45 protein-coding genes and 1 pseudogene (1 of these 46 running past the window's edge) are annotated in these 42,718 nt (G+C 69.5%); 24 read left to right on the top strand and 22 right to left on the bottom strand.

The features are described from left to right. The first annotated feature begins 128 nt into the window (after positions 1-128). Positions 129-1,094 (top strand): BadF/BadG/BcrA/BcrD ATPase family protein, encoded by a 966-nt coding sequence (locus ABE487_RS05240; protein ID WP_346452654.1) that lies wholly within the window; start codon positions 129-131, stop codon positions 1,092-1,094. A 39-nt stretch (positions 1,095-1,133) separates the two neighbouring features. On the opposite strand, the gene ABE487_RS05235 is transcribed toward ABE487_RS05240, so the two are convergent. Next, positions 1,134-1,958, bottom strand: a complete 825-nt coding sequence (locus ABE487_RS05235; protein WP_346445563.1) for a plasmid replication/partition related protein — start codon at positions 1,956-1,958, stop codon at positions 1,134-1,136. A gap of 157 nt (positions 1,959-2,115) precedes the next feature. Here ABE487_RS05235 and ABE487_RS05230 point away from each other — a divergent pair, with 157 nt between their 5' ends. Beyond that, complete coding sequence (locus ABE487_RS05230; protein WP_346445564.1) at positions 2,116-3,399, top strand: acyltransferase family protein; 1,284 nt, start codon at positions 2,116-2,118, stop codon at positions 3,397-3,399. 7 nt (positions 3,400-3,406) lie between these two features. Here the strand turns inward: ABE487_RS05230 and ABE487_RS05225 are convergent, their stop codons facing one another. Together ABE487_RS05225 and ABE487_RS05220 are read right to left on the bottom strand one after the other, a co-directional pair. After that, positions 3,407-4,369, bottom strand: a complete 963-nt coding sequence (locus tag ABE487_RS05225) for a DMT family transporter (protein WP_346446291.1) — start codon at positions 4,367-4,369, stop codon at positions 3,407-3,409. Positions 4,370-4,454: 85 nt separating this feature from the next. Continuing rightward, positions 4,455-5,198, bottom strand: coding sequence for an AraC family transcriptional regulator (locus ABE487_RS05220; RefSeq protein ID WP_346452655.1), 744 nt, complete (start codon positions 5,196-5,198; stop codon positions 4,455-4,457). A 261-nt stretch (positions 5,199-5,459) separates the two neighbouring features. On the opposite strand from ABE487_RS05220, the gene ABE487_RS05215 reads away from it, so the two are divergent. After that, on the top strand, positions 5,460-6,140 hold the full coding sequence (locus tag ABE487_RS05215) for a DUF4142 domain-containing protein (RefSeq protein WP_346445567.1): 681 nt from the start codon (positions 5,460-5,462) through the stop codon (positions 6,138-6,140). Between the two features lie 169 nt (positions 6,141-6,309). Here ABE487_RS05215 and ABE487_RS05210 read toward each other — a convergent pair whose 3' ends face one another. Then, positions 6,310-6,870: a DUF488 domain-containing protein gene (locus tag ABE487_RS05210; protein WP_346445568.1), complete on the bottom strand. Its 561-nt coding sequence runs from the start codon at positions 6,868-6,870 to the stop codon at positions 6,310-6,312. Between the two features lie 238 nt (positions 6,871-7,108). On the opposite strand from ABE487_RS05210, the gene ABE487_RS05205 reads away from it, so the two are divergent. Beyond that, a complete protein-coding gene (locus tag ABE487_RS05205) occupies positions 7,109-7,984 on the top strand; it encodes an aldo/keto reductase family oxidoreductase (RefSeq protein WP_346445569.1) in 876 nt (291 codons plus the stop codon). Positions 7,985-8,006: 22 nt separating this feature from the next. Here ABE487_RS05205 and ABE487_RS05200 read toward each other — a convergent pair whose 3' ends face one another. After that, positions 8,007-8,477, bottom strand: a complete 471-nt coding sequence (locus ABE487_RS05200; protein ID WP_346445570.1) for a YaiI/YqxD family protein — start codon at positions 8,475-8,477, stop codon at positions 8,007-8,009. After that, positions 8,474-8,617: a hypothetical protein gene (locus ABE487_RS05195; RefSeq protein WP_346445571.1), complete on the bottom strand. Its 144-nt coding sequence runs from the start codon at positions 8,615-8,617 to the stop codon at positions 8,474-8,476. Before ABE487_RS05195 ends, ABE487_RS05200 begins: the two co-directional genes overlap by 4 nt. Before the next feature lie 320 nt (positions 8,618-8,937). On the opposite strand from ABE487_RS05195, the gene ccoN reads away from it, so the two are divergent. From ccoN to ABE487_RS05145, 10 genes are all read left to right on the top strand, one after another. Beyond that, on the top strand, positions 8,938-10,416 hold the full coding sequence (gene ccoN / locus ABE487_RS05190) for a cytochrome-c oxidase, cbb3-type subunit I (RefSeq protein WP_346445572.1): 1,479 nt from the start codon (positions 8,938-8,940) through the stop codon (positions 10,414-10,416). Continuing rightward, on the top strand, positions 10,413-11,048 hold the full coding sequence (gene ccoO, locus ABE487_RS05185; protein ID WP_346445573.1) for a cytochrome-c oxidase, cbb3-type subunit II: 636 nt from the start codon (positions 10,413-10,415) through the stop codon (positions 11,046-11,048). Before ccoN ends, ccoO begins: the two co-directional genes overlap by 4 nt. Continuing rightward, positions 11,045-11,185 carry a CcoQ/FixQ family Cbb3-type cytochrome c oxidase assembly chaperone gene (locus ABE487_RS05180; RefSeq protein WP_183425495.1) on the top strand — a complete coding sequence of 47 codons (141 nt, stop codon included), beginning with the start codon at positions 11,045-11,047 and terminating at the stop codon, positions 11,183-11,185. Before ccoO ends, ABE487_RS05180 begins: the two co-directional genes overlap by 4 nt. Further along, complete coding sequence (gene ccoP, locus ABE487_RS05175; protein WP_346452656.1) at positions 11,182-12,123, top strand: cytochrome-c oxidase, cbb3-type subunit III; 942 nt, start codon at positions 11,182-11,184, stop codon at positions 12,121-12,123. The genes ABE487_RS05180 and ccoP overlap by 4 nt, the downstream gene beginning before the upstream one ends. Then, positions 12,120-12,416: a hypothetical protein gene (locus ABE487_RS05170; protein ID WP_346445575.1), complete on the top strand. Its 297-nt coding sequence runs from the start codon at positions 12,120-12,122 to the stop codon at positions 12,414-12,416. The genes ccoP and ABE487_RS05170 overlap by 4 nt, the downstream gene beginning before the upstream one ends. Positions 12,417-12,609: 193 nt before the next feature. Next, positions 12,610-14,154: a 4Fe-4S dicluster domain-containing protein gene (locus ABE487_RS05165; RefSeq protein WP_346445576.1), complete on the top strand. Its 1,545-nt coding sequence runs from the start codon at positions 12,610-12,612 to the stop codon at positions 14,152-14,154. Next, positions 14,154-14,651, top strand: coding sequence for a FixH family protein (locus tag ABE487_RS05160; protein ID WP_346452657.1), 498 nt, complete (start codon positions 14,154-14,156; stop codon positions 14,649-14,651). The genes ABE487_RS05165 and ABE487_RS05160 overlap by 1 nt, the downstream gene beginning before the upstream one ends. Before the next feature lie 7 nt (positions 14,652-14,658). Beyond that, complete coding sequence (locus ABE487_RS05155) at positions 14,659-17,055, top strand: heavy metal translocating P-type ATPase (RefSeq protein WP_346452658.1); 2,397 nt, start codon at positions 14,659-14,661, stop codon at positions 17,053-17,055. Continuing rightward, a complete protein-coding gene (gene ccoS, locus ABE487_RS05150; RefSeq protein WP_346445579.1) occupies positions 17,052-17,279 on the top strand; it encodes a cbb3-type cytochrome oxidase assembly protein CcoS in 228 nt (75 codons plus the stop codon). Before ABE487_RS05155 ends, ccoS begins: the two co-directional genes overlap by 4 nt. Continuing rightward, positions 17,269-17,991, top strand: coding sequence for a sulfite exporter TauE/SafE family protein (locus tag ABE487_RS05145; RefSeq protein ID WP_346449540.1), 723 nt, complete (start codon positions 17,269-17,271; stop codon positions 17,989-17,991). The genes ccoS and ABE487_RS05145 overlap by 11 nt, the downstream gene beginning before the upstream one ends. A 19-nt stretch (positions 17,992-18,010) precedes the next feature. Here the strand turns inward: ABE487_RS05145 and ABE487_RS05140 are convergent, their stop codons facing one another. Beyond that, positions 18,011-18,967 (bottom strand): glutathione S-transferase family protein, encoded by a 957-nt coding sequence (locus tag ABE487_RS05140; RefSeq protein ID WP_346449542.1) that lies wholly within the window; start codon positions 18,965-18,967, stop codon positions 18,011-18,013. A gap of 130 nt (positions 18,968-19,097) precedes the next feature. On the opposite strand from ABE487_RS05140, the gene ABE487_RS05135 reads away from it, so the two are divergent. Continuing rightward, complete coding sequence (locus tag ABE487_RS05135; RefSeq protein WP_346452659.1) at positions 19,098-20,057, top strand: glutaminase; 960 nt, start codon at positions 19,098-19,100, stop codon at positions 20,055-20,057. A gap of 45 nt (positions 20,058-20,102) precedes the next feature. On the opposite strand, the gene ABE487_RS05130 is transcribed toward ABE487_RS05135, so the two are convergent. After that, complete coding sequence (locus ABE487_RS05130) at positions 20,103-21,461, bottom strand: glycoside hydrolase family 16 protein (RefSeq protein WP_346452660.1); 1,359 nt, start codon at positions 21,459-21,461, stop codon at positions 20,103-20,105. Between the two features lie 543 nt (positions 21,462-22,004). Between ABE487_RS05130 and ABE487_RS05125 the strand changes: the two are divergent. After that, positions 22,005-22,832 (top strand): annotated as a pseudogene (locus ABE487_RS05125) (D-hexose-6-phosphate mutarotase); the annotation flags it as partial. 104 nt (positions 22,833-22,936) lie between these two features. Beyond that, the gene (locus ABE487_RS05120; RefSeq protein ID WP_346452661.1) at positions 22,937-25,060 is read left to right on the top strand and encodes a M13-type metalloendopeptidase; all 2,124 of its coding nucleotides are present in this window, start codon (positions 22,937-22,939) and stop codon (positions 25,058-25,060) included. 603 nt (positions 25,061-25,663) lie between these two features. Here the strand turns inward: ABE487_RS05120 and ABE487_RS05115 are convergent. The 7 genes from ABE487_RS05115 to ABE487_RS05085 all read right to left on the bottom strand — a co-directional run bounded on the left by ABE487_RS05115 (position 25,664) and on the right by ABE487_RS05085 (position 30,179). Further along, positions 25,664-26,968: a TIGR00366 family protein gene (locus tag ABE487_RS05115; RefSeq protein WP_346452662.1), complete on the bottom strand. Its 1,305-nt coding sequence runs from the start codon at positions 26,966-26,968 to the stop codon at positions 25,664-25,666. A gap of 136 nt (positions 26,969-27,104) precedes the next feature. Continuing rightward, a complete protein-coding gene (locus tag ABE487_RS05110; RefSeq protein ID WP_346445339.1) occupies positions 27,105-27,707 on the bottom strand; it encodes a nitroreductase family protein in 603 nt (200 codons plus the stop codon). A gap of 163 nt (positions 27,708-27,870) precedes the next feature. Next, a complete protein-coding gene (locus ABE487_RS05105) occupies positions 27,871-28,236 on the bottom strand; it encodes a glycine zipper 2TM domain-containing protein (protein WP_346445340.1) in 366 nt (121 codons plus the stop codon). Positions 28,237-28,361: 125 nt separating this feature from the next. Next, positions 28,362-29,162, bottom strand: a complete 801-nt coding sequence (locus ABE487_RS05100) for an SDR family oxidoreductase (RefSeq protein ID WP_346451585.1) — start codon at positions 29,160-29,162, stop codon at positions 28,362-28,364. Between the two features lie 64 nt (positions 29,163-29,226). Next, positions 29,227-29,493 (bottom strand): hypothetical protein, encoded by a 267-nt coding sequence (locus ABE487_RS05095; RefSeq protein WP_346445342.1) that lies wholly within the window; start codon positions 29,491-29,493, stop codon positions 29,227-29,229. An 11-nt stretch (positions 29,494-29,504) separates the two neighbouring features. Beyond that, entirely contained in the window at positions 29,505-29,810 is a 306-nt protein-coding gene (locus tag ABE487_RS05090) for a YkgJ family cysteine cluster protein (RefSeq protein WP_346445343.1), read from the bottom strand. A 219-nt stretch (positions 29,811-30,029) separates the two neighbouring features. After that, entirely contained in the window at positions 30,030-30,179 is a 150-nt protein-coding gene (locus ABE487_RS05085) for a hypothetical protein (RefSeq protein ID WP_346445344.1), read from the bottom strand. A 157-nt stretch (positions 30,180-30,336) separates the two neighbouring features. Here ABE487_RS05085 and ABE487_RS05080 point away from each other — a divergent pair, with 157 nt between their 5' ends. Both ABE487_RS05080 and ABE487_RS05075 read left to right on the top strand, forming a co-directional pair. Next, positions 30,337-30,513 (top strand): DUF1328 domain-containing protein, encoded by a 177-nt coding sequence (locus tag ABE487_RS05080; RefSeq protein WP_346445345.1) that lies wholly within the window; start codon positions 30,337-30,339, stop codon positions 30,511-30,513. A gap of 148 nt (positions 30,514-30,661) precedes the next feature. Beyond that, complete coding sequence (locus ABE487_RS05075; protein ID WP_346445346.1) at positions 30,662-30,907, top strand: DUF2789 domain-containing protein; 246 nt, start codon at positions 30,662-30,664, stop codon at positions 30,905-30,907. 250 nt (positions 30,908-31,157) lie between these two features. Here ABE487_RS05075 and ABE487_RS05070 read toward each other — a convergent pair whose 3' ends face one another. After that, positions 31,158-31,565 (bottom strand): MliC family protein, encoded by a 408-nt coding sequence (locus tag ABE487_RS05070; protein ID WP_346445347.1) that lies wholly within the window; start codon positions 31,563-31,565, stop codon positions 31,158-31,160. Positions 31,566-31,671: 106 nt separating this feature from the next. Further along, entirely contained in the window at positions 31,672-32,067 is a 396-nt protein-coding gene (locus tag ABE487_RS05065; protein WP_346451587.1) for an MliC family protein, read from the bottom strand. A 191-nt stretch (positions 32,068-32,258) separates the two neighbouring features. Between ABE487_RS05065 and ABE487_RS05060 the strand changes: the two genes are divergently transcribed. Further along, positions 32,259-32,729 (top strand): hypothetical protein, encoded by a 471-nt coding sequence (locus ABE487_RS05060; RefSeq protein WP_346451588.1) that lies wholly within the window; start codon positions 32,259-32,261, stop codon positions 32,727-32,729. A gap of 230 nt (positions 32,730-32,959) precedes the next feature. On the opposite strand, the gene ABE487_RS05055 is transcribed toward ABE487_RS05060, so the two are convergent. Together ABE487_RS05055 and ABE487_RS05050 are read right to left on the bottom strand one after the other, a co-directional pair. Further along, positions 32,960-33,247, bottom strand: coding sequence for a DUF3247 family protein (locus ABE487_RS05055; RefSeq protein WP_346451590.1), 288 nt, complete (start codon positions 33,245-33,247; stop codon positions 32,960-32,962). 67 nt (positions 33,248-33,314) lie between these two features. Beyond that, complete coding sequence (locus ABE487_RS05050; protein ID WP_346451591.1) at positions 33,315-34,043, bottom strand: Crp/Fnr family transcriptional regulator; 729 nt, start codon at positions 34,041-34,043, stop codon at positions 33,315-33,317. A 194-nt stretch (positions 34,044-34,237) separates the two neighbouring features. On the opposite strand from ABE487_RS05050, the gene ABE487_RS05045 reads away from it, so the two are divergent. Together ABE487_RS05045 and ABE487_RS05040 are read left to right on the top strand one after the other, a co-directional pair. Then, positions 34,238-34,426, top strand: coding sequence for a hypothetical protein (locus tag ABE487_RS05045; RefSeq protein ID WP_346445352.1), 189 nt, complete (start codon positions 34,238-34,240; stop codon positions 34,424-34,426). A 93-nt stretch (positions 34,427-34,519) separates the two neighbouring features. Continuing rightward, a complete protein-coding gene (locus ABE487_RS05040) occupies positions 34,520-36,838 on the top strand; it encodes an FdhF/YdeP family oxidoreductase (protein WP_346451593.1) in 2,319 nt (772 codons plus the stop codon). A gap of 57 nt (positions 36,839-36,895) precedes the next feature. Here the strand turns inward: ABE487_RS05040 and ABE487_RS05035 are convergent, their stop codons facing one another. The 3 genes from ABE487_RS05035 to ABE487_RS05025 are packed head-to-tail and all read right to left on the bottom strand — an operon-like array spanning position 36,896 to position 40,037. Further along, positions 36,896-37,966: a glutathione synthetase gene (locus tag ABE487_RS05035; protein ID WP_346445354.1), complete on the bottom strand. Its 1,071-nt coding sequence runs from the start codon at positions 37,964-37,966 to the stop codon at positions 36,896-36,898. After that, positions 37,963-39,183: a tyrosine/phenylalanine carboxypeptidase domain-containing protein gene (locus ABE487_RS05030; protein WP_346451594.1), complete on the bottom strand. Its 1,221-nt coding sequence runs from the start codon at positions 39,181-39,183 to the stop codon at positions 37,963-37,965. The genes ABE487_RS05035 and ABE487_RS05030 overlap by 4 nt, the downstream gene beginning before the upstream one ends. Beyond that, positions 39,180-40,037 carry an N-formylglutamate amidohydrolase gene (locus tag ABE487_RS05025; protein WP_346451595.1) on the bottom strand — a complete coding sequence of 286 codons (858 nt, stop codon included), beginning with the start codon at positions 40,035-40,037 and terminating at the stop codon, positions 39,180-39,182. The genes ABE487_RS05030 and ABE487_RS05025 overlap by 4 nt, the downstream gene beginning before the upstream one ends. 161 nt (positions 40,038-40,198) lie before the next feature. On the opposite strand from ABE487_RS05025, the gene ABE487_RS05020 reads away from it, so the two are divergent. Both ABE487_RS05020 and ABE487_RS05015 read left to right on the top strand, forming a co-directional pair. Beyond that, positions 40,199-42,346, top strand: coding sequence for a S46 family peptidase (locus tag ABE487_RS05020; protein WP_346445357.1), 2,148 nt, complete (start codon positions 40,199-40,201; stop codon positions 42,344-42,346). A gap of 19 nt (positions 42,347-42,365) precedes the next feature. Continuing rightward, positions 42,366-42,718, top strand: partial view of a pseudouridine synthase gene (locus ABE487_RS05015; RefSeq protein ID WP_346451597.1) — the 5' portion only. Its footprint extends 538 nt past the window's final position; the window shows 353 of its 891 coding nt (coding positions 1-353); its start codon is at positions 42,366-42,368; the stop codon falls past the right edge of the window.

Raw genomic sequence — 42,718 nt, 5'->3', positions numbered from 1 at the left:
TATGTCGCGGTGGCGCAGCTGTTCGCGTTCCACGCCTCGCGGGCGCTGGGCGTGCGGCCCGACAGCCCGAATGCGCAGGGCACGGTGAACCGCGTCGTCCAGGGCGTGCGCTTGTACCCGCTGGTGCCATGAGCGGCGCGGCCTACTATCTGGGCGTCGATGGCGGCGGCACCAAGACCCGCTTCGTGCTGCTCGATGCCGAAGGCGGCGTGCGCGCCGAGGTCCAGCGCGGCACCGCCTATCACCCGCAGATCGGCCTCGACGGCGTGCGTGCGCTGCTGGCCGACGGCATCGACGCGGTCACGCGGCAAGCGCAGGCGACGCCGGACGCGATCGCCTATGCGTTCTTCGGGCTGCCGGCGCACGGCGAAGACGGCGCGGCCACGCCGCAGCTCGATGCGATACCCGAAGCGCTGCTCGGCCATCGCCGCTATCGCTGCGGCAACGACATGGTCTGCGGCTGGGCGGGATCGCTGGCCTGCGCGGACGGCATCAACATCGTCGCGGGCACCGGCTCGATTGCCTACGGCCAGCGGCAGGGGCGCGAGGCGCGCGCCGGTGGCTGGGGCGAGGTCTTCTCCGATGAAGGTTCGGCGTACTGGATCGCGGTCCAGGGCCTCAACGCCTTCTCGCGCATGGGCGATGGACGGCTGCCGCGCGGGCCCTTGCATGCGGCGCTGCGGGCGCATTTCGAGCTCGCCGACGACCTCGACCTGTGCGCGCGGGTGTACGGCGCGCAGGCCTTGACGCGCGACCGGATCGCGCAGCTGTCGTTGCAGGTCGCCCAGGCGGCCGAGGCCGGCGACGACGTGGCGCGCGCGATCTTCGAACGGGCGGGGCAGGAATTGGCCGCGATCGTCGATGCGGTGCGCCGCGCGCTCGATTTCGGCGACCACGGCCCGGTGCCGGTGACCTGCTCGGGCGGTGCCTTCGGGGCGGGCGCGCTGCTGCAGGCGCCGCTGGCTGCGGCCTTGCAGGCGACCGGCGTCGACTTCGAACTGCGGGCACCCCGCTACGCGCCGCATCACGGCGCGGCGCTGTATGCGATGCGGCTGGCCGGGCATCCGTTGCCCGGCACGATCACGGCCGCCTGAGCCGGCGGCCGCAAAGCGCGTTGGCGCCGGACGCGGGGGTCAGCTGCGCAGGCGCAGCAACTGCGCCTGCAGCGTCTCGACCTGGGCGCGCAATTGCGCATTCTCGCGTTCGAGCGCGTCGACGCGTCGCTGCAATGCGCGCGCGTCCGGGGCGGCGTCGCCCTCGACGTTCTCGCCGTCTTCGCCTTCGCGGGCCGCGCGCGGGCGCTTCTTCGCATCGCGGGCGCGCTTGGCGGCCTGTTTGAGTTCGGCCTTGCCGGCCTGCGCCGCGCTGCGCTGCTCGTCCTCGGGCAGGCTGGCGACCGCGGCGGCGGCGCTGATCGAGATCTCGCCCGCCTTCAGCGCCTCGACCACTTCGGGCGCCGCCTGCGCGTGGATGCGCTCGATCATCATGACCTGGTTGGCGCTGAGCCGGGCTTCGCGCGCCAGATCGGCGCGGGTGGCGGGCACGGGGGTGTCGTCCCACGGCGGACGGTCGTCGTCGGTCGCGACGGCTTCGTCTTCGCTCGCGGGCGGTGGCGATTCGAGCCGCGCCTGCTGGCGCGCCTCCAGGATCGTGCGCTTGCGCAGCGCGAGCACCCCGCGCTGGTAGTCCGACACGCTGCGCCGGCCCAGGTGCTGCTCGATCATCCACAGGTGGACATCGTCCATCGACTTGAAACGGGTGTTCTGCACCGTCTCGAATGGGATGCCGTGCTTCTGGCAGATGCCGTAGCGGTTGTGGCCATCGACGAGCACGTTGCCCCACAGCACCAGCGCGTCGCGGCAGCCTTCTGCGAGCAGGCTGCGCTCCAGCGCCTCGTGCTCGTCGGGTGTCAGCGGATCGATGTAGGCCTTCAGGGCGTCGACGACGACGATGTTCATGCAGCTCCAGGGCGACGGGGGGCGCGCATTGTAGGCGGCGTGCCCGGCGCCGGGCACCGGATGCGTCCGCTCGCTCTGCTCAGGGCCGGCATGACGCCCCGCGCCATGGCGTCTGGGTAAGCTCGTCGGCGTGCCGAACCCAGGATCTGCGCCACCGATGACGCCGTCTTCCCGCGACCCGTACCCCGATGCGCTGCGCGCCGGCGCCCTGCTGCTGGTCGTGTTCGGGCATTGGATCGCGACCTTGCCGCGCATGGCGGACGGCGTGCTGGTCGACACCGGGCACCTGCTCGCGGCCTGGGACGCGGCCGGCTGGCTGACCTGGATCGTGCAGGTCGTGCCGCTGTTCGTGTTCGTCTCGGCCGCGGTCAGCGTCGACAGCGTGGCCCGACGTGCGGCGCAGGGCGCGCAGATGTCCTGGTGGGCGGGGCGGGCGCTCGGGCTGGCGCGGCCGACGCTGACCTACCTGGTGGTGCTTGCCGCGATCGCGATGCTCTCATGGCTGTGGGGCGGTCATCTGCTGGCGGTGTTCGACCGCTCGCTGACGATCCATCTGTGGTTCCTGCTGATGCTGCTCACGGTGCAGGCGCTGCTGCCCTGGAGCCTGCGCCTGGATGCGCGCCTGGGCCTGGGCGCGGTCGCCGGGCTGGTCGTCGTGGCCGGCGTTCTCGACATGATCCGTGCCGGGGCGACATCGGCCGGTGCGCTGCGCACACTCGGTCAGCTGGCGACCGAGCGGCCGGCCGGCATCGCCTGGCTCAACATGCTGGTGGTGTGGCTGATCCCGCAGCAGCTGGGCATCGCCTGGAAGCGCGGGCGTGTTCGCGGCCCGGCGACCGGCGCCGGCCTGCTGCTGCTCGGCACGGCATGGCTGGCGCTGGCGATCGCCGCCGGCTATCCGGTCGCGATGGTCGGGGTGACGCTGGCCGGCAACAACATGCTGCCGCCCACGCTGGCGCTGATCGGGGTGATGTGGCTGCAGGTGGGCCTGGTGCTGCTGTGCGAGCCGCTGGCGCGGCGGGTGCTCGCAGGCCGCGCGCCGGCAAAGGCGATCGCGGTGCTCGGTGCGCTCGGCATGCCGCTGTACCTGTGGCACAAGCTCGCCGAGCTGCCGGCCGCATGGCTGGGCGAGCGACTGGGGCTGCCGATCGACGCTGGACTGCCCGGCGCGCCGGGCTTCTGGCTCGGGCGCGCAGGCTGGATCGCGCTGTGCCTGGTGGTGGTCGCGCCGCTGATCGCCCTGGTCGTGCGTTTCGAACTGCGGCGCGACCGCGACGTCCCGGCGACCGATCGCCGCGTCGATGTTGTGCTCGGCGGCCTGGCGCTGTACGTCGGTCTGGGTGCGGCGCTGGCCCTGGGCGCGTGGCCGGGCGCCGCGATCGGAATGGTCGCCGTGGCCTTGGCGTCCTGGCGCCTGCGGCGACGCGGCGACCGGCGTTGAGCCCGGCTCAGCGAGCGGGTGCGTCGCCGATCGCGGCCGGCGGCGCCCGGTGTGTGGCCAGGCACGTGACCACGCTCAGCGCCACCAGCACGAACGCGATGGCCTCCAGCAGCGTGGGCAGGCGGCGTTCCCAGACAAAGCCGTAGAGCAGGGCGAACAGCGTTTCGAACAGGATCATCTGGCCGACCAGGGTCAGCGGCAGCAGCCGGCTCATGCGGTTCCACAGTGCGTTGCCGATCATCGACGCCAGCAAGGCCACGCCGGCCGACACCCCGATCAGCAGCGCCCAGGCCGAGGACGGTTGGGGCACGCGGGGCAGGGCCCAGGCCAACGGCAACAGCAGGGCGGTCAAGCCGCAGGTGACCACGCCGGTGAGCAGGTTCCACTCGTGGACGGTGATGTGCTGTAGACGGGCCAGCCAACGCGCATTGTGCACCGCAAAGCAGGTCCACGCGGCCAGCGCGCCCACACCGCAAGCCAGCCCGAGCAACTGTCGCCCGACCGTGTCCGCCGCGGGCATCGCCAGCGCCTGCCAGCCGATGCACAGCACGCCGGCTGCGGCCAGCAGCAGCGAGGGCGCGAGCCGGCGCAGCGGTACCGCGTCCCGGTCGCGGCTGCCGACCAGGGTGACGGCGACCGGCAAAAAGCCGATGACCAGCGAGGTCATCGCGATGCCGCCCAACTGCACGGCGCTTGCCAGCAGCAGGTAGTACAGAACGTTGCCGGTGAGTGCCAGCCACACCAGCCCCCGCCATTCGCGGCGGCCGAGCAGGCCGACCAGCCGGGTCCAGTGCGGAGCGATCAGCAGGATCGAGAACAGGCCATAGAACAGATAGCGGCCGATGGTCAGGTCCAGTGGCCGGAAGTCGCGGACCAGCGCCGGCGCCAGGAAGACCAGGCCCCACAGCGCACCTGCGCCGATGCCGCAGGCGACGCCGGCAAGCGTGTCGTGTCGAGGGCTGGCACGCATCGAGTCCATGCGCCGCACGATAGGCAGGATCGACAGCGCCGTCTTGACCCGGTCTCGCGTCGTTGTGGTCCTGCACTCGCGTCTTTCAGCGGCGCGCCTGGCGGCGCGCCTGCGCGGGCGTCTGCCCGTCTGCGCGACGCATCGCACGGGTCAGCGCGCTCTGGTCGGCGTAACCGCAGCGGTAGGCGATCTCGGCGATCGGCAGCGCGGTCCGCGTGAGCAGGTCGCGGGCCCGCGCGAGTCGCAGGGACGACAGCCAGGCGCGTGGCGTGGTGCCCAGTTCCTGCTGGAACAGCGCGTGCAGACGACTGGCGCTCACGCCGACCTGCGCGGCCATCGTCTCGGCGGTCCAACCGCGCGCCGGCTGCGCCTCGACCATCGCCAGCAACGGCGCGAGCCGGGCGCTCGGCTGCGGCGACTCGCCGAGCAGGGTGTCGAGCAGCAGCGGGATCCATAGCCGGAGGCGGTGCGCGGACACGCCGCCGCGCAGGGTCAGCGCTTCCATGTAGTCGATCAGGCTGCGCGCTTCGGGGCCGAGCGCGACGTAGGGCCGACGCGCCAGGCAGTCGGCGATGCGCGGGTCGAGCTCGCTGGTGTGCAGGTCGAGGATGATCGAACGATTCGCAGCGTCGCCGATCTGATCGTGACAGGCGCCGGCCTCGACGAAGGCGCCGAGGCTGCGGTCGAGCTGGGCGCCGGCACCGGCGATGTCCATGTGCAGCCGGCCGTCGAGCGGCAGCACGATCTGTGCGAAGTCATGGCGATCGACCTGGCTGACCGTGCCGTAGGCGCGGATGGCGATCGGCGAGGGGGGAGGGGAGGCGGCCATGGCGATGCGGGAGGCGGGACGGGCGATGCTAGCGCAGCGCGCCATGCAGGGCGGATGGGCGCGGGTCGTCGCGAGGCTGCGCGGGCGACACGGGCGACACAGGCGTGGGGCAGCGTGATCCGTGGACCTTGCGGCGCGACATGAACGGGACCGGGACGAGCGTGTGGGAAGAAAGTGCCTTGGCAACAGTCCGGGGCTTCACCGCCTGCGGCGGGCGCGGCGCCCAGCATCGCGTTTCCTGACCTGTTACGGAGTGCGACCATGAATCTTCGTCCGACCCTGCTGGTGGCCTCGCTCGCGTTCGCGCTGTCGGCATGCGGCGACCGTACCGACGATCGTCAGGCGGCCGCCACACCGGCAACGCCGCCCGCGTCCGCGCCGACCGCCGACGACGGCGCGGCGATGCGCACAGGCCCGACCGACACGATGGCCCCCGGCGACACCCGGACCGGCGCCGCGACTGCGCTGGCGGCGGCTGATCGCAAGGCGCTGCTCACGGTGATCGAGGTCGATCGCCACGAGATCGCGGCCGCGCAGGATGCATTGAAGAAGGGCGTCGGTGAGCGCGCGCAAGCGTACGCCGAGCAACTGCGCACCGACCACGAACGCAGCATGCAGGCCACGCAGGCGATGCTCGACGGCACCCACGAGGGCGCAGGTGCATCGCCGCAGGCGGCAGTGGCCGATGATCCGGCGCTGGCCGCCGAGCGCCGCCAGCACGACACCGAGCGCCAGCGCCTGGAGGGGCTCAATGGCGAGGCGTTCGAGGCTGCGTGGATCGACGCGATGATCAAGGGCCACCAGGCGGCGCTGGACAAGCTCGATCGCGAGCTGATCCCGCAGGCCAGTGCGGCGGACGTGCGCAGTCACCTGGAGCGCACGCGCGAGACGATCGCCGGCCACCTCGAGCGCGCGCAGGCCTTGCAGGCGCCTGCGTCCTGAGTTCGATCACCGAGGAAGATGGGGCGATGCGCGCGTCGTCCCCATCCCCACCCTCAACCCGTGAAGGGCGCAATGCTCCGCACGCGGGGAGGGGGCTCGCAAGCACAGGTCCTAGCTTCCCACATGCGGGGAGGTCGGCGCGCTTGCCGCGCCGGGTGGGGGCGGCGTTCTACACCTCCCGCCCGAACAGGTCGTCCTGCGACGGCGCTGGCGCACTGTAGTCCAGCCGGCCGTCGACGATGCGTGCGGCCGCGGTCCAGGGATGCGGCTGCGATTGTCCCGGTGCCATCAGATGCACCACCTCCCAGCCGCGGGCCTTGAAGTCGTCGGCGATCAGGCTGCGATGGCAACTCCACCACATGGCCTCGGCGCACATGCAGGCGGTGCGCTCGGCGTGCGCGAGGTCCATCAGCTGCGCGCGCGCCTGGGCGTACTCGGCCGTCTCCATGTAGTCGGCGTAGCCGCGGAAACCCGCGTTGCGCCAGGCGGTGTGCGGCGAGTCGCGACGTGCCCGGCGCCGACCGCCCAGCTCGGGCATCGGCACGAAGGCGATGCCCGCCTCGGGCAGGCTGTGCATGAGCGACTGCGCGGCAAAGTGCGGATAGCGGCGCGAGCCGGGATGGCGACGCACGTCGACCAGCGTGGTGATGCCGTCGGCGCGCAACAGGTCGATGAAGACCTCGAACGGTCGCGTCGAGTGGCCGATCGTCCACAGGCGGGGCGTGTGCATGCAGGCAGGCTAATGCTGCGAGCGTGGAGAGCGTGCGCAGTCCATCGATCCGTCGGCCGACAAGCGAACGGGCATGCGGCCACCCGCGTCACGACCGAACCGGCGGACGTCCGTGCCGGTGCCGACACCGGGCTGCACGGCTTGTTCGAACGGCTGCAGCGCGAGCACCACGAGCGCTATCGAGTCGCCGAGTACGTCTGCCGGCGCATACTGGCGCCTTCCGACCCGAGAGTGCCGCATGCCCCCGATCGCCAATGCCGATACGTTCCGCCTGGGCGATCGCCGCGTGAAGCGGCTGGGCTATGGCGCGATGCAACTCGCCGGTCCCGGTGTGTTCGGACCGCCGAAGGACCACGCCGCCGCCCTTGCGGTGCTGCGCGAGGCGGTCGCGTTGGGCGTCGACCACATCGACACCAGCGATTTCTACGGCCCGCACGTGACCAATCGGCTCATTCGCGAGGCGCTGCACCCGTATGCCGACGATCTGACGATCGTGACCAAGATCGGTGCCCGCCGCGACGACGATGCCGCCTGGCTGCCCGCGTTCTCGCCGCAGGCGTTGCGCCAAGCGGTGCACGACAACCTGCGCAACCTCGGCCTCGACGTACTGGATGTGGTCAACCTGCGGATCATGTTCTCCGCGCACGGCCCGGCGGAAGGCTCGATCGAGGCGCCGCTCGCGGTGCTGGCCGATCTGCAGCGACAAGGGCTGGTGCGCCACATCGGCCTGAGCAACGTCACCGCGACCCAGGTGGCGCAGGCGCGGGAGATGGTCGAGGTGGTGTGCGTGCAGAACCTGTACAACATCGCGCATCGCAACGACGATGCGCTGATCGATACGCTGGCCACCGACGGCATCGCCTACGTACCGTTCTTCCCATTGGGTGGATTCACACCGCTGCAATCATCCACGCTGTCGACAGTCGCCCACGACCTGGGCGCGACGCCGATGCAGGTCGCACTGGCGTGGTTGCTGCGCCGCGCGCCCAATCTGCTGTTGATCCCCGGCACGTCTTCGCTCGCGCATCTGCGCGAGAACCTGGCCGCCGCGGCGCTGGTGCTGCCGGCAGCGGCGATCGCGACCCTGGACGGCATCGCCGCCGGTTCGGCGTAGCCGATCCTGGCAGCCAGGCCGGTCAGCGCCGCTTGGCCAGCCACCGATCGAGCTGGCCGGCGAACGCCTGACGATCCCGGGCGTGAAACGCGGTCGGTCCACCGGTCTGCACACCGGCGCCGCGCAGCTCGTCCATGAAGTCGCGGATCGACAGCCGCTCGGCGATGCTGTCGGGCGAGAACGGCTGGCCGCGCGGATCGATGGCCTGCGCACCCAGCGCGAGCACCCGGGCGGCCAGCGGGATGTCCTGGGTCACCACCAGATCGCCGGCCGCGACGCGGGCGACGATGGCATCGTCAGCGGCATCCGGGCCACCTTCGACCTGAAGGGCGCGCACATGGCGCGAGGGTGGGGTGCGCAGCCATTGGTTGGCGACCAGCGTGACCGCGACCTGGGCGCGGTCGGCGGCGCGGAACAGGATGTCCTTGACCGGGCCCGGGCAGGCATCGGCATCGACCCAGATCCGCGCGGGACCCGTGGCCGGCGTGGTCACTCGGCGGCGTCGGACGCTGCCGGCGTATCGGTGCGGCTCGCCTCGCGCTCGGCGCGCTTCTTGGCGTCCTTCTCGTCTTTCTTCTTCTTCTTGGCGAGTTCGCGCTGGCGTTTTTCGAACGAATAGTTGGGCTTTGCCATGGGGCCTTCGAGGTTGGGCGAACCCCCAGTGTACCGCCCCACCCAAAACCGGGGTCAGAGTGCACTTCTCGGTCAGCGAGAAATGCACTCTGACCCCGGTTCTGGTTTTGGGGCTGGGTGCGCTGATCGGTCGCAGCGGGGGCGGCTATGGCGGACCGGCAAATGAATGGCCGACTGCCTATGATGGGCGTGTTCATGCCTCCCGACTGCCGGGCCATGGACGGGAGGGCACACCGCTCGCCAGGGGGCCTTGATCGAGATCAAGGTGAAGCGACATCACGGGCGCCTAACATTCCTCTATCCAAGAAAGGGGGCGGCGAATGCACGCCATGACTGAAACCTATAACGACAAAGTAGTCCGCCAGTTCGCGGTGATGACCGTGGTCTGGGGCATCGTGGGCATGCTGGTGGGGGTGATCATCGCCGCCCAGCTCTACGCGCCTGCGCTGAACTTCGAGATTCCGTGGCTGAGCTACGGTCGTCTGCGCCCGCTGCACACCAACGCGGTGATCTTCGCGTTCGGTGGCTGCGCCCTGTTCGCGACCAGCCTGCATGTGGTCCAGCGCACCTGCCATGTGCGCTTGCTGTCCGACAAGCTGGCCGCCTTCGTGTTCTGGGGCTGGCAGGCGGTCATCGTCGCTGCGGCAATCTCCCTGCCGCTGGGCCTGACCCAGGGCAAGGAGTACGCCGAGCTCGAATGGCCGATCGACCTGCTGATCACCGTGGTCTGGGTCGCCTACGCGGTGCTCTACCTGGGCACGATCGCCAAGCGCCGGGTCAAGCACATCTATGTGGCCAACTGGTTCTTCGCGGCGTTCATCATCGCCGTGGCGCTGCTGCATATCGTCAACAACATCGCAATTCCGGTCGGCCCGCTGAAGTCCTACCCGGTCTACAGCGGCGCGGTCGATGCGATGGTGCAGTGGTGGTACGGCCATAACGCGGTCGGCTTCTTCCTGACCGCCGGCTTCCTGGGCATGATGTACTACTACGTGCCCAAGCAGGCCGGTCGCCCGATCTACTCCTACCGCCTGTCGATCGTGCACTTCTGGGCGCTGATCGCCGTCTACATGTGGGCCGGTCCGCACCACCTGCAGTACACCGCGCTGCCGGACTGGGCGCAGTCGCTGGGCATGGTGTTCTCGCTGATCCTGCTGGCCCCCAGCTGGGGCGGCGCGATCAACGGCGTGATGACGCTCTCGGGGGTGTGGCACAAGCTGCGGACCGACCCGATCCTCAAGTTCCTGATCGTCGCGATCTCGTTCTACATGATCGCCACGTTCGAGGGACCGATGATGTCGATCAAGACGGTCAACTCGCTCTCGCACTACACCGACTGGACCGTGGGCCACGTGCACGCCGGTGCGCTGGGCTGGGTGGCGATGATCTCCATCGGCTCGATCTACGCGTTGATGCCGCGCCTGCTGGGCCTCAAGGAGATGTACTCGACCAAGTGGATCGACCTGCATTTCTGGCTGCACACCGTCGGCGTGGTGCTCTATATCGCTTCGATGTGGATCGCCGGCGTCATGCAGGGCCTGATGTGGCGCGCCACCAATGAGGACGGCACGCTGACCTACAGCTTCGTCGAAGGCCTCAACGCCACCTATCCGTACTACCTGGTGCGTCTGCTGGGCGGCATCGTCGTCCTGTCGGGCATGCTGCTGATGGCCTACAACTTCTGGAAGACCTACCGCCAGAGCCAGGTCGTCACGGCCGACCAGCCGGTGCTTCCGCCCGACATCTCCCACAACCCCGCCCCGGTGGCCGCGCAGGTCTCCGCAGGAGGCCAGGCATGAGCGGCGAGAACAAGAACGCGCACGAGAAGGTCGAAAAGAACGTCGGTCTGATGGCCGTGCTGATCGCGGTGGCAGTGTCGTTCGGCGGCCTGGCCGAGATCGTGCCGCTGATGTACCAGGCCGAGGCGATCGAGCCACTGCCGGGCGTGGAGCCGTACCCGGCGCTGGAGTTGGCCGGACGCGACGTGTATGTCCGCGAGGGCTGCTACAACTGCCACTCGCAGATGGTGCGCACGCTGCGCTTCGAGTCCGAGCGCTACGGCCACTACTCGCTGGCCGGCGAGTCGGTCTACGACCGGCCGTTCCAGTGGGGCAGCAAGCGGACCGGGCCGGATCTGGCCCGTGTCGGTGGCCGCTACTCCGACGACTGGCACCGGGTGCACTTGAACAACCCGCGCGACGTGGTGCCCGAGTCGAACATGCCGGCCTATTCGTGGCTGGCCAAGGCCACGCTCGACGGCGAACAGGTCAGCCGTCGCATGCAGGCCCTGCAGCGCCTGGGCGATCCCTACACCGACGAGCAGGTGGCGCAGGCCGCCGAGGACGTCTCGGGCAAGACCGAACTCGATGCCGTGGTCGCCTACCTGCAAGGCCTCGGCCGCCACGCCCCCAAGGGAGGGGACAGCCAATGATTTCCGGAATCGTCACCGCGATCCTGCTGCTGTGCTTCATCAGCGGCTGGGTCTGGGCGTGGAGCCCGAAGCGCAAAACCGAATTTGAGGCAGCCGCGCAGCTGCCGCTGGACGATGACGAGGAGCAGGGGTCATGAGCAACGCTTGGTCGTGGTATGTCATCGCCATCGTGGCGGTGAACATCGTCGGCTGCGTCTGGCTGCTGATCTGGACGTCGCGGCGCCGCCCCGGCGACCCGAAGCCCGATGACACCAGCCATGTCTGGGACGGCGACATCACCGAGTACAACAAGCCGCTGCCCAAGTGGTGGATCAACTTGTTCTACCTGACAGTGGTGTTCGCGATCGGCTACCTGATCTGGTACCCGGGCCTGGGCAACTTCGCGGGCACCAGCGGCTGGACGTCGGCGCGCGAGCACGATGCCGACAAGGCCCGCCGCGACGCCCAGCTCGAGGAGACGTTCGGCGCGTTCGCGGGCAAGCCCCTCGAGCAGTTGGCCGGCGACCCGCGCGCGATGGACCTGGGCCGTTCGATCTTCGTCAACACCTGTGCAGCCTGCCACGGCTCGACCGCGCAGGGCGCACCGGGCTACCCGAACCTGACCGACAATGTCTGGAACTGGGGCGGCGAGCCGGAGCGGATTCTCGAGACGGTGCTCGATGGCCGTCAGGGCATCATGCCGCCGCTGGGGTCGGTGCTGGCCGGGATCGGCGGCGATGTGGCGGTGACTCAGACGGCCGCCTATGTGCGGGCGCTGCGTTCGCCGGATCTGGAGCAGACGCTGAGCACCGACTACATGGCCGCGCGCGGCGAGCAGCATTTCCAGGGCCTGTGCGTGGCCTGCCATGGTGTCGACGGCAAGGGCAATCAGGCGCTGGGCGCTCCGAACCTCACCGCGCGCAACACCCTGTACCCGAACACGCTCGAGAGCATCCGCCAGACGATCAACGAAGGGCGGCACGGCGTCATGCCCGCGCATCGCGACCTGCTGGGCGAGACCCGCTCGCGCCTGGTTGCAGCCTATGTCTGGTCGTTGTCCAATCAGCCTGCAGCGGACACCACGGCACGCCAATGACGGATTTCACGGAACCGCGCTTCGACCACCCGCCACGTCCGCTGGCGCAGCGGGTAGGCGCGATTCTGTGGCCGAGCTTCTTTGCGGCGGGCGTGTGCACCATGGTGTTGTTCGCCTTCGTCGATCCCCTCGCGCTTCGCGACATGACCTTCCCCGATCTGCCGCTGTCGCGCGAGCTGGGATACACCCTCGGATTCTTCATGTTCTGGCTGGCGACTGCGGCCTCCAGCCTGTTCACATGGATCCTTCTGCGGCCTGCGAGCCGCTTCAACCGACCGTTGTCGCCGGACTGAGCCGGCGGTGATCGTCGACGCGGCGCGGCACCTGCGCGCTGCGACATCGGGTCGCATTCCGACGCCCTGACAGGGGCGGACAATAGCGTTCATCACCGAACGCGCACTGCGGTCGCACCCCTATCGGTAGCCAGATGAATCGCATCCAGCCCAAGTGTCCCTCGTCCATCGCACCGCATTCCGGAGCGACGACGTGAAGGGGTCGATCCCGCTCGAAGTCGTCGACGACGGCGGTTCTGTCTACCAGAGCGAGCGCAAGGTCTACCCGCGCGACGTGTCGGGCCGGCTCAACCGGCTGCGCGTGGCGGCGGTGTTCTGGCTGCTGGGCATGTTCTACCTGTTCCCCTGGCTGCGCTGGGATGGTCGTCAGGCGGTGCTGTTCGATCTGCCGGCGCGCAAGTTCCACGTCTTCGGTCTGACCTTCTGGCCGCAGGACTTTCTGTTCCTGGCACTGCTGCTGATCATCGCGGCGCTGGCGTTGTTCTTCTTCACCGCGCTCGCCGGGCGCCTGTTCTGTGGCTACGCCTGCCCGCAGACGGTGTGGACCGAGGTGTTCCTGTGGATGGAGCGCTGGACCGAGGGCGATCGCTCCAAGCGCATGAAGCTCGACGCCGGTCCCTGGACCGGCGAGAAGGTGATGCGCAAGGGCGGCAAGCACCTGATCTGGGCGGTGTTCGCGCTGTGGACGGGCTTTACGTTCGTCGGCTTCTTCACCCCGATCACCGACCTGGGCGCGCGCGCGGCGACGCTGTCGTGGGGCGGCTGGGAAACGTTCTGGGTGTTGTTCTACGCCTTGGCCACCTGGGGCAATGCCGGCTTCCTGCGCGAGCAGGTCTGCAAGTACATGTGCCCCTATGCGCGCTTCCAGAGCGCGATGTTCGACCGCAATACCCTGATCATCGCCTACGACCCGATGCGCGGCGAGCCGCGCGGTCCGCGCAAGCGCGCGCTGGGCAGCGTGCTTGCCCGCGGTCGTGGCCTGCTCGACAAACTGGTGGCCTACGACTACGTGTTCCGCGCCGGGCGCCACCCATCGGCGGCCAGCCAGAACGCGCAGGCGCGCGGCACCATCACCTGGGACGGCGATCTGGGCACGATCGAACCGTTGCCCAAGTTCGCGCCCGAGGCGTTGGGCGACTGCATCGATTGCACGATCTGCGTGCAGGTCTGTCCGACCGGCATCGACATCCGCAATGGCCTGCAGTACGAGTGCATCGCCTGTGGTGCCTGCATCGACGCCTGCGACAGCGTCATGGACAAGATGGGCTATCCGCGTGGCCTGATCCGCTACTCCACGCAGAACGCGATCGACGGCAAGGCCACCAAGGTGCTGCGTCCGCGCATCTTCGTCTACGGCGCGCTGCTGGTGGCGCTGTGCGTGGCCTGGGCGGTCGGCGTGGGCACCCGCAGCGACCTGATCGTGGAAGTGCTGCGCGATCGCAACGCGCTGTACCGCGACGCCGGCGATGGCAGGACCGAGAACGCCTACACCCTCAAGCTGGTCAACAAGTCCGATGCGGCGCGCGAGTTCCGCATCCTGGTCGAATCCGCGACGCCGGGCATCGAACTGCGCGACAATGCCCACGCCGTGCCTGCGCGTGCGGAGGAGGTGGTCTCGTTCCCGCTGGTGCTGGTGGCGCCTGAACAGGTGCGGGGCCGCCACGAGGTGCGGTTCGTCGTCGAGTACGGCGACGGCAAGCGCCAGACAGTCGACAGCAGCTTCTTTGGACCGATGTGATGAATGACAGCAAGCGCCCGCTGTGGCAGATCCCGGTGATGTGGCTGGTCATCGGCCTGCCGCTGGCCTCCATCGTCGCCGGCGTGGGGCTGGTGGTCATCGCCACGCGTTCGGGCGGCGCCGATGTCGTCAACGATGAGGTGCGCCGCGTCTCGCAGATCCAGACCACCGATCTCGGCCCGGACGCGAAAGCGCGGCAGTTGGGTCTCAGTGCGATCGTGCGGATCGACGAGACGATGGTCGAGGCGATCCCGGCGACCGGCGAGTTCCCGCGCGAGGCGCGCTTGCAGTTGCGTCTGCAGCATCCGACCCAGTCGCAGGACGACCTGACGCTCGAGCTGGCACTGACGGACACCGGGTGGCGCTCGACCACGCCGATCGACGACGGCCATGACTGGATCGTGCAGCTGGCGCCCCTGGATGGGACCTGGCGCCTGCAAGGTCGCCTGCCCAAGCAACAGCACGCCGCCCGCCTGGCGCCGTCGCTGCAGCCCTGATGCAGACGTGAACGCCGCTGCGCATCCCGCACCTGCGGGCTGCTTCCACTGTGGCGAGCCGCTGACCGCGCACGCCGTGCAGGCGCCGATCGACGGCGCCACGCAGGCGTTCTGTTGCGACGGCTGCGCGGCGGCGGCGCAATGGATCCGCCACGCCGATCTGGGCGATTACTACCGCCTGCGCAGTGCGATGCCCGCGCCGGTCGGCAACGAGGCGATCGACTTCGGGATCTGGGATCGCGAGGATCTGCTGCGCGAACACGCCAACCCGGTGCCCGGTGGACGCGCGCTCACCCTGCTGACCGACGGCATGCGCTGCGCGGCGTGCGCATGGTTGATCGATCGCGCGCTGCGCCGCGAGGCAGGCGTGCTCGATGTCACCGCCAACGCGGTGACCGGCCGCATCCGTATCGCCTGGGATCCGGCGCGCACGGTGCTGTCAAAGGTGCTGCAGCGGCTGGCCGCGCTGGGGTATCGCCCGTACCTGGCGGGTGGCGAGGCGCGCGAGCGCGCCCGGGTGCGTGAGCGCCGGCGCTGGCTGCTGCGTCTGGGCATTGCCGGCCTGGGCACGCTGCAGGCGATGATGTTCGCCGAGGCGCTGTACCTGGATTTCGACCAGCAGATGCCGCACGCCACGCGCGACTTCTTCCGCTGGATCACCTTCATGGTGTCGACCCCGGTGGTGTTCTATGCCGGCTGGCCGTTCCTGGCAGGCATGGCGCGCGAGCTGCGCCAGCGCCATGTCGGCATGGACACGCTGATCGCGACCTCGACCCTGCTGGCGTACCTGGCCAGCCTGTGGGAGACGATCCGCGGGGGGACCCATGTCTGGTACGACGCGGCGGTGATGTTCGTGTTCCTGCTGTTGGCCGCCCGCATGCTCGAGCAACGCGCGCGCAACGTCGCCACCGCCCAGGTCGATGCGCTGGCGCGTGCGCGGCCGTCGCTGGCGGTGCGCGAGCGCGCCGACGGCACGCGCGAGTCGGTGCCGGCCGCCGAACTCGTCGCCGGCGACATCGCCTGCGTCGCGGCCGGCGATGTCTTGCCCGCCGACGGCGTGCTGCTCGATGGTGAGGCGGTGTTCGAGGAGTCGCTGCTGACCGGCGAGTCGGCACCGGTGCGTCGCGTTGCCGGCGAGGCGCTCTACGCCGGCACGGTCTGCCGCGAGTGGCCGGTGCGGGTACGCGTGACCTGCACCGGCGCCGACACGCGCTTGTCGCAGCTGACCCGGCTGGTCGAACAGGCGCAGTCGCATCGGCCGCGCCTGGCGCGCCTGGCCGACGGCATCGGCAGCCGCTTCGTCGCCGGGCTGTTGCTGACCGCGCTGGCGGTCTATGTGGGCTGGCGCATCCACGATCCGGCGCGCGCGTTCGAAGTGACGCTGGCGCTGCTGGTGGTCAGCTGTCCCTGTGCGCTGTCGCTGGCGGTGCCCACGGCGCTGGCCACCGCGCACGGCGCGTTGGCCCGGCTCGGCGTACTGGCGACCCGGGCCGATGCCCTGGAGACGCTCGCCAGTGCGACCGACATGGTCTTCGACAAGACCGGCACGTTGACCGACGCGCGTCCCGAACTCGATGAGGCGACCGGCTTCGACGGTTTCGATCCGCAGCGTGCGCTGCGGATCGCGGCCGCGCTCGAGCGCGATGCCAATCATCCGATCGCGCAGGCGTTTGCGCATGTCGCTGCCGATGCCGCCGCCGAGGCGATGGCAGTGGTGCCGGGGCAGGGGGTGGAAGGCACCGTCGAAGGCGTCCGCTGGCGGCTGGGCCAGGCGGCGTTCGCTGCCGGGCGCGCAGACGATGGCGCGCTGTGGCTGGGCGATGGCCGCCGCGCGGTGGCCCGGTTCACGCTGCGCGAGCACGTACGCGAGGACGCGGCTGCCGCCCTGCAGGGCCTGCGTGAGCTGGGACTGGTGCTGCACCTGTCCAGCGGCGATGCGCAGGCGCCGGTCACGGCGCTGGCGGCGCGGCTGGACATCGAAGATGCGCATGCGCGCCAGACGCCGGAAGACAAGCTCACGCGGGTGCGCGCGCTGCAGGCCGAGGGCCGCACCGTGGCGATGATCGGCGACGGCCTCAACGATGCGCCGGTGCTGGCCGGCGCCGACGTGTCGATCGCGATGGGCGAGGGCGCATCGCTGGCCCAGCGCGCTGCCGACCTGGTCACCGCCGGGCCGACCCTGCGCCGTATCCCGGCGACGATCGCGGTGGCGCGGCGCGCCCGCCGGGTGATCCGGCAGAACCTGGGCTGGGCGCTTGCCTACAACCTGCTGGCGATCCCGGTGGCGGCGGCCGGACTGGTGACGCCGTGGCTGGCGGCGCTGGGCATGGCATTGTCGTCGCTGCTCGTCACCGCCAATGCGCTGCGCCTGACGCGGGTGCCGGCGACCGGAGAACCGAGATGAGAAGTCTGCTGTTGTTGGTCCCGATCAGCCTGGTCCTGCTCGGCATCGCGATTGCCGCGTTCGTCTGGGCGGTCAGGCGCGGCCAGTTCGACGACATGGACACCCCGGCGCTCGACATCCTGGTCGACGACGATGGCCGCGACGGCACCGCGCACACATCGGCCGGGCGGGACCCGGAGACAGCACCGACGTCTGCGCCGCAGGACCGGCCGCGTGCCGATTGACTGGCTGGTGGTGCTGGCCGCGCTGACCAGCGGCCTGCTCGGCGGCCTGCACTGTGCGGCGATGTGCGGCGGTATCGCGACCGGGTTCTCGGCCACATCCCCGACCGGTGGCTGGCCGCATGCGCTGCAGGTCAACCTGGGCCGCGTCGGTGGCTACGTGCTGGCCGGCGCGATCGTCGGCGGCTTCGGGCACGGCCTGGTCGGCGTGTTCGGCAACCCCTGGATTGGCTTCGGGCTACGCATGCTGCTGGGCGTGGCGCTGGTGCTGGTCGCGCTGCGGCTGTTCGGGCGCGGCGGCTTCGACCTGCTGCGCCGGCCGGGCGCGCGTCTGTGGGCCTGGCTGCAGCCGTTGCAGCGACGCCTGCTGCCGGCCGAGACCGCGCCGCGCCGGATCGCGTTGGGGATGGTGTGGGGCTGGTTGCCCTGTGGGCTCAGCCTGAGCCTGCTGACGGTGGCCTGGATGCAGGCCAGCGTGCCGGGCGGCGCGCTGACGATGGCCGCGTTCGGCCTGGGCACGTTGCCGGTGATGCTGCCGCTGACCTGGTCGGGCCAGCGCGTTGGCCGGTGGCTGCAGCGCCCGCGGCTGCGTGCGCTCGCGGCGTCGCTGGTCCTGGTGGCGGGCCTGCTGACGTTGGCAGGCCCGTGGTTGATGCAGGTGCCGGCGCTGCATGGGCCGTTGTCGGCGATCGGCTGCATGCCGCCGCCGCTGTAGCCGCAACGCGTCGGCGGCGTCAGCGCCCGAACGGCGGCACTGGCCCGGCGGGCACGATGCCGGTGGGATTGATCTGCCGGTGGCTCTGGTAGTAGTGCCGTTTGATGTGGTCGAAGTCGACGGTCGGCGCGACCGCTGGGTGGCGGTACAGGCGCTGAGTGTAGGCGAGCAGGGCGGGATAGTCGACCAGCCGGCGCAGATTGCACTTGAAGTGCCCGTGGTAGACCGCGTCGAAGCGCAGCAGCGTGGTGAACAGGCGCCAGTCGGCCTCGGTCAGTTGCTGGCCGCACAGGAACGGCTCGCCCGACAGCCGCAGCTCCAGCCAGTCGAGGGTCGCGAACACCGCCTCGACGGCCTCGTCGTACGCCGCCTGGCGGGTCGCAAAGCCCGCCTTGTAGACGCCGTTGTTGAGCCCGTCGTAGATGCGCGCATTGACCGCGTCGATCTCCTCGCGCAGGGCCTGGGGGTAGTAGTCGCCCTCGGCCGCGCCGACGCCGTCGAAGGCGCTGTTGAACATGCGGATGATGTCGGCCGATTCGTTGCTGACGATGGTGCCGCGCTGGGTGTCCCACAGCACCGGCACGCTGACCCGGCCGGTGTAGCGCGGGTCGGCGGCGGTGTAGAGCTGCCACACCGTCTCCGCGCCGTTGATCCGGTCGGGCACGACGCCCGGCGCCTGCGCGAAGGTCCAGCCGTCGTCGGCCATCAGCCAGTGGGTGACCGACAGGCCGATCATGTCCTGCAGGCCCTTGAGCTCGCGGAACAGGGTCGTGCGGTGCGCCCAGGGGCAGGCGCGTGCCACGTAGAGGTGGTAGCGCCCGGGTTCTGCGGCGAACCCGGCCGTTCCGGTGGGGCCGGCGCTGCCGTCGGCGGTGACCCAGTTGCGGAACTGCGTCTGCGGCCGGGCCAGGCGTCCGTCGCCGTCGACCAGTCCGTCATCGTCGTGATGCCAGCGGCCTTCGATCAGCATGCCCATCGTGCGGGGTCTCCAAGCGGTAGGCCTGCAGTGTGCCGCCTGCGGCATCAAGCGCGCGTGCCTGTCGGGCCGCGACCGGCGCTTGACGCATCGGCGCGCAGACTGCGCGCTTACCCGCACGAGCATGCCAATGCACAGCCCACCGCAGAACCCGCACGACCTCTCGCGCCACGACATCCCCGGCATTCTGGCGACGATCGATGCGGAGGTGCGCACGCGCTTCGATGCAGGCGAGGGCAAGGTCGCCGATTACATCCCGGCACTGGCGTCGGTGCCGCGCGCGCGCTTTGGCATGGCGGTCGCCACGCTCGACGGCGACGTCTACAGCGTCGGCGACGCCCAGATGCCGTTCTCGATCCAGAGCATCTCCAAGGTGCACACGCTTACGCTCGCCCTCGACGCGGCGGGCGATGCGCTGTGGAAGCGGGTCGGGCGCGAGCCCTCGGGCGATCCGTTCAACTCGTTGGTGCAGCTCGAACACGAGTGCGGCATTCCGCGCAATCCATTCATCAATGCCGGGGCGCTCGTGGTCGCCGATGTGCTGTTGTCGAAGTACTCCGACCCGGAGGCCGCGCTGCTGGCCTTCATGCGCGAGCGCTCGGGCAATGCCGAGGTCGGCCGCGACGAAGAGATCTCGACCTCGGAGCGCCGCAGCGGCTATCGCAACATCGCGCTGGCGAACTTCATCCGCAGCTTCGGCAATATCGAAAACGAGGTCGACGCAGTGCTCGACCTGTACTTCTTCCAGTGCGCGCTGCGCATGAACTGCGTGGATCTGGCGCGCAGCGTGCGTTATCTGGCCGGTCGCGGGGTGTGTCCGGGCACCGGCACGCGCGTGACCAGCGTCGAGCGCAGCACGCGCATCAATGCGGTGATGATGACCTGCGGCACCTACGATGCCGCAGGCGAATTCGCCTTCCACGTCGGCTTGCCGGCCAAGAGCGGGGTCGGCGGTGGCATCGTCGCGGTGGTGCCCAACGTGCTCAGCCTGTGCGTGTGGTCGCCGCCGCTCGACGACAAGGGCAACTCGCTGCTCGGCGGGTACGCGCTGCATCGGTTCACGCGGATGACCGGGCTGTCGGTGTTCTAGGGGCATCGCGCGCGCACCGCCCCTGGACGGTGCGCGCGATTGCGATCACGGGCTTTGGTAGTAGACGTCGTCGATGAACAGGTCGACCGGCTGGCCGGGGGCATCGCCGGCGAGCATGAAGAACTGCTTGACCGCGTGCAGGTCGAGATCGTGGAACGCGGAGAACGGGATGCTGACTTCGTGCCAGGCGCCGTCGCGGACCAGGCCGTACTGCTGGCCACCCGGTGCGAAGGGAATCCAGCTGTCGCCGAACGAGGTGTTGATGCCGACACGGAACGGTGCCTGGCTGGCAGTGCGCATGCGGAACTTCAGGCTGCCGCCGGCGTAGGCCCCCATGTTGCGCACGTCGGTGATGATGCCCAACCCGAACCAGTTGCCTGGGTTGGCGCGAAACGCCATCAGTTCGCTGCCCTCGAACGGCGCGGCGGCGATCGGCGTGAGGTTGTTCCACAGGAACAGGTCGGTGTTGCTGCCGAAATCCAGTGCGCCGGCCAGGCCGCTGCGCTCGGTGAACACCCCGAACTGGCCGGCCGGTGCGGCGTTGTTGCTGCCCAGGTACAACTCGCTGTCGGGATGGTCCTGATAGAGCCGGATCCAGTCGACTTCCATGCGCCCGGGCAGCGGCGCGGTGACGTCCTGCGGCGTGTGCACACCGGTGTAAGTGCCACCGACGGCGATGTTGAGCAGTAGGAAGTGCGGGGCGTGGAACTCGTGCACCTGCGGCCCTTCGACATCGGAGATGTCGAACTCGAAGTACTGCTGGCCGTCGATCGAGACGCGGATGAAGTTCGGGTCCCAGGTCAGCTTGTAGATATGGAAGTCCTGGTGCAGGGCGACCGGGCTGTCGTACACCGTGGCGTGCGAGGCGTGCGAGCCGTTGTAGTCCCAGTGCACGGCGGCCCCGATCCGGCGATTGGCCATGCCGTCGGCGATCGCCTGCGCCGAGCCGGCCTCCATCATGTCGATCTCGCCGCGCGCCGGCCATACCCCCACCGCACCGAGCATCCAGTAGGCCGGCCACACGCCATTGCCGGCCTCGGGAATCTTGATCCGTGCTTCGAGCGTGCCGTACTTGAACTGCACACGCCCCTCGGTCTTGAGCCGCGCCGAGGTAAACGGGCTGCCGTCGAAGTTCTCGCGCCGCGCCTCGATGATCAGGCGGCCGTTCTCGATACGCGCGTTCTCCGGACGGCTGGTGTAGTACTGCATTTCAGAATTGCCCCAGCCGCACAGGCCGATCTGGCACCCCGTGCCCACGTCGTAGGTCCAGGTGTTGCCATCGATCGACGGGCCGTCGAAGTTCTCCTGCCAGACGGGGGTCTGGGCATGGGCGGCGGGGGCGAACGTGGCGGCTGCGCCCAGGCAGGCGACGAGCGGCAGGGCGAACAGGCGTACGCGATCCATGACGGACTCCTTGCATTCGAAAGGGGAACGGCGCGGTGGGGACGGCCGGCGTCGAGCCTGCGTGTGCTTGACAGCGCTGTCAGCCATCTTGAAGCGGTGATGTCGCGTTCCGCGATCGGGGTCACGGATTGGCGTCGGCGTCGAGTGAAATCAGCACGGCGCGTGAGGCGAGCATGTTGCGCGGCAGCACAGGGATGCGCCGGTGCGCACGCTTCGCGCACCTGAGGGGCATCTCGCTGAGGCGCTGCACGGGCGCACGCAGCCCCGCTAAGCTGGGCGATCCGCCTTCCGTCCCTTACCCCAATGCCGATTCGTCTGTGGTTGCTGTGTTGCGGACTGCTCGCCGGATGCGCCGGCGGCAGTGCGCCGCGCGACCCGTCACCGGCGCAGGAGACCGTCTTGCCTACGACACCGTCCATCTCCGAGACCGCATTCGCCGTGCCCAGCGGCTATCCCGCTGCCGTCGCCGCGGCGACAGCGGCGGTGCCGCCCGCACTGCCTGACGTCGAAGGCCTGCGGCTGGGCCGGTATGCCGGCATCGAGGCGCTGCTGGTGGAGACGCCGCTGGCGACGGCTGCGATCGCGCTGCACGGCGGGCATCTGCTCTCGTATGTGCCAGCCGGACAGGAAGATGCGCTGTGGCTGTCGCCGTCGGTCAAGCCACTGCCGGACGCGATCCGTGGCGGCACGCCGGTGGTATGGCCGTACTTCGGCCGGCAGGGCCAGACCGGCGAGGTGCCAGCGCACGGATTCGTGCGCACGGTGCGCTGGCGGGTGCTCGCGGCCGCGCGTGCCGACGACGGCAGCGTCGCCATCGAACTGGCGCCGCCGGATTTCCCGGAGCTGGGTCTGCAACTGTGGATGACGCTGCGCATCGGCCAGGCGCTGGAACAGACGCTGGTGACCACCAACATCGGCCCGCGTCCGGTTGCGATCACCCAGGCGCTGCACACCTACTTCCGGGTCTCCGATGTCGCCCAGGTCCGCGTGTCCGGACTCGACGGCCTGACCTATCTCGACAAGAACGACGGCTACGCCGCGCATGTGCAGGCCGGAGACTGGCGATTCGACGATCCGCGCGATCCGAACCGCAGCGACCGCATCTATGGCGATGCGCCCGGACGCTACGTGCTCGACGATCCGGGCCTGGATCGCAGGATCGCGCTCGACGTTGCGGGCAGCCGGTCGCTGGTGGTCTGGAACCCGGGCGCCGCGGCCGCGGCGCGCATGGACGACATCGGCCAGGCCTGGCGCGGGTTTTTGTGTCTGGAGGCGGCCAACGCCGGGCCGGATGTCGTCGCGCTGGCGCCCGGCGCCACGCACCGCTTGACCCAGACCGTGCGCGTGCTTGCGGGCGCTGAGCGCGGGTGACCAATGGCCGGGGCGCGGCCGCAGCGTGCCCGGTATGCTTGGCAGTCGGCCGCCCGGCACTCGCCGTTGGCGGCATTCCGACCGTGTTTCGATGGAGATCGCGCTTGAAGAAGACCCTGCTGTCCGCGGCGACCGCCGTGGCGATGACGATGGCGGCCACCGCCGCCGCTCATGATCACCGCTGTCTCGAGGAGACCTGCACGTTGCAGGCGTTGTTTGCGAGCGAGCCCGGCGCCGGCGGCGCATCCACCGCTGGCGATCCCGTCGCCGCGCAGCGCATGGGCAGCTGGGGCATCGACACCGCGGGCATGGACACCTCGGTACGGCCAGGCGAGGACTTCTTCGGCTACGTGAGCGGCAACTGGGCCAAGACCACGCAGATTCCGTCCGATAAATCGAGCTATGGCGCGTTCCTGGTCCTGCGCGATCTGTCGGAGGCGCGCGTGCGTCAGCTGGTCGAGGGGTACGACGCGGCCGACACCGCGCATCCCGACCGCGCCAAGGTCGCCACGCTCTATGCCGGCTTCATGGACCAGGCCGCGATCGAGGCGCTGGGCGCCCAGCCGCTGGCGCCCAAGCTCGCCGCGATCCGCGCGGCCGGCGACAAGGATGCGCTGGCCAGGCTGATGGGCCAGAGCCAGGGCGACTTCGGTCGCAGCTTCTTCGGCCTGGGCGTGTCCGACGACCAGCGCGACCCCGACCGCTATACGCTGTACATGAGTCAGTCGGGCCTGGGCCTGGGCGATCGCGAGATGTATCTGCGCGAGACCTTTGCGCCGCAGCGCGAGCGCTATCAGGCCTACATCGCGCAGATGCTCGAGCTTGGCGGCTGGGCGAACCCGCAGCGCAATGCCGAAGCGATCCTCGCGCTGGAGACCAAGATCGCCGAGGCGCACTGGACGCGCGCCGAGAGTCGCGACCGCGACAAGACCTACAACCCGGTCGAGCTGTCGGCGTTCGCGACCACCGCGCCGGGCTTCCCGTGGGCCACGTACTTCGCCGCGGCCGGCGTGCCGCAGGCACCGCGCGCGGTGGTGCGTCAGAGCACCGCGATCCCGAAGCTGGCCGCGATCTTCGGCCAGACCGATGTCGCCACGCTGCAGGCCTGGCAGGCGTTCCACACCATCGACAACGCCGCGCCGCTGCTGTCGAAGGCGTTCTCCGATGCACGCTTCGAGTTCCGCAACAAGTTCCTGTCCGGCCAGCCCGAGGAGCAGGAGCGCTGGAAGCGCGGCGTGGCGTTCGCCGAGAACACGATGGGCGAGGCGATCGGCCGCGACTATGTCGCCCTGTACTTCCCGGCCGATTCCAAGGCCAAGATGGATGCGCTGGTCGCCAACGTGAAGGTGGCGATGGGCGCGCGACTGGAAAAGCTCGACTGGATGGGCCCGGCGACCAAGGCCGAGGCGCGCAGGAAGCTCGACGGGTTCGGCCTGAAGATCGGCCACCCGGACCAGTGGCGCGACTACAGCGGCCTGGAGGTCGAGCCCGGCGATGTGTTCGGCAATGCCGAGCGCTCGATGGCGTTCGAGTGGGACTACCGCCGCAACCGCCTGGGCAAGGAAGTCGACAAGGGCGAGTGGGGCATGACCCCGCAGACGGTCAACGCCTACTACAACTCGGTCAAGAACGAGATCGTGTTCCCGGCCGCGATCCTGCAACCGCCGTTCTTCGATCCCGAGGCCGATCCGGCGGTCAACTACGGCGCGATCGGCGGCGTGATCGGCCACGAAATCATCCACGGCTTCGACGACCAGGGCCGCAAGTCCGACGGCGAGGGCGTGCTGCGCGACTGGTGGACGGCCGAGGACGCGGCCAAGTTCGAGGCGCAGGCGGCCAAGCTCGGCGCGCAGTACGAGGCCTACACCTTCCCGCAGCTGCCGGGCATGCACATCAACGGCAAGGTCGCGATGGGCGAGAACATCGGTGACCTGGGCGGCATCACGATCGCGCTGGAGGCCTACCGTCGTTCGCTGGACGGCAAGCCGGCACCGCAGATCGACGGCTTCAGCGGCGAGCAGCGGCTGTTCATGGGCTGGGCGCAAGTGTGGCGCACGCTGTGGCGCGACGATGCCCTGCGCCAGCAACTGGTCAACGGCACCCATTCGCCGGGCCACATCCGCGCGTTCGCGCCGTTGCGCAACGTCGATGCGTGGTACGACGCATTCGACGTGCGCGAAGGCGATGCGCTGTGGATCGCACCCGAGGACCGCGTCCGGATCTGGTGATCGCCCGCCAGCGGTGACGGACCCAGAGCCGCCGGGCGATCCCCGGCGGCTTTTTCGTGTCCTTTCCTGCCCGCGCGCACCGATCCGATCGACGCCGTAAAAAGCCCTCCGCGTGCGGGAGACCATGCAGTCGCCGTCCCCCGCAAGCGGGGAGGGTTGGGAGGGGGCAACAGGCCGATGCGATGTCTTTCGCACTGTCGGCCAAGCCCCAGCCCCCACCCGACGCCTTCGGCGTCGACCTCCGCCCGCAAGCGGGGGAGGTGTGGCGCTATCCGATGCGTGTATCGATCCGATCGAGATCGCGGAGCAGCCTGCCCGCGTGCGGGAAACCACGGCGAAGCCCGCACCGCGTGCAGGGAACCACGGAGCAGCCCACACCGCGTGCAGGGAACCACGGAACAGCCCGCACCGCGTGCAGGGAACCGCGGTGAAGCCCTCCCCCGCGTGCGGGGGAGGGTTGGGAGGGGGCCCGCAGGTCGATGCGATGACTGTGGCCTGGGTCGCCAACGCCGCAGCCCCCAGCCGACGCCTTCGGCTGCAGGCGGGGGAGGTGGTGCGCCACTTCGACGTGTGGATCGATCCGGCACTGCGGGATGCGCTGCGTCAGGCGAGCAGCAGCACCGCGCTGATGATCACGCCCGATGCCAGCAGCAGCATCAGGCAGTAGCCCATGATGTCCTTGATCTTGAGTCCCGCGATCGCCAGCAGCGGCAACGCGAAGAACGGCTGCAGCATGCTCGTCCACGCATCGCCCCAGGCGACCGCCATCGCCACGCGCGCAAGGTCGGCGTCGAGCGCCTGCGCGGCGGGCACCATCACCGGCGCCTGCACCGCCCATTGGCCACCGCCGGACGGCACGAACATGTTGATCAGCCCGGCCGACAGGAACGTCCACAGCGGCAGCGTGGACGCGCTCGCGAACGAGACGAACCACTCCGACAGTGTGGTCGCCAGCCCCGATCCGACCAGAATCGCCATGATCCCGGCGTAGAACGGGAACTGCACCACGATGCCGGCGCCGCCCTTGATCGCTTCCTGCAGCGCGGCGAGCAGCCGGGCGGGCGTGCGATGCAGCACGATGCCCAGCATCAGGAAACCGTAGTTGACGATGTTGAGATTCAGGCCGCCACCGGTGGCGAAGTGGTCGACCAGGTAGACCAGACCGGCGGCACCGATCGCCAGCGACAGGATCCAGCCGTGCTCGAGGCGCATGGCCGGGGTGGCGTCGTGTGCCAGCGCCGGCGGCGCGGGATCGTCGGGCGGCGAAAAGAGCACCGCCTCGTCGTCGGCGGGCGTCATTGCACGGTTGATCAGTGGCACCGCGATCGCCAGCAGGGCGACGATCGTCAGGTTGAACGGCGCGAAGATCGTCTCACTGGTCGGGATCAATCCCATTGTGTCCTGCAGGAAATGGCCCTCGGTGGCGATCGTCAGCGGGATCGAACCCGAGAGGCCGCCGTGCCAGACGAGGAAGCCGGAGTAGGCACTGGCGACCAGCAGGCGGTAATCCACGCGCACATGGCGGGCGACCTCGCGCGCGAACAGCGCGCCGATGACCAGACCGAAGCCCCAGTTGATCCAGTTGGCCACCAGGGCCACCAGCGTGACCACGACGATCGCATTGCGCGGCGTGCGGCAGCGCGAGGCCAGCGCGGTGAGCGTGCGCGCGACAGGCGGCGTGCGCGCGAGGATGAAGCCGGTCACCAGCACCAGCAACATCTGCATCGAAAAGCCCAGAAGCTCCCAGAAGCCGTTGCCCCAATGGCGCACGAGGTCCAGGGGCGGTGTGCGTTCGATCGCGAGCGCGGCGCCGGCGGCGATCGCGGTGAAGATCAGCACAAAGACGTAGGCGTCGGGCAGATAGCGTTCGACCAGGCGGACGGACAGGCGCGTGGCGCGCTGGAACATGCGGGCGGCTCCGGAACACGGAAAAGCCGCCGAAGATACCCCGAATGGGCGACGCGACGCCCTGGGACGATGGTCGATACCCGGGCGTTGCACCGGCCGGCCGTGGCGCCGTCGCACGGCGCCGCGGCGCGGGGGCTCAGCCGTGCACGCGGAAGCGCAGCGCGTCGTCGATGAAGTCCTTGTCGCCGAACGGGGCCTCGTTGGAGCCGAACGGCATCTGAGCGCGCAATGTCCAGCTTGCCGGCAGCGACCACTGCGCAGCCGCGGCGGCGTCGGGCAGGGGGTTGTAATGCTGCAGGCTGGCGCCGATGCCGGCGTTGGCGAGCGCGCTCCAGACCGAGAACTGTGCGATCGCGCTCGCGTGCTCGGACCAGACCGGGAAGTTGTCCGCATACAGCGGGAACTGCTGCTGCAGGCTGCGGACCACGTCCTGGTCTTCGTAGAACAGCACGGTGCCGGCACCGGCGGCGAAGCTGTCGATCTTTGCTTCGGTGGCGGCGAAGCCGTCGGCCGGCACGATCGCGCGCAGCGCATCCTTGACGATGTTCCAGAACGTCTGGCTCTGATCACCGAACAGGATCACCGCCCGCGAGCTTTGCGAGTTGAACGACGACGGGCTCAGGCGCACGGCCTCCTGGATCAGTTCGGTCGTCGCCTGCTGCGAGATCGGCAGCGTCCGACCGAGGCTGTACTGGGTGCGGCGGCGGCGCGAGGCGTCGAGAAACGGATTGCTGGACATGCTGGGCTTTCCTGGTTGCGAGAGAGACAGGCCGCGATGCGGCGACCGGGAAAGTGTGGCGTCACCAGCGCGCCGCGGTAGCGCGGGGGACGGAAAGGATCGTTTCAGGCACAAAAAAAAGCCGGCAGCCCGTGGGATGCCGGCGCGTAAGCTGCTTTGGAATTCAGCGATAGACGCGATCGCAGCGTGTCTCGACGATACGGTCGCCGCGGGTCTCCTGGCGATTGCCCTGGACATTGCGGCCGATCGCGCCGCCAGCCACGGCGCCACCCACGGTCGCAAGCTTGCGACCGTTGCCGCCCCCGATCTGGTTACCGATCAGCCCACCGATGACCGCGCCCGCCGCCGTGCCGCCGATGCGATTGGGATCGGAGCTGTTGCGCTGGACTTCCACATCCTTGCAGACCACGCGGCTGCCGTCGTTGAAACGGCGCCCTTCGTCCTGCGGGCCGTAGTGCTGGGCATGGGCAGTTCCTGCGGCGGCCAGCGAGAACAGGCCGAGGCAGGCGAACGTGCGCAACGTGTTCATGACGATCTCCACAGGGATGATGGGGCGATGCTCGCAGCCAACCGGCCAACCGCGCATGAAACCCGCCCGGTCCCCGCGTTCTGGTTCAGCCGCCAGGGCGCCGCGTGACGTCGGCGTCGTCGTGCTCAGGCGTACTGCATCTTTCGGGTCATGCCCCCGTCGACGACGATGTGTTGACCGGTCACAAAGCCCGATGCAGGCGAGAGCAGATAGACCGCGAGCGCGGCAATGTCCTCGGGTGTGCCGACACGCCCTGCCGGGTGCTGCGCGTGGTCGCGCCTGGACAGCGCCGGACGGCGGCGCGATGCCGGCCGACGCCAGGCCTCGGTTGCGATCCAGCCCGGGCCGATCGCATTGGCGCGGACGCGCGGTCCCTCGCTGATCGCGATTGCATGGGTCAACGCCACCAGGCCGCCCTTGGCAGCGGCGTAGGGTTCGGTATGCGGCTCGGACTGGAGCACACGACTGGATGCGATCATGACGATCGCGCCGTGTCGCTCGCGCAGCGCGGGCAACGCGTACTTGCAGCACAGGAAGGCGCCGGTCAGATGGGCATCGATGAACCGGCGCCATTGCGACAACGGCAGCGTCGCGAGATCGTCGACGTGGGGATCGGCGGGCCCGGCGTTGTTAACCAGCCCGTCGAGGCCGCCCAGGCGCGTGCAGGCCTTGGCGAAGAAGCTGCGCACCGACGCCTCGCGGGCGACATCGAGCGGGAAGAACCAGGCCCGATCGCCGACATCCCACTCCGCCAGACAGGCCGCGCCGGCGTCCCGGTCCAGGTCGCCGATCGCCACGCGTCCGCCGGCGCCGAGCACGGCCTGGGCGATGCCGAGGCCGATGCCTTGCGCGCCGCCGGTGATCGCGACCACGCGGTCGCGCAGTGGTGCTGGGTCGAGCGGCAGCACGGGCGGGGTCAGGGACATGGCGGCCTCCACGGCGAAATCGGCCGCAGGCTCGCACGGCCGGCATCGCGGCCGGGTGCAGGCCTCAGCTGCCGCGGGCCTTCTTCGGCACGCTGGCGGCGACCTTCGGCGCCTCGGCATCGACACGCATCAGCGTTCGCGTGACACCCAGCACTTCGATCCGGCCGCCCGCTGCGCGGAAACGCGCCAGGTCCGCCGCGATTCGATCGCTGGTCACGCTCGCGCCGCGATCGCCGGGCTTGCGCGGGCCGGCGAACAGGTGGCCGGTGCTCGACGCGGTCGTCGGGGTAGTCGCTGCGGCCGGGGCCGCTGTCTTCTTGGTACGGGACATCGAACGCTCCTTCAGTACATCGCCAGGGGGATACCGCGTCGTCCGCGGTCTTCGTAGTCGTCGCGGACCGAGCGGCAGTAGGGACCGGCCATCTCGAAACGCCGGCAGATCTCCGGTCGGGTGTCGTAGATCGAACAGCACATCCGCGCCGGATCGATCGCCACGCACCAGCCTTCCTCGTCGCGGGCCATGACCTGCAGCCCGGCATCGGTGACATCGATGAACCGGGCGGGCACGTCGTCGTCGCTCTGCAGGACCACCGTCAGCCGGCAGCAGACCGCGTCGCAGCGCGCGCAGTCGATGTCGGGCGCGGTCATCGGCCCGAATCCGGGCGGCGGATCGGGTGAGACGTAAACGAGGTGGAGACGCGGCGGTTCATCACGCTTCCTGGGGAGCGTCGCCCGGAGCGGGCGGTCACACGTGGGGGAAGCGAGGCGGCGGCCAGGGCGGTCGCGCGGGACGCACGGATGGGCAAGAGCCCGGTGCCTAGCATAACACCGCGCGTCTGTGGGGCCGTCGGCGCCTGGCCGGGCGGTTCAGGAATGCCGGTTGATGTCGCTGGTGTCGCCATCCCGGTGCGCGGCGCCGCTCTGCTGTTCGCGTTCGTTGGGCTGTCGCTGGCGACGAACGCCGATGCCTGGAGGGACCTGCCCCGCATCGACAACACGCTCGAAGGGCTGATCCATGGCGTCTGTGCAGGTGTCGATGGCCCTGAGCCGCCGGGCGGCGCGACCGCCGCGCGGCGGGGCGCGTTCACGCCAGCCGCACCCCCCCGGTCACAGACTGCGGTTCGCCGACGCGACGAATGCCACGTCGTGCAACTACCGACGTATGGAGAACGACATGATCAAGTGGGCCATCATTTTCGCCGTCATCGGCCTGATTGCCGGTGCCCTCGGGTTCAGCGGTGTCGCCGGCGCCTCGATGGGCATTGCCAAGTTCCTGTTCTGGGCGGCGATCATCATTGCCGTCGTGCTGTTCGTGCTGGGCCTGACGGTCGCCAAGAAAGTCACGAGTTGACGACGCGGTCGCTCGCAGTGCCACGACCGCCGGCTTGCCGGCGGTTTTTTTTGGCGGGCCGATACGAATGGGCCCGTTCGACACTCAAGCCACCTTGACGCGCGCGCCGATAGGGTGGGCGCCACCGCTTGTCAGACCGAGGATTTCCGTGGAATCGACCGTGCACCCCTTCTCCGAACTGTTCGCCCAACTCGGGCTGCCCGATGACGACGTGTCGATCCGCGCGTTCATCGCCCGGCATGCGCCGCTGCCCGACGACGTGCGGCTGGAGGAAGCGCCGTTCTGGACGCCTGCGCAGGCGCAGTTGCTGCGTGAGGAGCGGCTCGAGGATGCGGACTGGATCGTGGTCATCGACCAGCTCAATGTCGCGATGCACGCCACGCCCGACCCATAAGGGGCGCTGCCGTGCGTTGCTGGCCCTGCTGGCGACCGCATTCGCGGCGTGCGTTGCGCAGGCCGCCGGTCCCACGTCCGACGCAGTGCGCACAGTCGCTCGCATCGGCGTCAACGTGCCGCCGGTGGATCGCGATCCGGGGCTTGACGATCACACCGTGCTCGTTCGCGGCCGCCGCATCGTCTAAGTCGCGCCGTCCGTCCGGGCCATCGCGCGCCGCCGACAGCGCCGGCGGCGCGGGCCCCGCACGTCAGGGGGTGCCGGGCGTCCCGGTGCACACCCGGTCGGGATGGTCGCTCCGCAGCAGGATCGCGTCGTTCGCCCCGCGGGTCCACAGCACATTGCCTTGGTCGTCGGCGTAGCGGGCGCCCTGCATGGCCGGATCGCTCTGGGTCCGCAACACGACGTGCGTGCCATCGATCGCCACGCTTGCCTGGCCTTGCCCATCGAAGGTCGCATCCACCGGCGTGCCTTCGCAGTCGTAATGCACGACGCGCGCGATGGGCGCAGCGTCGGTGGACGGCGTTTCGGGATCCGGCGGTGTCGTCGCGTCGGGCGAGGGCGGCGGCACGGTGTCGTCGGCCGGTGCCTGCGCTGGCGAGCAGCCGGCGATGGCGAAACCCAGGACTGCGATGATCAAGGGTGAAGCGTGGCGCATGGTCGTCTCCTTGCGTGTGGACACCTGGGACGGACATGGGGGGAGGCGCGTTTCGCAGGCTACCCGTCCCCCGGGCGGCGGGTGTGAAGACCGCGTGGAAGGTCGGTCAGCCGTCGATGTCCTCAGACGCCCGGCAGATCTGCGACGGCATACCGTCCACGGTGATGTCGGCTTCGTCCGAGCCCTTGGTCCACAGCACATTGCCCGCGTCGTCCGCATAGCGGGCTCCGCTGGCGGCCGGCGTCGTGCGCAAGGTCAGCGTGCGCCCGTCCACTTGCATCAGCGCGGTGTCGCCGTCGTCCTCGTAGGCGACGGTGTAGCTGCGCTCGCCGCAGTGATAGCTGACCGTCGACGATGGCGTGCCCTCCGCCTCGCGGGCGGCGAGCGAGCCGGTGGGCGGCGGTGCCTCGATCGCCGCGGGGGCAGGGGGTGGCGAGGCGGGATTGGCGTGCGTCTGTTCGACGCGGTCGTTCGAGCAGGCCGCAAGGACCAATCCGATCAAGGCGGCGGGCAGGCGGCATGGCGCATGGCGAGTCCTCGTGCGTGGTTGGCAGCCGCCGGGGCGCCCGGCGTGACGGGCTGCCATCGTGGACCGGTGCACGTCAATGTCAGGTGCGCAGGTTCGCCAGACCATCGTGACCGAATGCGAACATCCTGACCGGCACCATGGACGGTCATCCGACGAGGCCCGCCATGCCCATCCATCGTGTCTTCGCCTGTGTCCTCGCGCTGTGCGCGGCGTCGCTGGCCGCCTGCCAGCCCAGTGGCGAGACTGCCACGCGTCCCAACACCTCCGCAGCGGCCGCCGAAGGCGCCCCCGCACAGGGCGCGGCGATCAACGACGATGTCGTCGTGTCGACGAACGAGCCGTTCTGGCAGGCGCGGGTCGAGGGCGATACGGTCGTGGTCACCGGGATCGAGGCACCGGCACGCCGGTTCGTGCGGGCGTCGTCGTCGATGACAGCGGACGGCCGACGTATCGAGGCCCGGGACGAGGTAGGGGATGTCGTCCTGATCGTGCGTCGTATGCGCTGCGAGGACGACATGTCCGGGGCACGGTTCCCGCTGACGGCGTTGCTGACGCTCGACGGCGACGGTCCACATCGCGGCTGCGCCAGACCGGCCTCGATGCCGCCACCGCGGCCGCCCGGCGAGACACCATAATCGCCCGCAGCCCCCGACCGACGGGGCTGCGGCGTCGTGTCGGCGAAGGGTCTCGGCGCCACGGCCGCACGCGTGGAAAGCGTCGGCTGGCACCTGCGTGCGCGTTGGAGTGCGGCGCCCGACCGCGTGGTCCTGCCACGTCCTCGTCTTACGTTGCTCCATCTGGGGGAGCGCGCGGGCGAGCCCCCGCAGCAGCGGGCGGCTGCCTGGCGCGCCGGGCGCCTGCGCGATCAGGCGCTGCCGATCTGTTCGATCGCGACGATGTCGCCGACCCAGACGAAGTGCGGCACCGTGGGATCTTCCAGGTCGTCGAGCCGCAGCCGGGCGTTGTGGCCTTCGTCGCCGTCTGCCGTGCGGAAGATTTCCAGTGTCGGCCGCGCCGACACCACGCCTTCGACCTGCGCGCCGTCGGCGAGGGTCACCTTTACGATGGCCTCATCGTCGAGCAGGCGGATGTTGCGTTCGAGCGCATCGATCTCGGTGCGCTCGATATGGATGCGCGGCGGCGTCTGGCTCATCGAAAACCTCCGGTCGGGAGGCCGCATGATGCCGCAACGCCGGGCCAAGGCCGGGTGAGGGCGGGCGTCAGCGTTCGGGTTCGAGGGGTTCGCGCAACAGGCGGTCGTACTCGCTGCGGATGACCTCGTAGCATTCGCAGGCACGTTCGAGCAGCGAGGCCGGCTCGACAACCTGGATCAGCCCGCGGCTGTAGCGGATGCAGCCTTCCTCCTGCAGCCGGCGCGCCGCTTCGGTCACGCCCTCACGGCGCACGCCCAGCAGGTGGGCGATCTGCTCCTGGGTCATCTTGATCTCGGTCGTGCCGATGCGGTCGTTGACCAGCAACAGCCAGCGCGACAGTTGCCGGTCCACCGTATGGTGGCGATTGCAGACCCCGGTCATCGCCGTCTGCGTCAGCAGGGCCTGCGCATATCGCAGGACGATGGCCTGGAATGCGCCGCCCAGCTGGAACTCGCGTTGCGCGGCGTCGGCCCGCAGCGCGAGCGCTTCGCCGCCGACCTGCACCACCGCACGCAGCGGAATGCTGCGCGCGCCAGCCAGCAGGCCGGCGCCGACGACGCCTTCGTTGCCGATCATCGCGACTTCGCTGGTGTCTCCGTTCTCCAGCGCGTACAGGACCGAGACGATGCCTTCGCGAGGGAAATACAGCGTGGAGCGGGACGCGCCTGCCTCATGCAGGACCTTGCCGACCGGCAAGTCGACCAGTTGCAGATCCTTGCCCAGGCGATCGCAGACTTCCGGTGGCAGGTCCTGAAGCAGTCCATTGAGAGGCGCCCAGGGCGCATTCCTGTTCATGCGGTGTACTTGGATCCGGCTCGTTCATTCAACGATGAATTCTCGTTGCTGAATGGGGTGTCGTATGTGCGAAACCGCGCATACGCTCTGCTGAATACGTTCGGTACCGCACAGACGGCGTGAAAACGGCGCTGCAACGTCACGTGGGCAACCTTGGATGGTGCGCTAGGAACGGGCAACGACAGGAGCGTCGCATGAGAACGGATGATGTCGAGCTGTGCCGCATCTATGGACAGATGGCGCGCGAGTATCTGGGGACGGTGTCTTGGGAAGAGTGCGTCGCTCAGCTGGAAGCCGGCTGGCTGCGGCTTCGACGCGACGAGAGCATCGCCTGGGACGACGCCGAGCCCCTGGTACGGGCCTTCTGGGAATTGGCCGACTGAGTCGCTGTTTGTCCTGCTCACGTGCTGTCCGTTTCACGTATGCGTGAGCGCCGACGCGCTAGCGTCCGATGTCATTCGCTCGAGGGACGGACGATGGCACAGATTCGAATCGGTCGCTACGACGGCCCCGCTGGCGGCTGGGGTTCGGTGCAGTCCCTCGCCCGACACGGCCTGGGCCACGACGCGCCCAGCGTCGAAGGTGCGCGCCAACTGGCACGGCAGAACAAGGTCGACGGGTTCGCCTGCGTCAGCTGTTCGTGGCCCAAACCTGCCGAACCCCACGCCTTCGAGTTCTGCGAGAACGGCGCCAAGGCGACGATGTGGGAACTGGACGAATCGCGCGCCGACGCCGCGTTCTTCGAGGCCCACCCGCTGTCGGCGCTGCGGCAATGGGCCGACTACGATCTCGAAGCCCAGGGCCGACTGGTCGAGCCGATGCGCTACGACGCGCAGCGCGATCGCTATGTGCCGATTTCGTGGGAGGACGCGTTCGCGCTGATCGGTCGTGAACTGCGGGCGCTCGAGCGCGAGCGCGTAGTGTTCTACGCGTCCGGCCGCGCATCGCTGGAGGCCTCGTACATGTACGGCCTGCTGGCGCGCGTGTACGGCAACAACAACCTGCCCGACAGCTCCAACATGTGCCACGAGAGCACGTCCGTTGGACTGCCCAGGAGCATCGGCGTGCCGGTGGGCACGGTGCTGCTGGAGGACTTCGAACACTGCGACTGCATCCTGTCGTTCGGCCAGAACGTCGGCGTCAACAGCCCGCGCATGCTGCACCCGCTGCAGGACGCCAGCCGGCGCGGCGCGGAGATCATCACCTTCAATCCGCTGTACGAACGCGGCTGGGAGCGGTTCACCAATCCGCAGGAGCCGCTGGCGATGGCGACCGGGCAGTCGACGCGCATCAGCAATGCCTACTTCCAGGTGCGCGCCGGCAGCGATCTGTCGGTGCTGCAGGGCATCGCCAAGGCCTTGTTGGCGCTCGATGATGCGGCCGTGGCCGCCAACGAACCGCGCGTGCTCGACCTGGCGTTCATCGCCGAGCATACGCACGGCTTCGATGCATTCGCCGCGTCGCTGCGCGCCAGCGACTGGGCGGACCTGGAGCGCGAATCGGGTCTGTCGCGCGCCGACATGGAAGCCGTCGCCGGCGTCTACGCCCGGGCCAAGGCCACGATCCTGGTCTATGGCATGGGCCTGACCCAGCATCGCCACGGCGTCGACAACGTCCGCATGCTGTGCAACCTGGCGCTGATGCGCGGCAATGTCGGCCGCCCGGGCGCCGGCATCTGTCCAGTCCGCGGGCATTCGAACGTCCAGGGCCAGCGCACCGTCGGCATTTCCGAAAAGCCCGAACTGGTCCCACTCGATCGCCTTCAAGCACAGTACGGATTCGAGGCGCCGCGCAAGAAGGGGCGCGATACGGTCTCGACCGTCGAGGGCATTCTCGACGGCTCGGTCCATGCCTTCATCGGGCTGGGCGGCAACTTCGCGCGCGCCGCACCCGAGACCGGGCCGCTGGAGGCGCGCTGGGGCGGCATGGCGCTGACGGTGCAGGTGGCCACCAAGCTCAACCGCAGCCATTTGCTGTGCGGCCGCACCGCGTTGCTGCTGCCGTGCCTGGGCAGGCTCGAGGAAGATGTGCAGGCGACCGGCCCGCAGCGGGTCACCGTCGAGGACAGCACCACGTGCATCCACGGCTCGTTCGGGACCAGCCGTCCGGCCAGTGCGCAGCTGCGCTCGGAGCCTGCCATCGTCGCGGGCATCGCGCTTGCGACGGTCGCCGGTCAATCGCAGGTGCCCTGGCAGGCCTGGGTGGACGACTATGCCAAGGTCCGCGACGCGATCGAGGCGACCTATCCCGAGCAGTTCCGCGACTTCAATGCGCGGCTGCATGTGCCCGGCGGTTTCCCGCGTCCGGTCGCCGCGCGCGAGCGGCGCTGGCAGACAGAAAGCGGCAAGGCCGAGTTCCACGTGCCCGACGTGCTGTCGGCGACCGGCTTCGAGGATCGCCCAGGTCGCTACCGGCTACTGACGATCCGCAGCAACGACCAGTTCAACACCACCGTCTATGGGTATCGCGACCGGTTTCGTGGGATCGAGGGCACGCGCCGCGTCGTGCTGATGAATGCCGACGACATCCGCGCGCTCGGCATCGAAGAGGGCGAGGAAATCGCGTTGGCCACCGATGTCGACGATGGTGTGCGCCGCGAGGTCGGTGGCCTGCGCGTGGTGCCGTATCTGATTCCGGCTGGCTGCATCGCGGCCTATTACCCCGAATGCAATCCGCTGATCCCGGTCGCCCACCACGCGATTGACAGCCATGTGCCGGCCGCGAAGTCGGTGCCGGTCCGGATCGTGCGGGGACACAACGACGCGCCGGTGCCCGCAGGCCCGGCGCCGGAATGACTGGCGGTTGCATCATTGGGAAGTGCCGCACGGCCCTGCGACCGTGCGGCGCGCGGGTCAGAGCATGGCCAGTTCGGCGTTGCCGAGCGTCCGGCCGTAGTGGCGTCGCAGGCGCAGCTTGCGCTCCAGGTCATCGACGATCGCGCCACTGAAGTCCAGGCCGGTCAGTTCTTCGACCATGTTGATGCCGCCCGGCGTGTCGACGTTCACCTCCATCAACTTGTCGCCGACGATGTCCAGCCCGACGAAGTACATGCCGTCGCGGATCAGTTTCGGCGCCACCAGTTCTGCCAGGCGCAGCGCATCGGCATCGGGCACCGCCATTTCGTACTTGCCCCCGGCGCTGATGTTGCTGCGCGCATCGCCACTGTCGTTGTAGCGCCGGATGCAGGCGTAGGTCCCGTCGACTTGCAGCGGCCGGCCGTTGAGCATCAACAGCCGCAGGTCGCCGTTCTTGGCGGCAGGCAGATACGCCTGCGCGATCGCGTAGCCGTCTCGGGTCACCGCGTCGATCATCTGATTCAGGTTGCCGGCGCCGTTGCCATCGACGACGAACACGCCCTGGCCGCCCGATCCCTGCAGCGGCTTGATCACGCCACAGCCCTCATGTGCGGTCAGGAAGGCCTTGATCTCCTCGGCGTCGCGGCTGATGCAGGTGACCGGACGCACATCCTCTGGAAAATGCTGGAAGTATGTCTTGTTGGACGCGTCGGTCAGATGCGTGGGATCGTTGACGACCAGCACATCGTGCAGTGCGACCAACTGCGCGAACAGCAGTGCGCTGCCAGGCGCCCAGGGGCGTTCGACCAGTTCCTCGGCCGGGTCGCTGCGCAACATCAGCACGTCCAGGTCTTGCACCGAGATCCGTTCGGTCTGGCGCTCGGGCCCCTGGAGGTCGGCAAGCAGCGCGCGGTCGTCCTCGTAGCGGTCCAGGCGCGGAATGCGGGCGCAGGCGCGAATGGTGCCGCCAGCGTCGTAGGTGAAGTCGCCCAGGCCGATCAGGGCGACCTGATGGCCGCGATGGACCGCCTGCCGGGCGAGGCGAATGGTCGTGTAGTTGTCCTGCTCGGTGTCGACATCGTTGACGACGAAGCCCAATCGCATCGGGGTGTGCTCGCTGGCGCTCATGGTGTGGGTTCCGGGGGGCGGTGGGTCTGGTGGAGGCATTCGACCGGCGTGCGACGGCACGCGTCGAGGCGGGTGGAAAAGTCGTCGGCCGCGGCGTAGCGGGGCAGCAGTGCGGGTGGCACGACCCAGCCGTCCTCGATCAGGGTCTGGAGCAGGTCGAGTTGCGAGAGGGCGAACTTGCCCAGGAACAGCGCATCGAACGTGCCGTCGGCGGTGAGGTAGGCCAACAGGTCGCGCACGCCGCGCAGGTAGACCGCATCCTTGGTCAGCCCGCCGCCACGGCGCGCACGCAGCGCGACATCGAAGGCATCGTCGGTCGGCAGGGCGTGGTGGGTGTGCAGCCGGTCGAAGATCGCCGGCAGGCCCTCGCCGTTGGCGGCCATGGCCGCGGCGACGACGCGTGCAGCGAGCACGCGCAGGCGCTCGCCGGGTAGATAGCCGGCCAGATACTCAGCCAGCACCCCCAGCCCTTCCTGGGTCGGATCGTATTGCGCCAGCCCCACCTGCAACTGGCGCAGCGCCTGCTGCTGGCCGTTGTGACGGGTCACCACGTGGGTGCCGATCTCATGCTGGATCAGCGGATCGACGCGGGCGTGAGGCAGCCGGATGTTGCCGTCGATGTAGAACGTGCCGTGGGACACCATCAGCATCGAGCTGATGTCGGTATCGACCACGACATCGATGTGGAAGTCCGGCGCTTGCGCGCGATACCAGTCGATCTCCGCCTCGACCGCTGCGCGAACCTCGTCGATGCCGGCATCGGCGACCAGCGGTTCGCCTGCCGGGACGTCGGTGAGAATGCGCCGGGCCAGGTCCAGCAGGTCGGGTTCGACATCGCCGAACAGCGCGATGCTGGCCGCGATGAAGTCCGGTCGGTCGCGCGCCTGGACCAAGTCGATCATGCGGCTGAGCTCGCGCTGCTTCTCGGCCAGCAGCGCCTGCAGCGCCGACGGCGCGACGTCGCCGATCGGCAGCGCATCGAGCTGGTGGCGGGCCGCCTCGAGGTCGGTCTCCAGGTCGGCGTAACGCAGTTGTGGCTCGACCATTCGTCCGGTGGCGTCGAACTGGCGCCACAAGGCTTCGCCGTCGAGCGGTGACAGCGCGATCAGCCAGTCCAGTTGCGCGTCCATGCGCGCCAGCGCGTCGTCGATCTGCGCGGCGACCGGGGGCAGGGCGCGCGCCTGCGGACGGGCCATCGCGACGCTCTCGGCGCTCACGCCAGGAACTCCGGCCGGACCGCCTCCACGGCCTGCTGCAGCCCGTCGCGTAGGGCGTAGAGCGCGGGAATGTCGACCTGGCCACGCCATTCGTCCATGAAGATCTTCTTGTACTCGGGCGAGATCGTGCAGACGCGATCGCCCCAGTGCGCATAGACCCATTCCGGGAAGTGGCCGCCGGTCGGGAATCGCACATTGCAGCGCACGTCGGGCAGTACACCGCGCACCGGATGCCGGCGCAGCACGTTGGCGAAGCGTCGCGCGGTGCCGCCCCAGCGCGCCTCGTCGAGCGTGGTGACGCCCAGTTCGATGTCGGGGTTGTCCGCCTGCTGCGCCGGATCGGCGTGCGCGCCATCGCGGCGATGGTTGTAGCTGTGGATGTCGATCAACAGGGCGCAGCCCCAGCGATCGACCGTGCGATCGATCAGCTCGCCCACCATCGCGTAGAAGCGGTCGTAGAGCGCCAGCGAGGCCGCGCGTTCGGCCGCGGTCAACGGCGAGGCCCACACCTGCAGCCCCCAGGCCGCTTCGGGCGTGGCGTAGATGGCCTGGTCACGCGGGCGGTTGAGGTCGACTTCGAAGCGCGACGTGCGCACACGCAGGCGCACGTCGCCGATCTGACCCAGCAGGCTGGTCAGCGGATCCTCCTCGCGCCAGCGCGTGTCCTCGTCGAGCGCGACACGATCACGCAATGCGGGACGCAGCAAGTGACCGTCGTGGATCGCAGTCGTGATGACCGGGCCATCTGCGGCGACCAGATCCCATGCGTCCTCGCGCAGCCGCAAGGCGGGCGGGATGCTCGGCGTCAGGAAAGTTTCGGAATGGGGGCGACGTGGATCGGGAGCGACTGGCATGGCGCGCATGCTCGCAAGCGGCCTATGATGCGGACGTGACCGCACAGGCCGCTGCGCTTGACGGCGCATTAACCGCGGGCGTGACCGATGGGCGTTGTCGGCGGGCGCTGCGCTGGCTATCGTCGCCGGCTGTGCCGTCGTGCTCTTCTTGGATCCTCGCCATGCCTTGCAAACGCCCGCTGACTGCCGCGCTCGCGGCCGGCCTACTGTTGTCCGCCGCCGCCCATGCCGACGAAGGCATGTGGTTGCCGGGCCAATTGCCCGACCTGGCTGCGCAGATGCGCCAGGCCGGCTTCCGTGGCGACGCGCGGGCGCTGGCCGACGTGACCCGTCCCCCGCTCAGCGCCGTGGTCCGCGTCGGCGGCGGCACCGGTGCCTTCGTTTCCGGCGATGGCTTGCTGCTGACCAATCACCACGTCGCCTACGGCGTGATCCAGTACAACAGCAGCCCCGAGCGCGACATCATCGATGCGGGCTTCATCGCCGACGGCCGGGCCGACGAGCGCCCGTCCAATCCCGATTTCCGCGTGCTGGTGACGGTCGGCTTCGACCAGGTGACCGACGCGGTGCTTGCGGATGCGCGCGGTCTGGAGGGGCGCGCCTACCATGACGCGATCGACGCGGCCGGCAAGCGCCTGGTCGCCGACTGCGAGCACGACGGCGAGGTGCGTTGCAGCGTCGCCAACATGGACTACGGCAGCGACTTCTACCTGATCCGACAGCTGGAACTGCGCGACGTGCGCCTGGTCTACGCGCCGCCGCGCGCGATCGGCAACTACGGCGACGAGATCGACAACTTCATGTGGCCCCGGCACAGCGGCGACTTCACGCTATTGCGCGCCTACGTCGGGCGCGACGGGCGCCCGGCCGACTACAGCCCCGACAACGTGCCCTATGCACCGCCGGCGCACCTTCAGATCGCCCGCAACGGGCTGCATGCCGGCGACTACGCCATGCTCGCCGGTTATCCGGGCACGACGTTCCGCCATCGCACGGCGGCCGAGTTCGAAGCGCAGGTGGGGCAGGTGCTGCCGCAGCGGGTGGCGGTGTTCGATGCCTTGATCGCGGCTGTCGAGGCGGTGGGCCGCGACGATGCCCAGGTCCGCACACGTTATGCCGCGCAGCTGCAGACGTTGAAGAACCGCCGCAAGCGCGCTGCCGGCGAGCTTGAAGGGCTGGTGCGCAGCGATGCGGTGCGCCAGCGCCGCGACGACGAGGACGCGATGCTCGCCGCGACCAGCGGCGACGACGCGCGCGACATCGCCGCGCTCCAGGCGGTGCTCGCGCAGGGCAATGCGGCCGGCGAGGGCGAGCAGTTGCTTGAGCTGATCGCCAGCCAGACGCAGCTGCTGCGCAGCGCGCTGCTGCTCGAACGCCTGCGCATCGAATCGGCCAAGCCCGACGCGATGCGCGAGCGCGGTTACCAGCAGCGTGATCTCGCGCTGATCGAGGGCGTGCTGCGCCAGGCGCAGCGACGGTATGCCCCCCAGGGTGAGAAGGCGCTGCTGACGGTGCTGCTCGGCCGCTACCAGCAATTGCCCGACGCGCAGCGGTTGCCGGCGTTCGACGCGGCGTTCGGCCGCACACCTGCCGCTTTGGCAAGCGCGCTCGATGCGCTCTATGCGGGCACCGTGCTCGGCGAAGAAACGCAGCGGCTGTCGCGTTTGCAGGCCGCGCGCGACGGCCGGGCACTGGCCGACGATCCGCTGATCGCGCTGGCAGGGCCGCTGGTCGCCGCGCAACTGCAGGCCGAGGACGCCCGCAAGACGCGCGAGGGCGAGCAACTGCGGCTGCGCCCGGCCTATATGCGCGCCCTGGTCGCCTGGCGGGCCTCGCAGGGTCGGGCAGTCTATCCCGACGCCAACGGCACCTTGCGCGTGAGCTTCGGGCGGGTCGAGCCGCTGTCGCCGCGCGATGCGGTCGCCTATGCGCCGGTCACCACGGTCGCCGGCATCGTCGAAAAGCACACCGGCCAGGCGCCGTTCGATGCCCCGGCACCGCTGCTCGATGCGATCGCGCGCGGCGACTTCGCCGGCACCGACGAGCCGACGCTGGGCAGTCAACCGGTGAACTTCCTGACCAACCTCGACACCACGGGCGGCAACTCCGGCTCGCCGGTGCTCGATGCCCGCGGCGAGCTGGTCGGGCTGAACTTCGACAGCAACTGGGAATCGGTCAGTGCCAGCTGGTGGTTCGACCCGCGCACCAAGCGCGCCATCCATGTCGACATGCGCTACATGCGCTGGTTGATGGCCAAGGTCTATCCGGCGCCGGCGTTGCTGCAGGAAATGGGGCTGCCGACCCGATGATCGGGGCCGGGGCGCGGGCATGACGCGACGGCGGTTGCCGCTGCGCGACGGCGTGCCCGCGAGTCGGTTGCAGCTGCCGGCCGGGCCCTGGCGCACGGTGCTCGAGGCATTGTGCGCACGGTTCCCGCAGATTCCACGGCCCACCTGGGAATCGCGCTTCGCGCGCGGGTGTGTGCTGGCGGCCGACGATGCGACGCCGCTGGCGCCGGACGCGGCGTATCGCGTGGGCCTGGAGATTGCCTACTACCGCGAAGTCGACACAGAACCGGTCGTCGCGGCGATCGAGCGCATCGTGCATGTGGATGCGCACCTGGTGGTCGCCGATAAGCCGCACGGCCTGCCGGTGATGCCGGCAGGTGCCTTCGTCCGGCA

Origin of the sequence: Luteimonas sp. TWI596, assembly GCF_039674105.1 — a bacterium.
Classification (GTDB): domain Bacteria; phylum Pseudomonadota; class Gammaproteobacteria; order Xanthomonadales; family Xanthomonadaceae; genus Luteimonas.
Note: the sequence above shows the minus strand (reverse complement) of the source record. Positions and strands in the feature narration are given on the sequence as shown.

Bases quoted from the DNA above. Each gene is read 5' to 3' on its own strand.
- ABE487_RS05160 (WP_346452657.1), top strand. From the start codon at position 14,154: ATGAATGACAGCAAGCGCCCGCTGTGGCAGATCCCGGTGATGTGGCTG.
- ccoN (WP_346445572.1), top strand. From the start codon at position 8,938: ATGCACGCCATGACTGAAACCTATAACGACAAAGTAGTCCGCCAGTTC.
- ABE487_RS05115 (WP_346452662.1), bottom strand. From the start codon at position 26,968: ATGTTCCAGCGCGCCACGCGCCTGTCCGTCCGCCTGGTCGAACGCTAT.
- ABE487_RS05085 (WP_346445344.1), bottom strand. From the start codon at position 30,179: ATGGATCAGCCCTTCGAGCGTGTTGTCGATGCGGGGCAGGTCCCTCCA.
- ABE487_RS05205 (WP_346445569.1), top strand. From the start codon at position 7,109: ATGCCCCCGATCGCCAATGCCGATACGTTCCGCCTGGGCGATCGCCGC.
- ABE487_RS05240 (WP_346452654.1), top strand. From the start codon at position 129: ATGAGCGGCGCGGCCTACTATCTGGGCGTCGATGGCGGCGGCACCAAG.
- ccoO (WP_346445573.1), top strand. From the start codon at position 10,413: ATGAGCGGCGAGAACAAGAACGCGCACGAGAAGGTCGAAAAGAACGTC.
- ABE487_RS05100 (WP_346451585.1), bottom strand. From the start codon at position 29,162: ATGTCCCTGACCCCGCCCGTGCTGCCGCTCGACCCAGCACCACTGCGC.
- ABE487_RS05060 (WP_346451588.1), top strand. From the start codon at position 32,259: ATGCCCATCCATCGTGTCTTCGCCTGTGTCCTCGCGCTGTGCGCGGCG.
- ABE487_RS05035 (WP_346445354.1), bottom strand. From the start codon at position 37,966: ATGAGCGCCAGCGAGCACACCCCGATGCGATTGGGCTTCGTCGTCAAC.
- ABE487_RS05140 (WP_346449542.1), bottom strand. From the start codon at position 18,967: ATGGGCATGCTGATCGAAGGCCGCTGGCATCACGACGATGACGGACTG.
- ABE487_RS05025 (WP_346451595.1), bottom strand. From the start codon at position 40,037: ATGCCAGTCGCTCCCGATCCACGTCGCCCCCATTCCGAAACTTTCCTG.
- ABE487_RS05170 (WP_346445575.1), top strand. From the start codon at position 12,120: ATGACGGATTTCACGGAACCGCGCTTCGACCACCCGCCACGTCCGCTG.
- ABE487_RS05110 (WP_346445339.1), bottom strand. From the start codon at position 27,707: ATGTCCAGCAATCCGTTTCTCGACGCCTCGCGCCGCCGCCGCACCCAG.
- ABE487_RS05195 (WP_346445571.1), bottom strand. From the start codon at position 8,617: ATGGCAAAGCCCAACTATTCGTTCGAAAAACGCCAGCGCGAACTCGCC.
- ABE487_RS05040 (WP_346451593.1), top strand. From the start codon at position 34,520: ATGGCACAGATTCGAATCGGTCGCTACGACGGCCCCGCTGGCGGCTGG.
- ABE487_RS05045 (WP_346445352.1), top strand. From the start codon at position 34,238: ATGAGAACGGATGATGTCGAGCTGTGCCGCATCTATGGACAGATGGCG.
- ABE487_RS05105 (WP_346445340.1), bottom strand. From the start codon at position 28,236: ATGAACACGTTGCGCACGTTCGCCTGCCTCGGCCTGTTCTCGCTGGCC.
- ABE487_RS05080 (WP_346445345.1), top strand. From the start codon at position 30,337: ATGATCAAGTGGGCCATCATTTTCGCCGTCATCGGCCTGATTGCCGGT.
- ABE487_RS05180 (WP_183425495.1), top strand. From the start codon at position 11,045: ATGATTTCCGGAATCGTCACCGCGATCCTGCTGCTGTGCTTCATCAGC.
- ABE487_RS05095 (WP_346445342.1), bottom strand. From the start codon at position 29,493: ATGTCCCGTACCAAGAAGACAGCGGCCCCGGCCGCAGCGACTACCCCG.
- ABE487_RS05210 (WP_346445568.1), bottom strand. From the start codon at position 6,870: ATGCACACGCCCCGCCTGTGGACGATCGGCCACTCGACGCGACCGTTC.
- ABE487_RS05055 (WP_346451590.1), bottom strand. From the start codon at position 33,247: ATGAGCCAGACGCCGCCGCGCATCCATATCGAGCGCACCGAGATCGAT.
- ABE487_RS05220 (WP_346452655.1), bottom strand. From the start codon at position 5,198: ATGGCCGCCTCCCCTCCCCCCTCGCCGATCGCCATCCGCGCCTACGGC.
- ABE487_RS05230 (WP_346445564.1), top strand. From the start codon at position 2,116: ATGACGCCGTCTTCCCGCGACCCGTACCCCGATGCGCTGCGCGCCGGC.
- ABE487_RS05070 (WP_346445347.1), bottom strand. From the start codon at position 31,565: ATGCGCCACGCTTCACCCTTGATCATCGCAGTCCTGGGTTTCGCCATC.
- ccoP (WP_346452656.1), top strand. From the start codon at position 11,182: ATGAGCAACGCTTGGTCGTGGTATGTCATCGCCATCGTGGCGGTGAAC.
- ABE487_RS05020 (WP_346445357.1), top strand. From the start codon at position 40,199: ATGCCTTGCAAACGCCCGCTGACTGCCGCGCTCGCGGCCGGCCTACTG.
- ABE487_RS05215 (WP_346445567.1), top strand. From the start codon at position 5,460: ATGAATCTTCGTCCGACCCTGCTGGTGGCCTCGCTCGCGTTCGCGCTG.
- ABE487_RS05050 (WP_346451591.1), bottom strand. From the start codon at position 34,043: ATGAACAGGAATGCGCCCTGGGCGCCTCTCAATGGACTGCTTCAGGAC.
- ABE487_RS05130 (WP_346452660.1), bottom strand. From the start codon at position 21,461: ATGGATCGCGTACGCCTGTTCGCCCTGCCGCTCGTCGCCTGCCTGGGC.
- ABE487_RS05225 (WP_346446291.1), bottom strand. From the start codon at position 4,369: ATGCGTGCCAGCCCTCGACACGACACGCTTGCCGGCGTCGCCTGCGGC.
- ABE487_RS05135 (WP_346452659.1), top strand. From the start codon at position 19,098: ATGCACAGCCCACCGCAGAACCCGCACGACCTCTCGCGCCACGACATC.
- ABE487_RS05090 (WP_346445343.1), bottom strand. From the start codon at position 29,810: ATGACCGCGCCCGACATCGACTGCGCGCGCTGCGACGCGGTCTGCTGC.
- ABE487_RS05235 (WP_346445563.1), bottom strand. From the start codon at position 1,958: ATGAACATCGTCGTCGTCGACGCCCTGAAGGCCTACATCGATCCGCTG.
- ccoS (WP_346445579.1), top strand. From the start codon at position 17,052: ATGAGAAGTCTGCTGTTGTTGGTCCCGATCAGCCTGGTCCTGCTCGGC.